This window comes from Silvibacterium sp. (assembly GCF_047605705.1).
Lineage (GTDB): Bacteria > Acidobacteriota > Terriglobia > Terriglobales > Acidobacteriaceae > Silvibacterium.
On the sequence record NZ_JASGFD010000045.1, the window covers coordinates 1 to 41,140 of the forward strand.

Annotated in this window: 26 protein-coding genes and 1 pseudogene; 17 read left to right on the top strand and 10 right to left on the bottom strand. The window is 62.2% G+C overall.

Annotated elements, in window-relative coordinates; genetic code table 11:
• The 4 genes and pseudogenes from QM649_RS15270 to QM649_RS15285 form a co-directional block, all read left to right on the top strand.
• Positions 1 to 622 (top strand): annotated as a pseudogene (locus QM649_RS15270) (glycoside hydrolase family 27 protein); the annotation flags it as partial.
• 33 nt (positions 623 to 655) lie between these two features.
• Positions 656 to 3,430, top strand: a complete 2,775-nt coding sequence (locus QM649_RS15275; protein ID WP_415199921.1) for a DUF5695 domain-containing protein — start codon at positions 656 to 658, stop codon at positions 3,428 to 3,430.
• A gap of 241 nt (positions 3,431 to 3,671) precedes the next feature.
• Positions 3,672 to 6,032 (top strand): prolyl oligopeptidase family serine peptidase, encoded by a 2,361-nt coding sequence (locus QM649_RS15280; RefSeq protein ID WP_415199922.1) that lies wholly within the window; start codon positions 3,672 to 3,674, stop codon positions 6,030 to 6,032.
• Positions 6,029 to 7,954 (top strand): glycoside hydrolase family 127 protein, encoded by a 1,926-nt coding sequence (locus QM649_RS15285; protein ID WP_415199923.1) that lies wholly within the window; start codon positions 6,029 to 6,031, stop codon positions 7,952 to 7,954. Before QM649_RS15280 ends, QM649_RS15285 begins: the two co-directional genes overlap by 4 nt.
• A gap of 4 nt (positions 7,955 to 7,958) precedes the next feature.
• On the opposite strand, the gene QM649_RS15290 is transcribed toward QM649_RS15285, so the two are convergent.
• Together QM649_RS15290 and QM649_RS15295 are read right to left on the bottom strand one after the other, a co-directional pair.
• Positions 7,959 to 9,092: a glutathionylspermidine synthase family protein gene (locus QM649_RS15290; protein ID WP_415199924.1), complete on the bottom strand. Its 1,134-nt coding sequence runs from the start codon at positions 9,090 to 9,092 to the stop codon at positions 7,959 to 7,961.
• Complete coding sequence (locus QM649_RS15295; protein WP_415199925.1) at positions 9,092 to 9,481, bottom strand: hypothetical protein; 390 nt, start codon at positions 9,479 to 9,481, stop codon at positions 9,092 to 9,094. The genes QM649_RS15290 and QM649_RS15295 overlap by 1 nt, the downstream gene beginning before the upstream one ends.
• 138 nt (positions 9,482 to 9,619) lie before the next feature.
• On the opposite strand from QM649_RS15295, the gene QM649_RS15300 reads away from it, so the two are divergent.
• Together QM649_RS15300 and QM649_RS15305 are read left to right on the top strand one after the other, a co-directional pair.
• Positions 9,620 to 9,907, top strand: coding sequence for a BrnT family toxin (locus QM649_RS15300; protein WP_415199926.1), 288 nt, complete (start codon positions 9,620 to 9,622; stop codon positions 9,905 to 9,907).
• Positions 9,891 to 10,256 carry a BrnA antitoxin family protein gene (locus QM649_RS15305; RefSeq protein WP_415199927.1) on the top strand — a complete coding sequence of 122 codons (366 nt, stop codon included), beginning with the start codon at positions 9,891 to 9,893 and terminating at the stop codon, positions 10,254 to 10,256. Before QM649_RS15300 ends, QM649_RS15305 begins: the two co-directional genes overlap by 17 nt.
• Before the next feature lie 33 nt (positions 10,257 to 10,289).
• Here the strand turns inward: QM649_RS15305 and QM649_RS15310 are convergent, their stop codons facing one another.
• Complete coding sequence (locus QM649_RS15310) at positions 10,290 to 10,811, bottom strand: hypothetical protein (RefSeq protein WP_415199928.1); 522 nt, start codon at positions 10,809 to 10,811, stop codon at positions 10,290 to 10,292.
• Positions 10,812 to 10,984: 173 nt separating this feature from the next.
• Positions 10,985 to 13,654, bottom strand: a complete 2,670-nt coding sequence (gene aceE, locus QM649_RS15315; RefSeq protein ID WP_415199929.1) for a pyruvate dehydrogenase (acetyl-transferring), homodimeric type — start codon at positions 13,652 to 13,654, stop codon at positions 10,985 to 10,987.
• 365 nt (positions 13,655 to 14,019) lie between these two features.
• On the opposite strand from aceE, the gene QM649_RS15320 reads away from it, so the two are divergent.
• The 5 genes from QM649_RS15320 to gltX all read left to right on the top strand — a co-directional run bounded on the left by QM649_RS15320 (position 14,020) and on the right by gltX (position 20,205).
• Positions 14,020 to 14,781 (top strand): class I SAM-dependent methyltransferase, encoded by a 762-nt coding sequence (locus QM649_RS15320; RefSeq protein WP_415199930.1) that lies wholly within the window; start codon positions 14,020 to 14,022, stop codon positions 14,779 to 14,781.
• A 151-nt stretch (positions 14,782 to 14,932) separates the two neighbouring features.
• On the top strand, positions 14,933 to 15,649 hold the full coding sequence (gene ispD, locus QM649_RS15325) for a 2-C-methyl-D-erythritol 4-phosphate cytidylyltransferase (protein WP_415199931.1): 717 nt from the start codon (positions 14,933 to 14,935) through the stop codon (positions 15,647 to 15,649).
• A gap of 271 nt (positions 15,650 to 15,920) precedes the next feature.
• Positions 15,921 to 16,538: a 2-C-methyl-D-erythritol 2,4-cyclodiphosphate synthase gene (gene ispF / locus QM649_RS15330; RefSeq protein WP_415199932.1), complete on the top strand. Its 618-nt coding sequence runs from the start codon at positions 15,921 to 15,923 to the stop codon at positions 16,536 to 16,538.
• A gap of 259 nt (positions 16,539 to 16,797) precedes the next feature.
• Positions 16,798 to 18,651 (top strand): M14 family metallopeptidase, encoded by a 1,854-nt coding sequence (locus QM649_RS15335; RefSeq protein WP_415199933.1) that lies wholly within the window; start codon positions 16,798 to 16,800, stop codon positions 18,649 to 18,651.
• Positions 18,652 to 18,738: 87 nt separating this feature from the next.
• Positions 18,739 to 20,205, top strand: a complete 1,467-nt coding sequence (gene gltX, locus QM649_RS15340; RefSeq protein ID WP_415199934.1) for a glutamate--tRNA ligase — start codon at positions 18,739 to 18,741, stop codon at positions 20,203 to 20,205.
• Positions 20,206 to 20,477: 272 nt separating this feature from the next.
• Here gltX and QM649_RS15345 read toward each other — a convergent pair whose 3' ends face one another.
• Together QM649_RS15345 and QM649_RS15350 are read right to left on the bottom strand one after the other, a co-directional pair.
• Positions 20,478 to 20,666, bottom strand: a complete 189-nt coding sequence (locus tag QM649_RS15345) for a hypothetical protein (protein ID WP_415199935.1) — start codon at positions 20,664 to 20,666, stop codon at positions 20,478 to 20,480.
• Positions 20,667 to 20,678: 12 nt separating this feature from the next.
• Complete coding sequence (locus QM649_RS15350) at positions 20,679 to 21,671, bottom strand: SPFH domain-containing protein (RefSeq protein WP_415199936.1); 993 nt, start codon at positions 21,669 to 21,671, stop codon at positions 20,679 to 20,681.
• A gap of 140 nt (positions 21,672 to 21,811) precedes the next feature.
• On the opposite strand from QM649_RS15350, the gene hslV reads away from it, so the two are divergent.
• Positions 21,812 to 22,435 carry an ATP-dependent protease subunit HslV gene (gene hslV, locus QM649_RS15355; protein WP_415199937.1) on the top strand — a complete coding sequence of 208 codons (624 nt, stop codon included), beginning with the start codon at positions 21,812 to 21,814 and terminating at the stop codon, positions 22,433 to 22,435.
• A 41-nt stretch (positions 22,436 to 22,476) separates the two neighbouring features.
• Positions 22,477 to 24,078 (top strand): ATP-dependent protease ATPase subunit HslU, encoded by a 1,602-nt coding sequence (gene hslU / locus QM649_RS15360; protein ID WP_415199938.1) that lies wholly within the window; start codon positions 22,477 to 22,479, stop codon positions 24,076 to 24,078.
• A gap of 69 nt (positions 24,079 to 24,147) precedes the next feature.
• On the opposite strand, the gene QM649_RS15365 is transcribed toward hslU, so the two are convergent.
• The 3 genes from QM649_RS15365 to QM649_RS15375 form a co-directional block, all read right to left on the bottom strand.
• The gene (locus QM649_RS15365; protein WP_415199939.1) at positions 24,148 to 24,783 is read right to left on the bottom strand and encodes a hypothetical protein; all 636 of its coding nucleotides are present in this window, start codon (positions 24,781 to 24,783) and stop codon (positions 24,148 to 24,150) included.
• 509 nt (positions 24,784 to 25,292) lie between these two features.
• Positions 25,293 to 27,428 (bottom strand): MGH1-like glycoside hydrolase domain-containing protein, encoded by a 2,136-nt coding sequence (locus QM649_RS15370; protein WP_415199940.1) that lies wholly within the window; start codon positions 27,426 to 27,428, stop codon positions 25,293 to 25,295.
• A gap of 525 nt (positions 27,429 to 27,953) precedes the next feature.
• Positions 27,954 to 28,568 (bottom strand): hypothetical protein, encoded by a 615-nt coding sequence (locus tag QM649_RS15375; protein ID WP_415199941.1) that lies wholly within the window; start codon positions 28,566 to 28,568, stop codon positions 27,954 to 27,956.
• A gap of 263 nt (positions 28,569 to 28,831) precedes the next feature.
• Between QM649_RS15375 and QM649_RS15380 the strand changes: the two genes are divergently transcribed.
• The 4 genes from QM649_RS15380 (at position 28,832) to QM649_RS15395 (ending at position 39,830) form a co-directional block, all read left to right on the top strand.
• Positions 28,832 to 30,106, top strand: a complete 1,275-nt coding sequence (locus QM649_RS15380; RefSeq protein WP_415199942.1) for a metallophosphoesterase family protein — start codon at positions 28,832 to 28,834, stop codon at positions 30,104 to 30,106.
• Between the two features lie 218 nt (positions 30,107 to 30,324).
• Positions 30,325 to 30,558, top strand: coding sequence for a hypothetical protein (locus QM649_RS15385; RefSeq protein ID WP_415199943.1), 234 nt, complete (start codon positions 30,325 to 30,327; stop codon positions 30,556 to 30,558).
• A 100-nt stretch (positions 30,559 to 30,658) separates the two neighbouring features.
• A complete protein-coding gene (locus QM649_RS15390) occupies positions 30,659 to 31,009 on the top strand; it encodes a cupin domain-containing protein (protein ID WP_415199944.1) in 351 nt (116 codons plus the stop codon).
• A gap of 211 nt (positions 31,010 to 31,220) precedes the next feature.
• Complete coding sequence (locus QM649_RS15395) at positions 31,221 to 39,830, top strand: beta strand repeat-containing protein (protein ID WP_415199945.1); 8,610 nt, start codon at positions 31,221 to 31,223, stop codon at positions 39,828 to 39,830.
• Between the two features lie 58 nt (positions 39,831 to 39,888).
• Here the strand turns inward: QM649_RS15395 and QM649_RS15400 are convergent, their stop codons facing one another.
• The gene (locus QM649_RS15400) at positions 39,889 to 40,845 is read right to left on the bottom strand and encodes a hypothetical protein (protein ID WP_415199946.1); all 957 of its coding nucleotides are present in this window, start codon (positions 40,843 to 40,845) and stop codon (positions 39,889 to 39,891) included.
• Between the last annotated feature and the right edge of the window lie 295 nt (positions 40,846 to 41,140).

The window sequence follows — 41,140 nt, forward strand, 5'->3', positions numbered from 1 at the left end:
CCGTCCGATTGTGCTGAGCCTTTGCCAGTATGGCTGGGAGGCGGTGTGGCGCTGGGGCGGCGATGCGGGTGGCAACCTGTGGCGCACGACCGGCGACATCGAGGACAGCTATGACTCGATGGCGAAGATCGGTTTTGGACAGGCAGGGCTGAGTCCGTTCGCAGGACCCGGCCACTGGAATGACCCCGATATGCTGGAGATCGGCAACGGCGGCATGAAGGATGCGGAGTATCGCACGCACATGAGCCTGTGGTCGCTGCTGGCCGCACCTTTGCTCGCGGGGAATGACCTGACGAAGATGACGCCGGAGACGAAGGCGATCCTGCTCAACAAGGAAGTGATTGCAGTCGATCAGGATGCAGCCGGTCACCAGGGCGACCGCGTGTACACCGAAGGTCCGCTCGAAGTGTGGGCGAAGCCGCTCGCCGACGGCAGCAAGGCTGTCGCGGTTTTCAATCGCTGGACGATGCCGTTGAAGCTCGATGTACCGCTGGAGCGGCTCGGCTTTACCGGCACGGTGCAGGCGCGTGACCTGTGGGCGCATACCGATCTGCCCGCGATGAGCGGAACATGGCACGCAGCGGTGCCTCCGCATGGCGTGGTGATGCTGCGCATCCGGTAATAACTTTCTGTTCTGACTTACGGAGTTACGCACGTGGCCTCTATTTCTCGCCGATCTCTCCTTCACGCCAGCGTCATGCTCGCGCTGGCAGCCTCTTCTGTTCTCGGTGGCGCGCAGGAACACAAGGCTCCGCCGCCGGGGCCGATGTATGCGAGCGATCGCATCACGCTGCAATCGCCTTCGCTGACGCTGAAGCTGCTGTCGTATTCGGGCACGGTCGCGCAGTTGTCGCCACAGTCTGCGCCCACATGGGACTATGCGCCCGGCGACCTGTTGAAGGAGCGCTCGGCTGACACGTTCTATCACCTGGGCGATCTCGATCTGCGCTTCCGCACGAAGGGTGCGACAGAGTGGACGACGGTATCGACGGCGTTCCATCGCGCTCCGGTGAAGGTTCTCAGCTCGAACGAGAAGACGTTTTCAGCGGATGTAACTTCGTCGTTTCCAGAAGGCACGCCGCTCGATGTGGTGCGGACGTGGGCTGTCGAGAACGGCGATGTGACGCTGCACTTCACGCTCACCAATCGCGGAGATCAGGCGCTGGAGTTGGGCGGCATCGGCATGGCGATGGTCTTCAACAACATGATCAACACGCGTACGCTGGAGCAGGCCTACGGTGCGTGCTCGTTTTATGACCCGTATATCGGTGAGGACGCGGGCTACGTTCAGGTGTCTCCGCTGAAGGGCACCGGGCCGGTGCTGCTGGTGGTGCCCGATGGCCACACGCCGCTCGAGGCGTGGAAGCCCATAGGCGACAAGCGCGATCGCAAGACGGGGCTGGGCGAGCTGGGCAACGATCCCGAAGGCCACTGGACGACCTTTGAAGGTTCCTACGACTGGATGGTGAACTCCAAAGCCTACGCGGATACCGATTGGCATGGCGCGCAAGAGTGGAACAATCCCACCGAGCAGACGCTGGCTCCGGGGCAATCTGTAACCGTGGGTGTGCGTTTTCTGGTTGCGCCGGGACTGCGCCAGATCGAGCCGACGCTGGCGGCGCATCGCCGGCCGGTTGCGGTGGGTGTGCCCGGATACATCCTGCCGCAGGATATCGATGCGAAGCTCTTCCTGCGTTATGACAAGCCGGTGAAGTCGATGACGGTCGAGCCTGCGAACGCGATTGCTATCCACGACGACGGCAAGCTGAAGAGCGGACTGCACGCCTACTCGCTCAACGGCAAGACCTGGGGGCGCTCGCGGCTGACGATCACCTACGAAGATGGCACGGTGCAGACGATCGGCTATCGCACGATCAAGCCGGAGCGCGAGACTCTCGCCGATCTTGGGCATTTCCTGTTTAACGACCAATGGTTCGACGACAAGAATGACCCTTTCCATCGCGGACCGTCTGTCATCAGCTATGACAACGAAGCGCATAAGCAGGTGACGCAGGAGCCGCGCGTGTGGATTGCGGGCCTCAGCGATGAAGGTGGTTCGGGCGCATGGCTGGCCTCGGCGATGAAGGAGTATCTCGAGCCGAACAAGGAAGAAGTCGCGAAGCTCGAAGCGTTCGTGAACCAGACCGTGTGGGGGCATCTGCAGGTTGCAGACGGTCCGCAGAAGTATGGCGTGCATAAGAGCCTCTTCTTCTATCAGCCGGACGCGATGCCGAACTTTCAGTACGACAAGGACATCAACTGGAAGAGCTGGACGAGTTGGAACAAGGAAGGTTCGGACGACGTAGGCCGTACCTTCAACTATCCGCACGTTGTGGCTGCATATTGGTCGCTGTATCACGTTGCGCGCAATACGAATGGACTCGCGACGGAGAAGCCGTGGCCGTGGTATCTCGACCAGGCGTATGAGACGACCATCGCCATGCAGACGCAGGCGCCGTACTATCTGCGCTTCGGTCTGATGGAAGGCACAGTGTTTCTGCGGCTGCTCGACGACCTGAAGCATGAGGGCATCGAAGACACGCAGTGGGCGGACAAGGCGACGAAGCTTGAGGCGATGATGCGCGAGCGCGCCGGCATCTGGAAGGATGAGGCGTATCCCTTCGGGAGCGAGATGGCGTGGGATTCGACCGGTCAGGAAGAGGTCTATGACTGGACGAACTACTTCGGCGACAAGGACAAGGCCGAGGTCACACTGAACGCGATCCTCGCCTACGATCCGACGATTCCGAGCTGGGGCTATAACGGTAGCGCGCGCCGCTACTGGGACTTCCTCTACGGTGGCAAGTATCCGCGCGTGGAACGGCAGCTGCATCACTACGGCTCGGGGCTGAACGCGATCCCGCTGCTGGCCGAGTACCGTGCGCATCCGGATGACCTGTACCTGCTGCGCGTGGGCTACGGCGGCGTGATGGGACCGCTGAGCAACATCGATGAGAAGGGCTTTGCCTCGGCGGCGTTTCACTCGTTCCCGGACCGCATGGCCTTTGATCCCTACACCGGCGATTACGGTCCGAACCTATTGGGGCATGCGCTGAACACTGGCGTCTATGTGACTCATGACGAGGCGATGGGATGGCTCAGCTTCGGCGGCAACCTCGCGCAGCATGGAGACACGCTGCACGTCACGGTGCTCGACTCCTCACGCAAGCGTGTCTTCCTTGCACCGGCTGGGCTCTGGATCACGCTCGATGCCGGGCAGATTGCGTCGGTCGACTACGATACGAAGCGGCAGACGGTGCGCGTGCATCTGACGGCGGCTACGGACACGGTGAAGTCGGCGCGCCTGCGCTACGAGGCGACAGCGGGCGGCCATGCGTGGACGATCACGGGCAACTACGGCAAGGACGGCGGCGCGTCCGTGGTTGCACTGGGCAGTGGCGAGACGACGGTCGAGCTGCGGCAGCAGTAGCTTCGAGCACTCCCACGTCTCCGAATCGAGACGTGGGCACCCGATTTTTCCTCGCATGAATCTCCACTCTCCTTGCATGCCGGCGTCTTTGACGCGCCGGCATTTTTTTCGCTTTGACAATGGTGGAAAAGTGTAGTCCACTCGACGTACACGAAATTGTATTTTTAATGCGTTGTGGAGATTGCCGGTGTTCCGTTGTTGCCTTGACTCCCGTTTTCTTGCCGGATTCGTTCTCTCTTCTGTGCTGACCTCTTCGCTGGTCGCGCAGCCTGCTGCGAAGAAGCTTGCGCAGGCCGGCATCAACGAGCCGCCTCCTGCGCCGACGGTCACGCGCGCGGACTTCGAACGCGCACTCGGCATCAACGCGGTGTACCGCAAGGCTGCCGGGCTGCTGCCTGCGCAGGCGGAGTGGATCGAGGGCAGGCAGGGCGCGAATTCGGGCAAGCTGTGGTTTGCGGAGTCGGACGGCACGCAGCACAAGTACATCCTGGTGGATGTCGCGACTGGCCAGCAGAGTGTGCTCGACAACGCGAAGATTGCAGCAGCGATCAGCAAAGGTTTACCCGAGCCGGTGAAGCCCGAAGAGTTGACGCTGCCAAACCTGCACTTCGAAGAAGGCGGCGCGAAATTCAACTTCTTCACCAAACGCGGGCGCTGGAGCTGCACGCTCGCCGATTACGACTGCAAGCAGGACAGCAAGCCGCGCGAGCCTTTTGATTGGTCGCGTGCACCGCAGTTCGACGGCAACGACGTGGAGAAGAGCGTCGTTTCGCCGGATGGCAAGTGGGAAGCGACGATCCAGAACTTTAACGTGTTCATCAAAGCGGCCGGCGACAAGAAGCCTTCCGTGCCGCTGAGCTATGACGGCAGCGAAGGCAACTACTACCAGCGCAAATCGCTGCAGTGGTCGCCGGACTCGCAGCATCTGCTTGCTGTGCGTACGCAGCCGGGGATGCGGCGCATGGTGCACTATGTCGTGTCGTCGCCTGAGAGTCAGCTGCAGCCGATTGCGTCCGAACATTTCTATGCCAAGCCCGGAGATGTGCTCGATCGCGATCAGCCGGTGCTCTTTGCGCCTGCGACGAAGGACGAAATTGTCATCGCGGGTGATCTTTTTCCGAACGCTTTTGAGCTGAGTGATTTCGAATGGCGCAAGGACAGCTCGGAGTTCACTTTCGTCTATAACCAGCGCGGGCATCAGCGGCTGGATGTGCTTGCCGTGGATGCGAAGACCGGCGTGGCGCGGCGTGTGATCGACGAGACAAGCAAGACCTTCATCGAGTACACGGAGCTGAACCCCGAGGCGACGGGCACGGGCAAGTTCTACCGGCATGATATGAACGACGGCCACGAGATTCTGTGGCTCTCGGAGCGCGACGGATGGGCGCATCTCTATCTCTACAACGGCCGCACCGGCCAGCTTGAGAACCAGGTAACGCACGGCGACTGGGTGGTGCGCGGCGTCAACTATGTTGACGAGAAGAATCGCGAGATCTACTTCGAAGCCAGCGGCGTCGACCCCAAAATCGATCCTTACTTCACGCAGGGCTATCGCATCAAGTTCGACGGTACGGGCATGGAGCCTGTGACCGCGGGTGTGGCTGCGATGGAGCCCGCAAACCATCAGCTTGCGTACTCCGAGGATGGGCAGTATTACACCGACCTCTGGTCGCGTGTGGACCTTGCGCCGGAGCTTGATCTGCGCAAGACGAGCGATGGCAGCTTAGTGGCAACGCTGGCGAAGGGTGACCTGACCGCGCTGAAGGCCGCGGGTTGGATTGCGCCGGATGTCTTCACGGCGAAGGGCCGCGACGGCAAGACCGATATCTGGGGCTTGATCTGGAAACCGGCGAACTTCGATGCGAAGAAGAAGTATCCGGTGGTCGAAGACATTTATGCCGGGCCGCAGGGCTCATTTGTGCCGAAGAACTTCTCGCCGCGCTATGAGGCGCTGACGCAACTGGGCTTCGTGGTGGCGCAGATCGATGGCATGGGCACGAACAACCGCTCGAAGGCCTTCCACGATGTTGCGTTTCAGAATTTGAAGGACGGCGGCTTTGCTGATCGCATCCTGTGGCACCAGGCCGCGGCGAAGCAGTATCCCTGGTATGACGACACGCGCGTGGGCATCTTCGGCACCTCGGCCGGTGGCCAGAATGCGCTGGCGGCGCTGCTCTTTCATCCCGAGTTCTACAAGGCAGCCGTGGCCAACAGCGGATCGCACGATAACCGCATGGACAAGATCTGGTGGAACGAGCAGTGGATGGGTTGGCCGCTCGGTCCGCAGTATGCAGCGTCCTCGAACGTAGACAACGCGTGGCGTCTGCAGGGACGTCTGTTGTTGGTGATGGGTGAGATGGACACGAACGTGGACCCCTCGACTACCATGCAGGTAGCGAATGCCCTGATCAAGGCAAACAAGGATTTTGAGTTTCTTGATGTGCCGGGCGGCGGCCACGGCGCGGGCGGTGAGTATGGCCAGCATCGCCTGATGGACTTCTTTCTTCGCTCGCTCACGAGCGCAACCACTGTGAATTGGAACGATACTCCCGCGCCTTCCGATCAGCCTGGCGCGACTACGGCAAAGGAACTGACACGATGAAGACGATCAACTTTACCCGCAGGGGATTCCTCACCAGCGCTGTCGCCGCAAGCGGCGCCGCGCTGCTCGAACGCAGCGCGGCTGCACAGAAGGCGGCGAAGGCCGTCGGGCCGGACGTGGCGACAAAGGACCTCATCGCGTCGTCCGTCGAGAAGGTGCAGTGGAAGACGCAGCCTTTTCCGATGACCGATGTTCGTCTGCTGCCAAGCGAGTGGAAGGACATGATGGAGCTGAATCGTGGCTTCCTCTATTCCATTCCGAATGACCGCCTCGCGTATAACTTCCGCGTAACCGCAGGTCTTGAGACGGATGCGACGCCGCTGGGTGGATGGGAGGCTCCGGACTGTGAGCTGCGTGGCCATTACGTGGGCCACTATCTCTCGGGCTGTGCGCTGCTCTATGCGAGCACCGGCGACACCGACATTCGCGATAAGGCGAACGCTCTGGTAGTAATGCTTGCGGAGACGCAGTCGAAGAACGGCTATCTCGGTGCGTATCCCGAGAAGTTTTACGACCGCCTGCGCACGCATGAGCATGTGTGGGCGCCCTTCTACACGTACCACAAGATCATGGCAGGCCTGGTGGACATGTACGAGCACACCGGCAACCAGCAAGCGCTCGAGATGGCCGAGAGCATGGCCGATTGGGCCATCGCGTACAGCAAGCCTTTCAGCGACGAGGACTGGCAGAAGGTGCTGCTGGTGGAGCATGGCGGCATGAACGAGGTTTCATTCAACCTGTACGCGATCACCGGCAAGACGAAGTATCGCGACCTGGGCTATCGCTTTGAGCATCACAAGATCTTCGATCCGCTGGCAGAAGGCAAGGACGAGCTGGGGGGCAATCACTCGAACACGAATATTCCTAAGGTGATTGGTGCCGCTCGCGGTTACGAATTAACCGGCGACGAGCGCTACAACAAAATCGCGCGGAACTTCTATCGCGAGGTGACCGAGCACCACGCATACTGTACCGGCGGCACCAGCAACGGCGAGTTCTGGCAGAAGCCGGATGAGATTTCGACCCAGCTTGGCCCTGCGGCGCAGGAGTGCTGTTGCAGCTACAACATGATGAAGCTGGCTCGTCATCTCTTCGGGCAGGAGCCCGATGCGGCGCACTTCGATTATTACGAACGGATGCTCTTCAATGTCCGCGCGGGCACGCAGGATCGTAACGGCATGCTGATGTATTACGTGCCGCTGCAGGCCGGCATGTACAAGACCTTCGGCACGCAGTATGACGCCTTCTGGTGCTGCACGGGCACCGGCAGCGAGGAGTACTCGAAGCTGAACGACTCGATCTACTTCCATGACGACAATGCGGTCTTCGTGAATCTCTACGTGCCTTCAAAGCTCGACTGGAAAGAGCGCGGCCTCAAGCTTGAGCAGACCTCGAAGTTCCCCGAGGACGAGAAGATTACCTTCAAGATCACGGGCGCGCCGAGCAAGACGACTGCGCTGAAGTTCCGCATCCCCTACTGGGCGACGAAGGATGTGGCGATCCGCGTGAACGGTACGCCGGTGACGGCAACGATGACGCCTTCGAGCTATGTCGCCGTCGAGCATGACTGGAAGGTGGGCGATGCGATCGAAGTGGCTCTGCCGCTGACGCTGCACATCAACTATGCGAACGACGACAAGACGGTGCAGGCGGCGATGTACGGGCCGATGGTGCTGGCCGTGACACTCGGCACCGAGGATCTGACGACCGGTATGATCTATGCGAGTAACGGCCCGTCGGGACCGGATGGTTTCCCGATGCCGCACATTCGCAGCGAAGGCATCTGGTTCGAGCAGGCCGAGGCGAACGAGCGCTATTCGATCCGCTTCAAGAGCAAGGGTAATGGCGTGCAGCATACGCTGGTGCCGCTCAAGGATATCTATGATGAGCGGTACTCGACGTATGTGAAGAACTACGCGTAAAGATTCACTCGCGAAATAAGTGCGGTACAAAGCGGCTGGTGTTGGTGACGATGAGTCCGTCGGACTCGCGTACACCGATGCCGGCCGCTTCGCCGTCGATGAGCCAGCTGCCGAGAATGGCGCGTGTTGAGCCGGATGCGGCGAGATCGACATACTGCTGCCACACGTAGCCCTGCGCGCCGTACTCGCCGCCGGTCGCGTCCATGGTGATGCCTTCGCGCACGATCGAGATGTTGGCGCCTTCGCGTCCGAGGATGGGCTTGCGCGCATACGACGTCAGTTCGCGTGGCCCGTCGAGATACGCAGGCGCCAGCAGTTCGTGGCCAGGAAAGAGCTCCCACAGAACGGCGAGCAGCGCTTTGTTCGACCACAGCATCTTCCATGCCGGCTCAATCCATTGCACAGGTTCGGCCGTCTCGAAGACGTGATCGGCGAAGCTGTCCGTGAGCAGCCACTCCCACGGGTAGAGCTTGAAGATGCTGCGCATCGGGCGATCCTCGAGATCGACGAAGGTACGTTCTTTTGCCTTCCAGCCGATGTCACGCATGAGCAGCGCCTCGGTGCGAATATCTGCCTGATGCGCAGTGTCGCGCAGGTAAGTGACGGTAATGCGGTCTTCCTCGGCTGGATCGTGGACGAAGTACAGCGGATCGGCGACGTACGGTTTGAGGTCGCGCCACTTGGCGACGAGCTTCTCGTGGATGGAATTGAACTGGTCGGCATCAGGGAACTTGTCCAGCAGCCAATACCACTGCGTCACTGAAGCTTCGAGCAGCGACGTCGGCGTGTCGGCGTTATATTCGAGCAGCTTAAGATTACGGCCATCGAAGGCAAGATCCATGCGGCCGTAGAGAGCGGGCGGCTCGTTCTGCCATGTTTCACGAATGAGGGGGATGGCGCGCTCGGGAATGCGCATCTCGGCAAAGCGATTGTGCTCGAGGATGTGGTCGCCGGCGGCAAGGCACAGGCGCTGGAGTTCGTGCGTGGCCGCCTCGATGCGATCGACCTCAGCTGAGGTGAACTCCCAGTAGGCGGACTCGTCCCAGTATTTCTGGCTAGTGAACGAGTGAAATGTAAGGCCGGTGCTTTCGACTTTGCTCTGCCAGCCGGGGCGTGGAAGGGTGCTGTGCCGGCGCATTACTCGCCGCCGCCTCCACCATGGCCCCCGCCGTCACCACCTTCACCGCCCTCACCTCCGCCGTGGCCGAATCCGCCACGGGAGACGACTTCCACTCCGGGGGCAGGCGTGGGACTACTGCCGAAAACGGTGTCGCCGACATTTTCGCCGCTGGAGCCGCCATAGACCCAGCGATAGCCGCCGGTATATCCTCCACCGCTGCCGCTTCCGGCATAGGAGCCTCCAGCGCCGCCGTTCTGCGGCTGCTGGCATTTCTGGTCAGGGACGATATGGTTCTGCGCGTCGACGCAGTTGCGGACTTCCTTCGGGCGGTCGTCGCATCCGGTGGCGGCGCCGGTGAGCGCGAGTGTTGCGAGCAGGGTGAGCGGAACGTGCGAACTCTTACGCATGGTCTCGGGAGGGTCGTTTTCATGCTGAACGCTTCCGGGCGGGATTGCAATCCATTTTCGGGAAAACCCCTGAGCAGGCCGATATTCTGTACGAAAATGTACGTACAATTATGTATGCTCTAGCCCGAGAGGCAAGGCATGCCAAGTTATGAGTGGGACGAAAGGAAGAACGAAAGCAACCGGCACAAGCACGGTATCGGATTTGAGCTGGCTGTGGAGGTTTTTGATGACCCCATGGCAAGGAGCGCCCATGATCGCGTCGTCGATGGAGAGGAGCGCTGGCAGACCATCGGCATGGTGCGAGGTGTGATGCTCCTGCTGGTTGCGCACACTGTGCGCGAGGAGGATGGCGCCGAGTTGGTTCGGTTGATCTCGGCGAGAAAGGCTACGCGGGGCGAGTGGAGGGTCTATGAAGAAGGCGAGTAAGGCGGAAACGAGAATCGTGCGTTGGGATTCGCAGCCTGGAAGAAAGCTCAGCAAGGCGGAACGCGTCGAGCTTGAGAAGCTGGCGGCATTACCGGATAGAGGGATCGATACCTCCGATGCACCGGAGCTTCCGGCTGAGGTGTGGCGTAATGCAGCGGTGGGGAAGTTTTATCGACCCGTGAAGCGGCCTGTGACGATGCGGTTGGATGCGGATGTCATCGATTGGCTCAAGCAGAAGGCTGGGCCGAACGGACGCGGGTATCAGACGGCGGCGAACCGTCTGCTTCGGGCGAAGATGCTCGCGGAGATGCGTGGGGCGGGAAAGCGGGCAGGCGCAGCGAAAGCATAACGTCCGGAGGAAGCGTTTAAGTACTGGCGTTCATCAATTCACCAGGCTTAGCCCGTTGTGAGCACGCGGGCCGCCGATTTCAATGCCCGGAAACTTGCGGTAGATGGCGTCGACGATCTGCCGGCATTCGGCTTCGGTGAGGCCGGGCATAAGGCAGTGGAAGGTCCATCCCTGCGTGGCGTAGAGGCCGGATGGGCGCTCGGTGAGGCCCTCGGAGTATCCGATGGCGTCGAGCGATGCAGGCTCGAAAGCCAGCTGGTTATTGATCGATTCGCCGAGATCTCCGTTGGCTGCGATGAGGTCGCGCGTCACCTGCAGCAGCGTCTTGTCGCTGCCGAGCCAGGTGGCTGTCGCAAGGAGCGCGAGAACTCCGGCACAGAACCATGCCGCAAGATCGAATGAGCCAGCCAGCTGCCAGATGAGGGGCGCAAGGAAGAGCAGCAGCAGGCAGTAGGTGATCCATCGCGGACGCTGGATGAGCAGGAACTGGATCTCGTCCGCGGTTTCAATGGTGCGGATGGCTCTTTGGGGAAATAGTCTCATCTGCTTGCCCATTCCGTTTTTCCTTTCCCACCCAGGCGGAGCCTGATAGGGCACCCGTATCCTCGCTGATGAAGAGAACCGCAGGTCCCTCGACTCGCTGTGCTCGCTCGGGATGACAGCTTGTTTGCAGACACGAAGAGCGCCTGCTTTCACAGGCGCTCTTCGTGTCGTGTTCATGATGCGATCTAGGCCTTGGCGGCGTCGATCTTTTCGGTGTCGATGCCGAGTTCGGCGAAGGCGGCCTGGGCCTTCTTCGCGTCGAACTTGCCGTCGCGCGCCAGCTTCGAGAGCGTGGCGGCCACGATCGACGGGGCATCCACTTCGAAGTGACGACGCAGGTGCTCGCGGTTGTCCGAGCGGCCGAAGCCGTCGGTGCCGAGCGTTACGAGGCGATCGAGCAGCCAGGGCGCGAGCGAGTCGGGAATCGACTTCATGTAGTCCGAAGCCGCGATGATCGGACCCTTCGCGCCACCGAGTGCTTCGATGACGTAGGGCTTCTTCGCCGGCTCAGCCGGATGCAGGCGGTTCCAGCGCTCGACGGAGAGGGCGTCACGACGCAGCTCGTTGTAGCTGGTCACGCTCCATACGTCGGCCTGCACGCCGTATTTCTCGGCGAGAATGGCCTGCGCCTTCACCACTTCGTTGAGGATGGGGCCAGAGCCGAACAACTGTGCGGTAGCCTTGCCCTTGGGCGCGGCCTGGAGCTTGTAAATGCCGCGGATGATGCCTTCCTGCGAGCCCTCGGGCATGGCCGGCATGGCGTAGTCTTCGTTGTACATGGTGATGTAGTAGAAGACCTGCTCATTGTCCTGGTACATGCGCTTGATGCCGCTCTGCACGATGGTGGCCAGCTCGTAGACGTAGGCCGGATCGTAGCTGAGGCAGGTGGGCACGGTCGACGACAGCACATGGCTGTGTCCGTCCTGGTGCTGGAGACCCTCGCCGAGCATGGTGGTGCGTCCGGCGGTGCCACCCATCAGGAAGCCCTTGCCGCGCGAGTCAGCGAAGGCCCACACCATGTCCCCGATGCGCTGGAAGCCGAACATCGAGTAGTACATGTAGAAGGGAATCGTCGGGACGCGGAAGTTGGCGTAGGCGGTGCCTGCGGCGGTGAACGACGCGAGCGAACCGGCCTCGGTGATGCCCTCTTCCAGAATCTGACCGTCCTTTTCCTCGCGGTAGGAGAGCAGCATGTCGGAGTCGTGCGGGGTGTACTTCTGGCCTTCGGGCGCGTAGATGCCGACTTGGCGGATGGCCGACTCGAGGCCGAAGGTGCGGCCTTCATCGGGCACGATGGGCACGACGAGCTTGCCGAATACCGGGTCCTTGAGCAGGTGGCGCAGGATCGAGACGAAGCCCATGGTGGTCGAGACTTCGCGGCCCTTCGAGCCGCCGATCCACTCCCCGTAGTAGTCGAGAGCGGGCGCGGTGAAGTTCAGCTCAGGCACGGTGCGCTTGGGCAGATAGCCGCCCAGTTCAGCGCGGCGTGCCTGGAGGTACTCGATCTCCGGCGCGTTCGCTTCCGGCTTCCACGGCTTGCCGGCCTTGGCCTGCTCCTCGGGAATGGGAATGTTGAACTGCTTGATGAAGGCAGTGACGCCGTCATCGGTCAGCTTCTTTTCCTGGTGCGAGGCGTTGCGGGCCTGCGTGGTGCCCAGGCCGTAGCCCTTGACGGTCTTCGCGAGGATGACGGTCGGGCTGCCGGTGTGCTCAATGGCGCGCTTGTAGGCGTTGTAGATCTTGAGCGGATCGTGGCCGCCGCGATGCAGGGCATAGAGTTCGTCGTCAGAGTAATCCTCGACCAGCTTGAGCAGCTCGGGATACTTGCCGAAGAAGTGCTCGCGCAGATAGGCGCCGCCCTTGGCCTTGTAGGCCTGGTAGTCGCCGTCGACGCACTCTTCCATGCGCTTAAGCAGCAGGCCCTGGTGGTCGCGCTCAAAGAGCTTGTCCCAGTCCGAGCCCCAGATGACCTTGATGACGTTCCAGCCGGCGCCGCGGAAGACGCCTTCGAGCTCGTCGATGATGCGCTTGTTGCCGCTGACCGGGCCGTCGAGGCGCTGCAGGTTGCAGTTGACCACGAAGATCAGGTTGTCGAGCTTTTCGCGCGTGGCGATGGGCAGTGCACCGAGGGTGTCGACTTCGCCCGTCTCTCCGTCACCGACAAAAGCCCAGACCTTGCGGTTGGTCTTCTCGATGAGGCCGCGGTTTTCGAGGTAGTGCATGAAGCGCGCCTGGTAGATGGCGTTCAGCGGGCCGATGCCCATCGAAACCGTGGGGAAGCGCCAGAAATCGGGCATGAGCCAGGGGTGCGGATAGGACGAGAGTCCCGGCGTGTCGCGCAACTCGTGGCGGAAGTTCCTGAGATGGTCGTCGGTCAGGCGGCCTTCGAGGTAGGCACGGGAGTAGACACCCGGCGAGGCATGGCCCTGGAAGTAGACGAAATCGCCCGGCTGGCCGTTGTAGTCGGCGCGGAAGAAGTGGTTGAAACCAACCTCAAGCAGGGTGGCCAGCGACGAGTAGGTGGAGATATGTCCACCGATGCCGGCATCCTTCTTGTTCTGGCCGTGCACCATGGCCATGGCATTCCAGCGGATGATGGCCTCGAGGCGCCGCTCGATGTCGCGGTTGCCGGGATAAGGCTCTTCTTCGTGCTTGGGAATGGTGTTGAGGTAGGGGGTGGTGATCTCGCTGGTCGCCGTCACTCCGGCTTCACGCGCGCGGCGGCGGAGAGCATTGAGCAGCTCCGCGCCTTGTTCTGGGCCTTCGCCGACTACGACTTCGTCGAAGGCTTCAATCCACTCCTGGACTTCGCGAAGGAAGTCCGGCTGAACGGGAATTTCTGCTTTTGTGCTCATAAGGGAAATCCGCTTTCACGGAACTTTTTAGTATACCCATTTCGCATGGGGGCGAACCGCCTTCCGGGGACTGGCCATTCCGGCATTTCGCCTTCAGCCTCCCGCTCCCGTTGGTCGCGATCCGGGATCGGAGGGATCCGGATCTCACGCAAATCCTGACGGTGGCCCATCCAAGCCTGCCGCTGGCTTGAGTGGGGGACACCCTGGGTCTCGATTTTGAGGCCCGGGAAGAAGAAACTGCAGGTTCCTCCACGGAGCGAGACGGCATGACCACCTCGGGTGTGGCGGCGATCCCGGCCGGAATGACAAACCATTGGGGGCGCAGAGAAAATACAGACACTCGAGGGAGTGAAGGAGAAGACGCAATGCAGCACGAGAAGACCATTACCCAGAGCTTCAGCCCGCAGGCTTCGGCTTACCTGACCAGCACGGCGCATGCCACCGGACGCGACCTGGAGGTGCTGTCGGAGCTGATCGCCGGGACCCCGGGAGCGAAGGTGCTGGATCTTGGCTGCGGCGCGGGCCATGCCACCTATGCGGCGGCCCGGTCGGCGGCGGAGGTGGTCGCCTATGACCTGACCGACTCGATGCTGCGGGTGGTCGAAAAGACAGCAGGCGAGCGAGGATTGACGAACGTGCGCACGGTGCAGGGCTCGGCCGAGCGGCTGCCCTTCGCGGATGCGAGCTTCGACTGGGTGGTGAGCCGTTACAGCGCGCACCACTGGCGGAACGTCCCGGCGGCGATGGCCGAGCTGGCGCGGGTGCTGAAGCCGGGAGGCCAGGTATGCCTGATCGACGTGGCCGGAGGGCCGGAACCGCTGGCCGATACCCATCTCCAGTCCATCGAGGTGCTGCGCGATCCCTCGCACGTACGCGACTACACGGAGCCGGAATGGCTGCGCTTTCTCGCCACGGTTTCGCTTCCCGCCGAGGTGAGCCTGCGCTGGAGGCTGCCGATCGAGTTCGGGTCCTGGGTGACGCGCATGAGCACGCCGCCGGGCCGGGTCGCGGCCATCCATGAAATATGGAAGGGTGCACCTGCAGAGGTGCGCGAGCACTATGCGGCGCAGGCCGATGGCTCGTTCGAGATGGACGTGATCATGCTGCGGGCGCGCAAGGCAGTCTAAATTGCATTTGTAAAAAAGCTGTGTCATTCCGACCGGAGCAGCCTTTGGCCGCTCCGGTCGGAATGACAAACGTGCTGGGGCAATGATGCGCTGAACCAAATGCGCACATGGAGCCGTCTAACTCTGAGAGAGTTGGTATACTCCAGTCCTTATGCGCGTCTTCGTCATTCTTCCCGCGGCCGGTCTGGGCACGCGGATGGCAGCGGGGCAGGCCGGAGCGGCTCCGAAGCAGTTTCTTGAGCTCGCAGGCACGCCGATCCTGATCCACACGCTGCGGGCCTTTGCCTCGGTGCCTGACGTTGCAGGTATCTATGTGGCTGTGCGGCCGAATGAGGTCGAACGGGTTACCGCACATGTGCACGAATACGGCTTTGCCGGGCGTGTCACGGTAGTGGAAGGTGGAGACAGCCGCCAGGCCAGCGTGGCGAATGCGCTCGCGGCGTTGCCGTCCGAGGCCGACGACATCGTGCTGGTGCATGACGCGGTGCGGCCGCTGATCGATGCGGCAACCATTCAGCGGACGATCCAGGCCGTCGAGAAGCACCATGCGGCGATCGTCGGGCTGCCCGCGGTCGATACCATCAAGCAGGTGGAGCGCACGGCGGACGGCGCGCTCATCACCTCGACGATTCCGCGTGAATATATTGTGCAGGCGCAGACGCCGCAGGGTTTCCGCTATGGGTTGCTGCGCCGCGCCTTTGCTGAGGCTAAGGCCGACGGCTTTGTGGGCACCGACGAAGCCAGCGTGGTGGAGCGCGCCGGAGCGGCCGTGGCCGTGGTTCCGGGCTCGGCGGCGAACTTCAAGATCACCCAGCCGGGCGATCTCGAACTGGCGGAATTCTATCTGGCGCGACGGACGAAGGGATAGGTTCGCGCTCTCCCATGTCTCAGAAGCGAGACATGGGGCACCCGGGTTCGTGCCTGTGCAGGGATTGATGCAGCGCAAAGACGCGAAGCGCGCCAGGAAAAGCCGCAAAGGAAAGGGAATGCATCTTTTCTCTTCTTGTTTTGCGGACTTGGCGTTCTTTGCGTTTTTGCGCTGAAAGCTTTTTGAGCTTCCATCCGGCGGTGTAACTCGCGGGAGCCGTTATCCTGATACGGACAGGGCTGTAACTCGAAGCCCAAGGGACAGGACATAGATGAATATCAGAATTGGATACGGCTGGGACTCGCATGCCTTCAAGCCGGGCGTGCCGCTTAAAATCGGCGGGCTGGCGATCGATCATCCGGAGGGTCTGGCCGGCCACTCCGACGGCGACGTGCTGCTGCATGCGCTCACCGACGCCCTGCTGGGCGCGGTTTCGGCCGGAGATATCGGCACCTTCTTTCCTCCAAGCGATCCACGCTGGAAGAATGCCGACTCGGCGATCTTTCTGAACCTCGCGCTCGAGGAGATTCAGAACGCCGGCTACCGCATCGTGAATACGGACATTACGCTGGTGCTGCTCAAGCCGAAGATCGTGCCGATCGCCGGCGAGATGCGCGAGCATGTGGCCGAGCTGCTGGGCGTGAAGCCCGCGGATGTCAGCATCAAGGCGAAGACCCCCGAGGGCCTCAACGTGGATCACGTGGCCCAGGCGCATGTCGTTGTGCTGCTCGAGAAGGTCGAGGCTCCGCTCGAGCTGAAGAGCATGAGCGAGGTCATCGAAAACCAGAAGCAGCTCGAAGACGTGGTCAAGGACCTCATCAGCCAGGTGCACGGCGTTGAGCCGAAGCGCGTGGTGAAGCCGGTCTTCGACACCGAAGACATCACCTAGGACTGGCCGCGACTTGCCGTCGGGGCGATTGCGCCGCCGGCGTGGGACGCATGGAGGGGCAGGCCTTCTGCCCGCTCCCGTTGGTCGCGATCGAGGCCAGGTATTCGCGGCGGAAACGAATATGGGAGCTCCATCCAGGCTTCGCTTGGGTGGGAGGGGATCTCCTCCTCACCCCATGCGGTACCCGGTGTTTCACGTATCATCAGGCTTTCCGCGCGCAACCATGCATGCGGAAAGCCTGTTTGCATTTGGAGGCAAGATGATGTTGCGCTCGGCTGCTGCTGCGATGTTGGGTGGAGTATTCATGATGGGCGCAGGAGCGTGCTTCGCGCAGTCTGCGAGCGACTGGCAGACGCCTGCGGAGGCTTCGAGCTACACGACGACGCCGGACTACGCGGCGACGATGGACTACCTGCACCGTATCGCCGCTGCAGCTCCTGGCCAGGTGAAGATCGAGCCTTTCGGAGAGACGGGCGAAGGGCGTGAGCTCGAGATCGTGATCGCGTCGAAAGACGGCGAGTTCGACCCAGCAAAATTGCATGCTGCGGGACGGCCGATCGTGCTGGTGCAGAACTCGATCCACGCGGGCGAGATGGACGGCAAGGATGCCTGCCTCGCATTGCTGCGCGACATGGTCATCACCAAGTCGCAGGCCGCGCTGCTGGACAAGGCTGTCTTCGTCTTCATCCCCATCTACAACGCCGACGGGCACGAGCGGCGTTCGGCCTATAACCGCATCAACCAGAATGGCCCCGAGGAGATGGGCTGGCGCGGCAACGGCACGAACATCAATCTGAATCGCGATTACCTCAAGACCGATGCGCCCGAGACACGCGCTTTCATGAAGATGTTCCACACCTGGCTGCCGGATTTCTTCGTGGATGACCACGTGACCGACGGTTCGGACTACCAGTACGACGTGACCTTCACCATCGACGATGGGCCGAATGTGCCGCGCGCGACCGCGCACTGGATCGACGAGACGGTGACGCCGACGCTCGAAAGGGATGTCGATGCGACACCCGGACATCTTGCCTCGCCGACCTACATCACGCTGAATGACGACACCGACCCTGCGAAAGGGCTGGGCTTTAACGACGATCCGCCGCGCTTCTCCACCGGCTACACGATTCTCGAAAACCGCCCGGGTATGCTCGTCGAGCTGCACATGTTAAAGGATTACAAAACGCGGGTAACGGGCAACTACGCTGTCCTGCGCAGCCTGCTGGCTCTGGTGAATCGCGATGCGGCGAAGCTGGTGGAGCTGAACAAGACGGCAGACGCCGAAGCCGAGCATCTGGGCGCGCATCCGCTGGGCAACCAGCAGTTTCCGCTGGCCGTGGGCTGGAATGGGCAGACGACGCCGTTCCTCTTTCGCGGATACAAATACACGCGCCAGCTGAGCGAGGTCTCGGGCACGATGTGGGTGAAGTACTCGCACGAGCCGTGGGATGTTTCGCTGCCGATATCGAGCGGGTTCAAGGTTACGGCCTCGACGACGCCTCCCGCGGCCTACATTATCCCGAGAGAGTGGACGCATGTGATCGATGTGCTTGTCGCGCATCAGGTCGAGGTCCGGCGCACGACGGCTGCGTGGACGGGCAAGGTGGATACCTATCGCTGCAGCGGCATGCAGTGGAATCGCGCTCCCTTTGAGGGGCGGCATCCGATCTTTCCAGGCGAGGGCGCGATGCAGCCCGGCAAATTCGGGCAATGCGATCTTGTCACCGAGACGGTTACATATCCGGCAGGATCGGCGGTGGTGGAGCTGAACCAGCGTCTCTCCAAGGTGGTGCTGGAGTGGCTGGAGCCCGCCGCTCCGGATTCGGCCATGGCGTGGGGCTTCTTCGACCCCATCTTCGAGCAGAAGGAGTATGGCGAAGCCTATGTGCTCGAAAAGCTGGCGCGCGAAATGATGGCGAAGGATCCGAAGATCAAGGATGAATTCGAGCGCAAGGTGCAGGCCGACCCCGTCTTCGCGGCCGACCCCATGGCGCGGTTGGAGTTCTTCTACGAGCACTCGCCCTACTACGCCGCAAACCGCGTGGGCGAGTATCCGGTGGGCCGCCTGCTGAAGGTGGACGGTATTCCGCTGGAACGGGCCGGGCACTGAGGCTGCGTCGCAACGGAAGGTTGTGCCGCGAAACTTGACTCCCCCCAGCGACCTCCCTAGCATCGAAAGTTGGTCTCCGGAAAAGAAATGTCACCTCAGAGCACACCTCGCGTACGCATCGCTCCGTCTCCGACGGGCGATCCCCATGTCGGCACGGCTTACATTGGCCTCATCAACTTTCTCTATGCGCGCCAGGGCGGCGGGCAGTTTGTCCTGCGCATTGAGGACACCGACCGCACCCGCTTCGTCCCCACCTCCGAGCAGATGATCTTCGACGCGCTGCACTGGCTCGGCCTCACCTGGGACGAAGGTCCGGATGTGGGCGGCCCATATGGTCCCTATCGCCAATCCGAGCGCACGGAAATCTATCGCGAGCACGCTGAGATCCTGCTGAATAACGGCACGGCCTATCGCTGCTTCTGCACGCCGGAAGAGCTCGAAGCCTCGCGCAAGGCGCAGATGGCAGCGAAGCAGGCTCCGAAGTACGCGGGCACCTGCCGCAGCCTCACGCCGGAGCAGATCGCGACGAACATCGCCGAGGGCAAGTCCTTCACCATCCGCATGCTGGTGCCCGAGGGCTCGACGACCTTCCGTGACGAGCTGCGCGGCGACATCGTGATCGATCACGCGAACGTCGATGACCAGGTGCTGATGAAGTCCGACGGCTTCCCGACGTACCACCTGGCGAACGTGGTCGATGACCACCTGATGAAGATCACCGACGTGATCCGCGCCGAGGAGTGGATCTCCTCGACGCCGAAGCACGTGCTGCTGTACCTCAACTTCGGATGGGAGCTGCCGAAGTTCTGGCATATGCCGCTGCTGCGCAACCAGGACAAGAGCAAGATCTCAAAGCGCAAGAATCCGGTCTCGCTGGTCTACTACCGCCAGGCGGGCTTTGTGCCGGAGGCGGTCATCAACTTCCTCGGCCTGATGGGCGGCGGGATGCCGCAGGAGATCACGAGCGTGAGCGAGAAGTTCTCGCTCCCCCAAATGCTCGAGAAGTTCGACATCAAGACCATCAGCCTAGGCGGACCGGTCTTCGACCTGACCAAGCTCAAGTGGCTGAATGGCGAGTATCTCCGCGCGATGTCCGTCGATGACTTCTACGCGGCGCTGCGGGAGACGATCCTCTCGGACAACTACCTGAAGCAGATTGCCGAGCTGATGCAGACGCGCATCGAGACGCTCGGCCAGTTCGGCGACCTGACGAATTTCTTCTTCGCGGATAACATCCTGCCCGCGCAGGAGGTCTTCCTGCCCAAGAAGAAGACGCTCGAAGAGACGCTGGCCTTTGCCGCCGAGCAGCTGGCTGTGCTCGAAGCCACGGACTGGGAGAAGGAAAAGCTCGAGTCGGCGCTCAAGGCGCTGGGCGAGGCACAGAGCTGGTCAGTGAAGGAGAACTTCATGCTGCTGCGCGCCATCGTCACCGGCAGCACCATGAGCCCGCCGCTGCTTGAGAGCATGGTGGTCTTCGGCAAGTCGCGCACGCTCGACCGCCTGCGCCGCTTCCTCGACGCGCAGAAGAAGCTGGCTTCGCAGCAGAAAAAGTAAGCCCGAAATGCTGCACAAGCAAAGAGCCTCCCATCCGGGAGGCTCTTTGGGTTTACAAGCTACTGTCATTTCGACCGGAGCGAGACGGCTTCATCGTCGCGCGGAGTGGAGAAACCTGCGGTTTTCTTCGCTCGTGCCAGCAAGTATGCCCTCCCACCCAAGCGGAGCTTGGATGGGGCACCCGAATCCTCGCTTGCCGGCGGAACCGCAGGTTTCTCCACTCCGCTCGCGTTGCTCGCTTTGCTCGGAATGACAAGCTTTTCTTGAAATGCCTATTCGTCTTCGGTCGAAGATGATGCGGGTGGTTCGCTTTTCGTACCGCCCTTGCGCTTGTTCACGGCCTGTCGCAGCAGGTACTCGATCTGCCCGTTCACGGAGCGCAGCTCCGCCTGGGCCCAGCCTTCGAGCTCGGCCCAGAGCGCAGGATCGATGCGCAGCAGGAATGATTTGCGTTCAGCCATTCTTCTCTAGTTCTAGTTATAGAGCGTGCCCGTGTTAACCACCGGATGCACCTCGGACTCGGCGCAGAGCACAACCATCAGGTTGCTGACCATGGCGGCGCGGCGCTCGTCGTCGAGCGTGACCACCTGCTTCGCGGCGAGCTCGCTGAGAGCCATATCGACCATGCCCACCGCGCCCTGCACGATCTTCTGCCGTGCGGCGATCACCGCGTCGGCCTGCTGGCTGCGCAGCATCACCTGCGCGATTTCGCTTGCGTAGGCCAAGTGCGTGAGGCGCGCCTCGTCGACGGTGACGCCGGCTTTCGAGAGCCGCTCGGTCAACTCGCGGCAGAGCGCAGCCGAGACCTCATCGACATTGCGGCGCAGCGTGGTGTCGTTGGGATTGTTGTCGTCGTAGGCGTAGAGGTTGGCCAGATGCCGCAGCGCCGATTCGCTCTGCGTAGCCACGTAGTTCTCGTAGTTGTCCACATCGAAGCTGGCCTGCGCGGTGTCCTGCACCCGCCACACGACCACTGCGGCGATCTCGATGGGATTGCCGCGCAGATCGTTCACCTTGAGGATGTCGCTATTCAGCGTGCGGGCGCGCAGCGAGATCTTATTGCGGCCAGAGGAGCGCTTCGCTACCTGGATGGCTGCATCCTTGCCGGCCACGGTAAGCGGCGTAATCGACTGCCGCGCGCCGTTTGAGAAGAAGGGATGGCCCCAGAAGAAGCCGTCAGCGCGCACCGTGCCTTTGTATGAGCCGAAGAGCACCAGTACGCGCGCCTCGTTCGGCTGCAGCGTGTAGAAGCCGGGCAGAATCCCGATCAGGTCGAGGAAAAAGAGCAGGACGGCCGGGATCACGAAGAGCGGCTGCTCGTTCGCTGCGGCGTAGACGATCAGGGCGATGGCGGCGATCAGCAGCACAAAGAAGAGCAGAAGCATGGGCGCGCCCTTCTTCGGGGTGACGATGCGCTCTTTGTGAAAGGTCGTAGAGGGGATGGCGGCATTCGATACAGCGTTCATAGCTGGAGCCTCGCGCACCGTAGCTTGCGGTGCTATTGAAGTGATATCACTTCGATAGCGTAATGGCAAGAGGCTTTGCCGGACCGGCTAGCAGCGAAAAGCTAGCGGCCAGAAGCCGTTTCGCTATACTCGATAGGAGAATGCTGAAACCGAAGCTCCCGTCCGCCGCCGCGTCTGGCGGCAATTTCGTCTCCGCGCAGGCCGCTGCCGCCGAGGCCTCGAACCGTCCCCGCATCCGCTCGACGACTGTCATCTGCGTGCGCCGTAACGGCAGCGTGGTGATGGCTGCCGATGGCCAGGTGACCATGGGCGATTCGGTCATCAAGCACTCGGCGAAGAAGATCCGCCGCCTCTATCAGGACAAGATCCTCGCGGGCTTTGCCGGTTCCACCGGCGACGCCTTCTCGCTCTTCGGCCGCTTCGAGTCGAAGCTCGAGCAGTATGCGGGCAATCTGGGCCGCGCTGCTGTCGAGCTGGCGAAGGACTGGCGCACGGACAAGAGCCTGCGTTCGCTCGAGGCGCTGCTGGTGGTGGCCGATCCGCACCAGACCTTTCTGCTGAGCGGTTCAGGCGACGTGATCGAGCCGGACGAGGGCATTGCGACGATCGGCAGTGGCGGCTCGTATGCGCTGTCCGCGGCGCGCGCACTGATGGAGAACACCGAGCTCTCCGCGCGCGAGATTGCCGAGAAGGCGATGAAGATCGCCGGGCAGATCTGTATCTACACGAATGACAAGATTACGATCGAAGAGCTGAAGGGGTAGCTGTACCCGTTGCTCGTCGAGACTGCCGGAGGCAGGAAACGATGGCCATTTATTTACCCGGAACCGCGGAAGACCAGGAGCTGGCGCTCGAAGAGCTGACGCCCCGCGAGATTGTTGCTGAACTTGATAAGTATGTCGTAGGCCAGAAGGCCGCCAAGCGCGCCGTGGCCATTGCGCTGCGCAACCGCTCGCGCCGCCAGAAGCTTCCGCCCGACATTGCCGACGAGATCATGCCGAAGAACATCATCATGATCGGGCCCACCGGCGTGGGCAAGACGGAGATCGCGCGCCGCCTGGCGAAGCTGACCAACTCGCCCTTCCTCAAGGTGGAAGCCTCGAAGTTCACGGAAGTGGGCTACGTAGGCCGCGATGTCGAGTCGATCGTCCGCGACCTCGTCGAGATCGCCATCGACATGGTGCGCGAAGAGAAGCTGGAAGAGGTGGAAGACAAGGCCGAGCTGAATGCCGAGGAGCGTCTGCTCGATCTTCTTCTGCCGCCTGCTCCGGCCAGCGTGGCTGCTGTCCCCGCGGAAAAGGATGCGAAGAGCGCGGATGCGTCCAGCGCAGAAGAGTCTCCGCTGCGCGATACGGCTGAGCCCGAATCGGCAGACAAGCATCCGCTGACGACGCCCGACCACAGCCACGATTCCCACCACCGCACGCGTGAGAAGCTTCGCCAGCAGTTCCGCGAAGGCAAGCTCGACGATCGCATGGTCGACATCGATGTGCGCGACAAGAACGGTCCGTCCTTCGAGATCATCTCGAACCAGGGCGCCGAGGATATGGACATCAACCTCAAGGATGTCCTGCCTGGCCTCTTCGGCGCGCGCACCAAGAAGCGCAAGATGAAGGTCGTCGATGCGTTCGAGTATCTCGTACAGGAAGAAGAGGGACGTCTGATCGACATGGATCAGGTGACGCGCACGGCAGTGGAGCGCGTGGAGAACTCGGGCATCGTCTTCCTCGATGAGATCGACAAAATTGCCGGCCGCGAAGGTGGCCACGGTCCGGATGTCTCGCGCGAAGGTGTGCAGCGCGACATCCTGCCGATCGTGGAAGGTACGACGGTGAACACGCGCTATGGCATGGTGAAGACGGATTACATCCTGTTCATCGCCGCGGGTGCATTCCATGTCTCGAAGCCGAGCGACCTGATTCCCGAGCTGCAGGGACGTTTCCCCATCCGCGTGGAGCTGCAGTCGCTCACGGTCGAAGACTTCATCCGCATTCTCACCGAGCCGAAGTCGTCGCTGACCAAGCAGTACGCGGCGCTGCTCGATACCGAGGGCCTCAAGCTCGAATTCACGCGCGAGTCGCTGGAAGAGATGGCGCAGTTCGCTTATCGCGTGAATGAGACCACGGAGAATATTGGCGCACGCCGTCTGCACACCATCATGGAGCGAGTGCTCGATGAGATCAGCTTCGTGGCTCCAGACCTGGTGAAGGCTCCGGTCAAGGATGAGGCGAACGGTCTGCAGCTGGCAGCGGCGACGGACTTCGGCGCAACCGTGCCGCTGCCGGTAAGCGAGCGCGAGAACGCCTCGGGCGCGAAGGAGAAGGTCGTCGTGATCGATCCCGAATATGTGCGCCAGATGGTGGCGGATATTGTGAAGGATCAGGATCTTTCGAAGTACATTCTGTAACTTTTAGCTACTGAACTTCTCATAACAGCAGAAGCCCCGCGAAAGCGGGGCTTCTGTCTTTTGGTACAGCTAGACGAAGAAACCCGCAGGCCGATAACCGCTGAATTGACCGGAGTTGTACTGTACCTCGTGCTGCGGGGTCTGTGGAGGGTCAAAATCATCGTCGCTGCTGTCGTACTCCTCGATATCGACGCCTTCGTGTTCGTGGCTCTCATTGCAAATCTTGCAAAGTGCACGTAAGCCCGATTCGTCTTGATACACAGCACGTTTTTCATCTTTCGTAGCTCCCGAATTATTCAATCCGTCCAGATGTTCTGCCCATGTCGTCGGATGATGGTCCATGGTTACGGAACGGAGAGAGTGAACCTTACCACTCTTGCTCAGATAGCCATACTTAGATAGGTGAAAGTTGTTACTGATGTCTAAAAATGCCAGCATGCGTTTGCAGCGCGGACAAGTCCAGACAGCCTTAAAGCGGGCGGCGTCAAAATGCTTAACTACGTGTGCAGTGCTTTCGATTACGTTCCGTGGCGTGGCCTTCAGAAAGCTAAATCGCTCCTGTTTTCCCTTGGGTTGTGGTGGCATCCATTCGTCATCGTCTCCCATGCGCTGAATCACGCCTACTCGATGCGTAGCGAGCGGAGCCTGGATTCGTGGGGACAGGCCCGTACCACTTCCTTGGAAAAAAGGCGGCGAGATGCGCACGCCAGTGTGGCTCCTAGGCGCGGCGACGGGATTCGTCTGCCCGTTGGTTGAAAATGGCTGACATGTAGATGGAGCGATAGCTGGTCTCTTTGGCGAAACGGCCATCTGTGGACGATAGATGGGCGGTGCCGCCATCTTCGGTTGCGACGCGGATGCTTGAGGGCGATAGGCAGCAGGTGCCACCATCTTTGGTTGTGACGCGGATGCTTGAGGGCGATAGACAGCGGGCGCAGCCATCTTCGGTTGGAAGGCCACTTTTTGTGGACGATACACCGGTGGAGGCGCCATCGCTGGTTGCATCCGGCTTGGTCGTTGAGATAAGAGGCGCGGGTTAGGATGGCTTCTTCCGGAAAGCATGTGGCAAATCCACGGTTTTGAAGTCGCAGCCATATTAACCGCATATTGGACCGGTCATCCAGTCCATATGTCATGGGGGATAGCAGATGATGGCACTCCTGTTATCCCCTAAATGACCCTTGCCGTTTATGTGTCCGGCGTTACGATTACTCTTACGGCAGCCGGTCCAGCACGATCGCGCGCAGGCGCGCTGTGTTGATGTACGTATCCATGTTGGTGTCTTCCGGCTCGAACTTCAGCGCGGCGGTATGATGACCGGGAGTTAGCGTGAGCAGTTGCCCGCTGGAGCGTCCGTAGTTATCCCATTGATCCTTGCCGCGTTCGGGCATCACGATCGGACCGACCTTCTTCCCATCGATGTAGAGCGTGCGAATCGCGCACTTGCTGTTGTTCTCGATGTCATCGGCGCCATTCGCATATTCCACGCTGAGATAGAACCTGCCGGAGCGGTCGACTTCGAAGCTCACCTCGGTGTTGGGCATGATGTCCTGCCGCGTCTCGATGTATCCCTGATCTACATGTCCGGGATCTCCTGCGTTGAATTTCACGACCTGACCGGGCGTGGGGTTCACGGGCGCGCTGAGGAAGGACGGAATACCGTTGTTGCCGATCGCCGCGACCTGATAATCACTGCGCGTGTCTCCCGGTTCAAGCTGGATTGTCGCGGCTGAAAGCTGCTGCCACGGCTTTCCGTCGCGATAGACCTGGTAATGCGCGACGCCATCCGCCGGAGTCCAATGCAACTCCGAGTTGGCAAACTCAACCTTCGGAGTCAGTGGCGCGACTGCATCCTGCACGTGGTTGATCCCCAGCGGTGCAGCGCCCTGATTGTCCAGCTCGATGGTGAGCGTGTGCGAGCCTGTCGTGTCCGCGGGGATAAAGGGCTGTGACGGCTTGCCGTCGAGCAGCGCATGCTTCACATGTGCACCATTGCCCTTGATCTCGATGTCGAGGACCGCGCCGCGATAATGGAATCCGGAGAGCGAGCGCTGCTGTCCCCAGCCTTCCGGAACCACCGGGCTGAGGCGCAGTCCCTCCGGCTCCATGCGCATGCCGAAGAGCACGCGATAAGTCATCGCAAGGTTGCCGGCCACGCTCCACAGCTGGCGGTCGGAGCTGATCGCCGTGCCGTAAGGTGTTCCTGTTTCGAGGACCAGGTTTTCCTTGTTCGTGAGATAGAGTGCGCTGGCGCGATAGATCACCGCGAGTCCCTGTGCGACGGCTGCTTCATCGCCATGATCTGCGGCAGCCATGCTCCACAGCGCCTGCACAAAAGGCCACACGGAGCGATTGTGGTAGGGACGCATATCAGGAATCTGCGGGTAGAGCGTCGGGATGCCGTAATCCATCACAGGTACGGAGGCGAGGAGCGTCTTCTGCCGTGGCTCCGGCGCGAGTCCGGTGAGGATCGTGAGAGCCTGCCCGATCGCGTCCGATCGCGAGGAAAGACTCTGCCAGAGCGGTCCATAAAGATACTCGCCGTAGAAGCCCTTCTCCGGGATCCAGAATTTCTCGTTTATGGCCTGCTGCAGGCGATCGGCTTTCCGTGACCACTCGGCGTCCGGCAGCTTCTGCTCTTTCGCCATCGCAGCGAGCACGCGATAGACGCCATAGAAGATCGTGTTCGTGCTCAGGCTCTTCGACTCGTAGATGTCGACCGGCTGCATCCACTTCGGATGGGTCTGGTCGCGCCAGTCGAGGAACGAGGTTTCGCCGCGCACCAGCCCGTCATGAGGATCGATCGCGATCGCTTCATCGTCAGCGATCGAGTTACGGATGATGGTGTAGCTCTCGGTGAGCCAGTTACGGTCGCCGGTGGCAAGATAGATCTGCCACGCGGCCAGCGCCCAGCACTCCCTGTCCGTCGAGACCGGCCAGCTGCCGCCGGTGCCCGTGTCCTGCACGATGCGGTCGCGCCGGACCTTGGCCATCAGGCTCTTCTTCGCGCCTTCGGGATCGATCATCGCCAGCGAAAGGTAGATGCTGTAGCTGATATCGCGCGTCCAGACGCCGGGCCAGTCTGCACCCGCGCTGAATGCGCCGTCGTCGCGCTTATCCTTCTGCAACTCGCTGAGGGACAACTTGTAGAGCGCATTCGCCAGTGGAAGGTCCGACTCGAGCTTGGGAAAGCCGTCCAGGTTGCTGTCGAGCGACCAGGTGCGCTCACCGGTTGCGTTCTCTGCGGTGGGATAGTTCGAGTGCAGGCCGCCATCGGCTGTGACCTGCGCAGTGTATGCGCCTTCTACGACGCGATCGGGAAACACGCTGAACTTGTCGGAATGGAACATCGGATTCTGCCCATAAGCAGAGATGCAGCAGGAGAACACAAAGCCGCAAACGGCAGGAGAGCATCGGCGCAACGAGAAAGGCATGCGCACAGAATACTGCTTTGCGGGAGCGCTTTCATGGTTCTCGAGCTGAGAAGGGCAACCGGTCTTGCTCCTCTACAAACACAAACTGTCATTCAGTACGAAGTGAGCAGAGCGAACGCAGTGGGGGAACCTGAAGTTTCTCTTGCATGAAGAAAGAATGCAGATTCGCACCATCCGACGGTGGCCCATTCAAGCCTGAAGCTGGCTTGAGTGGGGGACAAGTAAGCTCATTGAGTTGGGGCTGCACCTCCCGCCCAAGCGAAGCTTGGACGGGGCACCCATATTCTCATCATGCGAAGAGAACCGCAGGTTCCTCCACTGCGCGAGACGACAAGTGTCTCGCTTCGGTCGGAATGACAGCTGCTTCGCACAGTGCGATTTGCTTTCGGCCTCCGCTTCCTTTGGTCGCGATCCTGCTTATGCTTCTATCTCAGCCCTGACTCACATCAAATGTACTGGTGCGCCCATGCGGTCGAGCTCGCCGCGGACCTTGGTCAGGCCGTACATATAGGTTTCAAACTCCTCGGCGAGGCGGCCGAAGAAGGCAGCTTCGCTCTGGTACTCGAAGAGGTTGAACTGCGAAACGATGAAGTAGCTCTCCTTGCCGGTGCGCACCATATCGAGCAGGCCTGCGTCGGCGGAGAAGCGGGCGCGCTGCGCGCCTTCGGGGAACATCCCGGTCGAGAAAAGCGCATAGTCGCCGATGTGCTTGCGTACGCGGCGCTCGTCGTCGAAGGAGTCTGCGGTGCCGTGGATGGGGTCGGCCGCGGCGAGCATGCGGCTTACGTCGCGGATGGGCTGGCCTTCGGCATCGCGAATGGGATAGAGCTTTTCCGCGACACAGAATTCGGTCAGCAGATCGGCAATATAAGACGTGACCTCGAGGTCGTGCACGCCGAGATGCTCGGAGTAGCAGCCGGAGACGACCTGGTGAAAGAGCTGGCGAAGCGCGTGCTGCTCGGGAATCATAGGCACCCCCCAACCGGCGTAGAGCCGGAGACACAAAGCCTGCTTGGCTATCGCGGCCCGCCTTGCCGCCGCGATCTGCGTTGCCATCGCGGTGCTGCCTTTGTGGTGCAGATATCGGCAGTCCGTAACGGTTCTTTCATCGTGTTGTCACAAATCTACGGAAATTCCGCAGCAAGACAAGTACTGTTTCGGGTTATACGTTCACTTTTCTGGCACTCCCTGGCCGACAGTGCGAGAGATGACGTCGCCGAAGATTTCATCGGGGATGCATGCAGGCCTGCATCGAAGAAGACTATGCTCCGCATGCGCAGGCGTTTGACGCGCGCAGACTCGACGAAAGGTACCCCCCGATGACCGAGAAGCATCCCGACAGCAAATCCGAGAAGAAGCACAAGCCGACGCAGGCCGGCTCCCCGACGACGGCAACCGGAACCAGCACATCGAGCGGCCAGCCGGTCTTTGCGCAGCCCCAGCCCTCGCCCGATCCGACCGGCTTCAAGACGCCGGTGACCGACCAGAGCGACAAGGAGTTTGCCCAGGTCGAGGCTGTGCCGGAACCGGTGGGCAACGCGGTCGAACCGATTCTCACGCTGGCGCAGGTCTACGGCTCAGCCGGCGATGCGAAGACTTCGGCCATTACCCAGTCCGGACAGATCGTCTTCCACTCGGTGGGCGATACCGGCAGCGTCGAGGGACCCACGACGCAATCGCTGGTGGCCGACAAGATGGTCTCGGACTTCGATGAGGACGATGCGGCCGATGTGCCCAGCTTCTTCTTCCATCTGGGCGACGTGGTGTACTACTTCGGCGAGGCGGCCTACTACTACGACCAGTTCTACGAGCCGTACCGCAACTACCCGGCGCCGATCGTCGCGATTCCCGGCAACCATGATGGCGTGGTCTACAAGGCCGATCCTGCACCGACCCTCGCGGCGTTTCTGACAAACTTCGTCTCGCCGAGCCCGGTAGTCTCGCCCGATGCGGGCGGACTGGTGCGCACGGCTCAGATCCAGCCAGGTGTGTACTTCACCTTCGACGCGCCTTTCGTGCGCATCCTCGGGCTCTATAGCAACGTGCTCGAAGACCCGGGTGTGATCTCGGATGAAAGCGGCACCTACACCACACTCGACCAGCGGCAGATCGACTTCCTGACCACGGCGCTCAAGCGCATCGTCTCGGAGAGCTACGCCGGGGCAGTCATCGTTGCCGTGCACCATCCGCCGTATACCGGCGGCTCCGTCCACGGCGGCAGTCCGAAGATGCTCGCCGACATCGACGCCTGCTGCACGGCGGCGGGCTTCTGGCCGCACGCGGTCTTCTCCGGACACTCGCATAACTACCAGCGCTACACGCGCACGGTGAACGGCGGCAGCACCCCGTACATCGTGGCGGGATGCGGCGGCCACTCACCGCTCTCGACCATGCGTGGCACCTACCGCACGCCCTACAAGATCGACGACACGCTAACCCTCGAAAGCTACGACGATACCGACTACGGCTATCTGCGCATCGTGGTGAACGCGGAGACGATGACCATCGAGTTCCATCCCGAGGCCGACGGCGCAACCACCAAGACGCCGGACGACACCGTAACCATCAACCTCTCGACACGCACGCTGAGTTAGGGCGCGGGCGGCTTGGCAATCTTGGCCATCGCATGTCTCTTCATCGAGATGTGCGATGGCGGGACAACCACATTTGAACTGCGAAGGATGCTATCGGGGTGGAATTGGTTACCTGGCGGTGACCAAGGTACACAGAAGTGGTATAGGCATCGGAGCGGGATTGAGGGAACCTGTCTTTGGAAGCGAGGGGTATCTACCCCAGAACGGGCGACAAAAACATGTTTCAGATCATCTTAGCTCTTATATTTGTTGGCATGATCCTCACTCCCGCCATCGTCGCCGCGCGCAGCGGCAAAAAAGAGATGGAAGCTGAGTCCGAGACGCCGGTGAATGAGGCCCCGCAGGTTGCGCGGGTCGCTGAGAAAAATCCGGTCCGCCCCGCCGGTGTGACGCCCATCCCCGCAGCCAGCACGCTGCCGCTGCATCGCACGCTCGGTCTGTCCGGCCGCTAGCCGATTCCAAAGTTTCGATACAAGTTTTCCTACTGACGTCCCGGGCTACGGCCCGGGTTTTTTTGCGCGTCAAAGCCGTCCTGTGTTCCTTTGGAAAGAAATGACAGCGAAGCGCAGCATCGAAAACGCAAGCCATTACCAGTGGGGCGACGCCTGTGACGGTTGGATTCTGGGCCCTTCGCCGGACATGATGGTCATCCAGGAGCGGATGCCTCCCGGCACTGCGGAGCAGAGGCACTTTCACGGGAAGGCTCGCCAGTTTTTCTATGTTCTGGAAGGATTGCTGACCATGGAACTGGAAGGTGAATATTACGGGATCGAGGCCAGGTCGGGCATCGAAATTCCGCCGGGCGCCCGCCACCAGGCGCGCAACGACAGCCCGGAAGACGTGCATTTTCTCGTCATCTCCAGCCCTTCCACTCGGGGCGACCGGACTGACATCGTCGCGTAGTGCTTTGCTCGCAGCGAGGACGATCGATGAGCATGTGATCCGGGATGGGACAGGCGCCGGGAAGGTCTGGAGCCGTCCGTTGCGAGAAGTTCCGGGGGATGAAGAAGACCGGCCGCCGCCCGTTCTAATGAGAAAGCCCTAATCATCGACCGGAAAACAGGGTCTCATGCACGAGTGATTCAGGTCGATACACACGGTGCGAGGAATCACCGTGGCCATCTCTTTCTCCCTGTCCCGTCGTGTGGTTGCTGTTGTCTCACTCTGCATCATGCTCGTGCTTGCCGGCTGCGGCGGAAGATCCTCCTCCAGCAGCATCTCGATCAGCCTTCCGGGCGGTACGCTCGCCGTGGGGCAGAGCGTGCAGTTGAAAGCCACCGAGACGACGTCTGGGTCGCCGACGACGGATGTGACTAGCACAGCAAGCTGGTCTTCGTCGAATACAGCCGTGGCTACGATCAGTGCAGCCGGCGTTGTGACCGGCGTGAAGGCGGGGACGACCACCATCTCCGCCACGGTGCAGAAGACCACGGGCACACTGCTGCTCACGGTGGGTGCGGCGGCGGTGACGTCGATCGCGATTGCGCCTGCTTCGGCCAGCGTCTATACGGGCGGCACGCAGCAGTTCTCCGCGACGGCCACCTACAGTGACGGAAGTACCGGGGACATCACCAAGCAGGTCAGCTGGTCGGTGACGCCGTCTTCCGTTGCGACCATCAGCACCAGCGGCCTGCTGACGGCCGTCGCCGCGGGCAGCTTCACCGTGACCGCCAACAGCGGCTCGGTGCAGGCGACAGCCACCGGGACGGTGAGCAACGCGACCCTGACTTCCGTCGCCGTCTCGCCGACGGCGGCGACCATCGCCTCGGGTGGCACGCAGCAGTTCACGGCAACCGGCACCTACAGCGATTCGTCCACGAAGGATCTTACTTCGAGCGTCACCTGGAGTTCGAGCAACACCTCCGTGCTGACCATTGCCTCGACCGGCCTCGCGACGGCGGGTTCGATCACGGCAAACACTTCGGCCACGATTACGGCGACGCTCGGCTCGCTCACCGCGACCTCCGCGGTGACGTTGACGCCCGCCGCCACCATGACCAGCCTGGTGGTGCGGCCGACCAGCTCGAGCATTGCGCCGAATACCGCCGAGCAGCATACGGCCACGGCTTATTATTCCGACGGCACGCAGCAGGATGTCACCAGCCAGGTGAGCTGGTCGACGGCAAGCACAACGCTTTCTCCCACGGGCAGCGTTCGCCGAGCGACGACACGGCTGCGCACGCAGCGTAGCGCCGGTCCGGCCGCGGGCGAGGGCTTCGCGCAGGCTGATGGCTCGAGCCCCGTCTCGGTCGACGGCTCGGGCATCGATACCGCGAACCAGGTGGGCTCGGCGCAGCTCACCGCCACACTCGGTGGCCTCAGCTCGCAGAGCGTGGTGCTGGTGCGCGATACGGCCGTCCAGTCGGTTGCGATCAGCTCGACCGAGCTCGAGATTCCCGCGCAGACGCAGCAGCAGTTCACCCTGCAGGGCACCTTCGAGGACGGCAGCGTGCAGGATCTGAGCCTGACCGCGGGCTGGCAGTCCTCGAATACCGGAGTCGCAACCATCGACAGCTCCGGCCTGCTGACCGCGGTGAGCGCCGGCACGACGACGATCTCGGCCGGTTTCGGTGGCGCCACCGCCACGCCGGTCACGGTACAGGTTCTCCCGGTCGACCTGGTGTCTCTGACCCTGAAAATCCCCTATCCGACGATAGGACCGGGAGCGACTGAGCAACTGGCGGTTATCGGTACCTTCTCCGATGGCACGCAGCAGGATGTGACCTCGCTGGCCAGCTGGACCTCGTCGAATACGACGGTGATGACGATCAACGACAGCGGCTTTGTGCAGGTGCTTACCTCGGGCCGCGCCGAGATTACCGCATCGGTGCTCGGAGTCAGTGCGGTTGCGGCCATCGCCTCGGAGGCTGCGACATTGCAGTCGCTTGAGGTGCTGCCGTCCTCTGTGAACTTTGCGCTGGGCACCAGCGAGCAGTTCGCCTGTCTCGGCATCTTCTCGGATGGCGCGCAGATCAATCTCACGGGTCAGGTGGTCTGGACCTCCGGCAATCCGACCGTGCTGACGATCAACAGCTCAGGGCTGGCCAAGAGCGGGAGCATCGGTTCGACAACGATCACTGCCAGCTATCTCGGCATCAGTGCGTCCACGGGCGCGGTCAATGTGACCTCGGCAACGCTGGCAGGCATTACGCTTGCGCCCACCTCGTCGCGCATCGCCTTCGGCACCCATCAGCAATATGCCGCGACCGGCTGGTTCAACGACGGTTCGGTGCAGGATCTGACTTCCGATGTCAGCTGGTCGGTCTCCGACCCGACCGTCGCCTCGGTGGACTCCGGCGGAAGGGTGCTCGGACTGAAGGCAGGTACGGTGACGGTGACAGCCGCCTCGCAAGGCCAGAGTGCGAGTGCGCCGCTGACGGTGACCGATGCCACGCTTGTCTCGACGGTCATCAGTCCGGGCAATACTGAGCTGCCGGCAGGAGTGACGCGCCAGTTCTCGCTCATCGGCACCTTCTCCGACGGCACCACGCAGGACATGACGGCCGATGCCATCTGGCAATCTCCTACGCCGACGATCGTGATGTCCGTAGCCATCGACATTCTCGGCGAGGGGCCCGAGCCGGAGGTGGGTGTTGGCGTCTCTCCAGGCATCGGCACGCTGGGCGCGGTATACGGCAACTTCAGCTCGGCGACTCAGGTCACGGTGACCAATGCCACGTTGAGCTCCATCAGTCTTGCGCCGGCCTCTTCGGTCATCCGCACCGGCGGCCAGCAAGCCATGACGGCAACCGGCACCTTCTCCGATGGCTTCCAGCAGAATCTTTATCTGAATGCTGTCTTCCACATCTCGAATGCGAGTGTGGCCACGATTCTGAATGCCACCGGCGTCGCGTATGGCACGGCAGTGGGCACGACACAGCTGACGTCGACCTTCGACGGCCTGACCTCCGGCGCGAGTACGCTCACGGTGGAGAGCGGTACGCTCGATTCGATCACGCTCTCGCCCTCGAACCCTGCGGTGACCGCGGGCGGAAGCCAGCAGCTGACGGCGACCGGCAATTATGCCGACGGCACCACCAGTGACTTGTCGAGCCAGGTGACCTGGACCTCGTCAAATCCGTCCGCGCTCAGCGTGAGCACAACCGGCCTCGCGACCGCGCACGCCGTCTCGGCGGTGACGACGGTGACGGTGACCGCGACCTATGGCAGCGTCAGCCAGTCCTTTACTGTCACCATCTCGCCGGCGAATTCAGGCGGCAGCACCGTGTCTTCGCTGGCTATCACGCCGGCGAGCCCGGACATCGCCTCCGGCTCGACCGGCCAGCTTACGGTCACCGCGACGTATGCCGACGGCTCGACGGGCACTGTCACCGGCCTCGCGAGCTGGAGCTCCTCCAACAACGCGGTTGCCACCGTCGACACCAGCGGTCTGGTGACCGCAACCGGTGTTGGCGTAGCGACGATCACCGCGTCCTATGGCGGCAGCACGGCCACGGCATCGGTCACCGTGGGCCAGCAGACCTCGCCTACCGCGACCCTCACCTCGATTGCCGTCTTCCCATCGAACATCAGCATCTCGGCGGGAGCGACTCACCAGTACACCGCACGCGCCACCTATTCGGATGGCACGACCTCGGATATTACGAACTCCGTCACCTGGGCGTCTTCGAGCCCGGCGGTCGCGACGATTTCGAGCGCCGGAATGGCTACGGGCGTGAGCGCGGGCACCACGCAGATCACGGCTCAGAGCGGCAGCATCAGCGGCGCGGCGACGCTTACGGTCACCAGCCCTACCGTCTCCTCGATTGCAATCACCCCGGCGACGGCGGCGATCGCTCCGGGCGCCACCGTGCAGTACCATGCGACGGCAACCTATCCCGACGGGACCACCCAGGACGTGACTTCGACCGCGACCTGGACCAGCTCAAACAGCGGGGTCGCGACGATCAATAACGCTGGCCTCGCAACCGGCGTTGCGAATGGTTCGACGGCGATCAGCGCCTCGGCCGGGGGAGCTTCGGGCGATGCTTCGCTGACCGTCGCCTCGAACTCCACGCCGACGCTCACCTCGATCAGCGTGAGCCCGTCGACGGCCAGTGTGACCACGGGCGGTAACCAGCAGTTCACCGCCACCGGCAGCTACTCCGACGGCTCGACCCAGGACCTGACTTCCTCGGCGACTTGGTCCAGCTCCAGTCCCTCGGTGGCGGTTGTCAGCAGCGATGGACTGGCCAGCGGCGTGGCCGCGGGCACCGCGACGATCACGGCGACCAGCGGCAGCATCTCCGGTACCGCGACGCTGACCGTCACCGGCTCGGGCAGCACGGTCACCGGCCTGGTCATCACGCCGACGAGCAGTCAGATTATCTCCGGGCTGAGCGAGAACTTCACGGCGACGGCGACCTATGGCGATGGCTCGACCCATAACGTCTCCTCTTCGGTGACCTGGTCGAGCTCGAACCCTGCCGTGGCTGTGGTGAATTCGAGCGGCCAGGTGACCGGCGTCGCTCCGGGTACGGCCGTGATCACCGGCTCCATCGGCTCGGTGACCAGCCAGACGACGGTCGTGATCGAAGCGGCCACGCTCAGTTCGCTGGCCATCAGCCCGAGCGGCGCGAGCTTCGCCGCCGGCGTCACGCAGCAGTTCACCCTCACCGCGACCTATTCGAACGGCACGCGGCAGGACGTGACCTCGCAGGCAACATGGTCATCGACTGCGTCCAATGTGGCCACGGTTTCGAGCAGCGGTCTCGCGACCGGCGTCGCCCAGGGCACGGCGCAGATCTCTGCGACCTTTACCACGCAGTCCGTGGCGACGACGGTGCAGATCACGCCGGCGACGCTGGTCTCGGTTGCGGTTTCGCCCTCCTCGGCCAGCTTTGCCCAGGGTACTACGCAGCAATTCTCGGTGATCGGCACTTACACCGACGGCACCACGCAGAACCTCACCAGCCAGGCCACCTTCAGCAGTTCGAATCCGTCCGTTGTGTCCGTTTCGAGCAGCGGCCTGGCCACCGGCGTGGGTACCGGTTCGGCGGCCATTACCGTCTCGGTCGACGGGCAGAGCGCCACGACGCAGTCGGTCACCGTGACCCCGGCGACACTGGTCTCGATCGCCATCACTCCACAGACGCCGAGTTTTGCCGCGGGCACGACGCAGCAGTTCACCGCCATCGGCACCTACTCGGATGGCACCACGCAGGACCTGACCACGCAGGCGGTCTGGTATTCGAACAATCCGCAGGTGGTCACGATCAACAGCAGCGGCCTCGCCTCGTCGAGCACCTCGACCGGCACCGCGCAGATCTCTTGCACCTTCAACGGCGTCTCGGCGACCACCGGCAATGTGACGGTGACGCCGGCCGTGCTCACCTCGCTGGCGATCGCGCCCACCACGGCGCAGATCGCCAAGGGCACGACACAACAGTTCACAGCAACCGGCACCTACTCCGATTCCTCGACTCAGGATCTCAGCTCCACGGTCTCCTGGACGAGTTCGGATGCGACCGTGGCTTCGATCTCGGCCTCGGGCCTGGCGACGGGCAACAACGTGGGCTCGGCGCAGATCACCGCGTCCTTCAATGGGCAGACGGCTTCGACTTCGAGCTTCAGCGTGACTCCGGCGACGCTGGTCTCGATCGCCTTCAGCCCGGCGAATCCCTCGGTCGCGGCAGGCACCAGCGCGCAGGTGACAGTGACCGGCACCTTCTCCGATGGCTCGACGCAGAACCTGTCGAGCGCGGCGACCTACAGCTCCTCGAACACCGCGGCCGTAACCGTGAATGCGAGCGGCGTGATCACCGGTGTCGCCACCGGCTCGAGCACGGTGACGGTAACGGTCGATGGCGTCACGAACAGCTTTACGGCGACCGTAACCTCGGCGACGCTGAGCTCGATCGCTATCACCCCCGCAAACCCGGCCAGCCTGCCCAAGGGCACAACCGAGCAGTTCACGGCGACCGGCACCTACTCCGATGGCTCGACGCAGGATCTCTCTTCGACGGTGACCTGGACGAGTTCGAATACCGCGGTACTTACCGTGAACACCAGCGGTCTGGCCTCCGGCGCAGGCGTGGGCACGGCGACATTGACCGCGGCGTACCAGGGACTGTCCACCACGTCCGGCTCGGTGCAGGTCACCCCGGCCGTGGTCGCCTCCATCGCCGTCACCCCGTCTGCGGCGACGATGACCGCCGGCGGAACGCAGCAGTACGACGCGGTGGCCACGTATACCGATGCCACGACCCAGGACGTGACCAACTCGGCCACATGGTCGAGTTCCACCCCGACGGTCGCGACTGTGACCTCGACCGGGGCGGTAGTCGCCGTGAGCCAGGGTACAACGACGATCTCGGCCGTCTATAACGGGATCACCGGCTCGACTTCGCTGACTGTGAACCCGGTAGTGGCGCCGGTCCTGTCCTCGGTCTACGTCACCCCGTCGGTGGCGTCGATCGCCAAGGGAAACACGCAGCAGTTCGCCGCCACGGGCTTCTACACGGACGGTTCCTCGCATGACCTCACCGCGCAGGCGGTGTGGCAGTCCTCGGTGCCGTCCGTCGCATCTGTTTCGACCTCGGGATTGGCCTCCGGTCTTTCGGGCGGCAACACGCAGATATGGGCCACGGCCGGTGGCGTCTCGGGCGTAGCGGCTCTCACCGTAAGCCCGGCCACGCTGGTCTCGCTGGCTGTGAGCCCCGCGGCTGTCACCCTGGCCAAGGGCACCTCGCAGCAGTACACCGCGATCGGCACACTCTCCGACGGCTCGACCGAGGACCTGACCACGTCGGTGACCTGGACCTCGAGCGCGACCTCGGTGGCGACCATCAACAGCTCGGGCTACGCCACCAGCGTGGGCACGGGCGCTACGACCATCACCGCCACGGCGAGCGGCATCTCCGGCTCCGGCGCCATGACAGTGACCTCGGCCACGGTCGTCTCCGTGCTGGTGACCCCGGCCACGGTGGCGCTGCCGGCCGGTGGCACGCAGCAGCTGATGGCGACGGCGGTCTTCACCGACGGCACCTCGCAGAACGTCACCACCAGCGCAACCTACGCCAGCTCGAATACCGGAGTGGTCACGGCCAGCACGGCCGGCCTGGTCACTGCGGTTGGAGCAGGTGCAGCGACGCTGACGGTCAGCCTCGGCGCCACCTCGACGACGGTGCCGGTGACGATCACCACGGCGGTGCTTACCTCGATCGCCATCACGCCCTCACCCTTCAGCCTTGCGGTGGGTGAGAGCCAGCAGATGACGGCGACCGGCACCTTCTCCGACGGCTCGACGCAGAACCTCACCAACTCGGTGGCCTGGACCAGCTCCTCGCCTACGGTTGCCACGGTGAGCCTGAACGGACTGGTGATCGCCAGCCAGCCCGGCACGGCGACGATCTCGGCGACGAACGGCCTAATCACTGCGTCTTCGACGCTGACCGCGACCTCGGCCGTGGTTACCGCGATCGCCGTGAGCCCGGCCGCCGCCACGCTCGCCGCAGGCCAGACGCAGCAGTACGCAGCGACCGCCACGATGAGCGACGGCAGCCAGCAGAACGTGACCTCATCGGTGCATTGGAGCACTTCGAACGTGGCCAACGGCACGATCAGTAACATTGCCGGGACCAATGGATTGCTCGTGACACTTACTCCCGGGACCTTCACCGTTTCGGCGGCGCTCAACGGCGTCACCGGCACGGCCTCGGTGACGGTGACCTCGGCGATCCTCACCTCGCTCACCATCACGCCCAGTCCGGTCTCATTGCCCGCAGGCACTACGCAGGTGCTTACCGTGACCGGCAACTACAGTGACGGCTCGACGGCGAACGTGACCTCGACCGCAACCTGGACGACCAGCAGTGCGGCAACCGCGACGGTAGCCACCGGAGGCACACTCAGCGCCGTCAGTCCGGGCAGTGCAACGGTGACTGCGCACGTCGGCCTCATCACGCAGGCCGATGCGGTGACGGTGACCAGCGCGGTGCTCAACTCGATCACGATTAACGTGCCGTCCGGAGGAATTCCGCTTGGACTGCAATCGCAGATCACCGCAACCGGTACCTATACGGATGGGTCCACGCAGGATGTCACCTCGCAGGTGCTCTGGTCCTCTTCGGTCCCGTCTGTCGCGACCATTAGCAGCACCGGCCTGGTCACGACGGTAGCGGCGGGCACCACGCAGATCGGCGCATCGCTGAACGGGGTCACGCAGCAGACCGCTCTCACCGTCAGTGCCGCCGTGCTCTCGAGCATCGCCATCCAGGCCAGCCAGTCGAGCTTTGCCCTCGGGCTCTCTCTGCAGCTGACCGCGGTTGGCACGTACTCGGATAACTCGACGCAGAACCTTACCAGCGCGGTGACCTGGTCTTCGCTCTCACCCTCGGTCGGCCTGGTCAGCTCGGCAGGCGTCGCCACCGGCCTCACCACGGGCACCTTTACCGCGAAGGCAACGCTCGGCAGTGTGAGCGGAACGCTGACGGTGACGGTAACCAGCGCCGTGCTGCAGTCGATCGTCGTCACCCCGGCCAACAGCACCATCCTGAATGTGCTCGGCAGCAGCGTGCAGTATACGGCTACCGGCCACTTCAGTGATGGCAGCACGCAGAACATCACCACCACCTGCCACTGGGCAATCACCAGCGGCCTGTCCCTCGGGTCGATCTCTCAAACCGGCAGCTTCTCACCGCTGGGTGTGGGAGCCGGAACGCTCTCGGCCACATCGGGCAGTATCAGCGGATCCACGGGCTTCATCGTGGTCTCCGTCCTCTAGAAAAGGCACTGCCCTCCGACGCAAGCGCGTCGGAGGGCAGTGTCCGTTTCCTCTCGGTTTAGCGGCCGTTCACAATAACCCGCACGCGTGCCCGCGCCATGCGGACGCGGCAGGAGTACAATGCGGGACCAGCAAGGCAGGCGCCATCACGCGCGGCGATCCACGAGACCTGGAACGAATTCAGAAAGTAGGCCGTGGCGTTGGTCGCATAGTTCACCTGCTTCAGGTAGTATGCGGCGGTCACGTCGATATCCGCCGCCTCGGCGTTGAGCTGCTGGCACTGTGTGGCGGGCGGTTGCGTTGTGCCGTCGGGTGCAATGCAGTAGTCCTCGTCATGTTCCAGGAGGATCTTGCGCTTGTTGCCGGTGAGGAAGTAGCGCGGGGTGATGAGGGGAATGGCAGAGCCGGAAATCCACTGTGCCATGGTCAGGACAAAGGCCGGCGGCAGCTGGCTCATCTCGATGAGATTGTCCTTGCCGGGGCTTACCTGCCGGGCAAAGACATTGATCGTCGGCGACGGCTCGCCATTGGTGGGGTGGAAATAAAACGCGCCCACGCCGATGCCGTCCTGCAGGTCGATCCAGAGCATGGCGCGGCCGTCGAGCATCCTGGAGGTGCGATCGCTGGCGATGACGAGATAGCGGTCCTGAAGAATCGTGACCGGCATCTTCGATCCGCCGACGACATCATCGAAGGCCTCGGTGAGCGGACGGTCGTAGCCGTAATGGAAGGTGCAGTGTGGCAGAAAGTTGTCTTCCGCGAGCTTCCAGAACTGCTTGTTGTGCATGAGCTCTTTTGTGGATTTGCCGGCGTAGGCGCGCAGGAAATCGAGTTCGGCCGCGGGCACTGCAGGCTGAAAGAGCGAGAGGTTATAGTGCAATCCGGGCAGCGTAGGTGGCGGAGCCATGACCTGTGCGCTGCCGTGAGACGCAGATGCGAAGAGCATCACGGCGAAGAAGACAGCGAGAACGAGACGGCGAGGAAAGCTGCGGAGAGAAGGGCGCGTGAGCGGCATGCGAGCGTGCTCCCTGGAACGGGACAGACAGCAATCGACCGCATTCTAGCGTGGTTGGGTGCGAAGGCCGCATGAAACTTTGCGCAGGGCGAGGACTGGCCGTCCGGGCCTTTCGCCTTCGGCCTCCGCTCCCTTTGGTCGCGAGGTTGGCGTTTGTGCGGGTGTTGGATGAGAACTGCAGGTTCCTCCACTTCGCGAGACAAAAAGCGTCTCGCTTCGGTCGGAATGACAGATGTTTTTATGCTTTTATCTGAGCCCTGAGCCCTGAGCCCTGAGCCCTGAGCCCTGAGCCCTG

What these genes read in the sequence shown, in the direction of transcription:
- QM649_RS15285 (WP_415199923.1), top strand. Translation starts at nt 6,029, where the DNA reads ATGAAGACGATCAACTTTACCCGCAGGGGATTCCTCACCAGCGCTGTC.
- QM649_RS15290 (WP_415199924.1), bottom strand. Translation starts at nt 9,092, where the DNA reads ATGCGCCGGCACAGCACCCTTCCACGCCCCGGCTGGCAGAGCAAAGTC.
- QM649_RS15295 (WP_415199925.1), bottom strand. Translation starts at nt 9,481, where the DNA reads ATGCGTAAGAGTTCGCACGTTCCGCTCACCCTGCTCGCAACACTCGCG.
- QM649_RS15300 (WP_415199926.1), top strand. Translation starts at nt 9,620, where the DNA reads ATGCCAAGTTATGAGTGGGACGAAAGGAAGAACGAAAGCAACCGGCAC.
- QM649_RS15305 (WP_415199927.1), top strand. Translation starts at nt 9,891, where the DNA reads ATGAAGAAGGCGAGTAAGGCGGAAACGAGAATCGTGCGTTGGGATTCG.
- QM649_RS15310 (WP_415199928.1), bottom strand. Translation starts at nt 10,811, where the DNA reads ATGGGCAAGCAGATGAGACTATTTCCCCAAAGAGCCATCCGCACCATT.
- aceE (WP_415199929.1), bottom strand. Translation starts at nt 13,654, where the DNA reads ATGAGCACAAAAGCAGAAATTCCCGTTCAGCCGGACTTCCTTCGCGAA.
- QM649_RS15320 (WP_415199930.1), top strand. Translation starts at nt 14,020, where the DNA reads ATGCAGCACGAGAAGACCATTACCCAGAGCTTCAGCCCGCAGGCTTCG.
- ispD (WP_415199931.1), top strand. Translation starts at nt 14,933, where the DNA reads ATGCGCGTCTTCGTCATTCTTCCCGCGGCCGGTCTGGGCACGCGGATG.
- ispF (WP_415199932.1), top strand. Translation starts at nt 15,921, where the DNA reads ATGAATATCAGAATTGGATACGGCTGGGACTCGCATGCCTTCAAGCCG.
- QM649_RS15335 (WP_415199933.1), top strand. Translation starts at nt 16,798, where the DNA reads ATGATGTTGCGCTCGGCTGCTGCTGCGATGTTGGGTGGAGTATTCATG.
- gltX (WP_415199934.1), top strand. Translation starts at nt 18,739, where the DNA reads ATGTCACCTCAGAGCACACCTCGCGTACGCATCGCTCCGTCTCCGACG.
- QM649_RS15345 (WP_415199935.1), bottom strand. Translation starts at nt 20,666, where the DNA reads ATGGCTGAACGCAAATCATTCCTGCTGCGCATCGATCCTGCGCTCTGG.
- QM649_RS15350 (WP_415199936.1), bottom strand. Translation starts at nt 21,671, where the DNA reads ATGAACGCTGTATCGAATGCCGCCATCCCCTCTACGACCTTTCACAAA.
- hslV (WP_415199937.1), top strand. Translation starts at nt 21,812, where the DNA reads ATGCTGAAACCGAAGCTCCCGTCCGCCGCCGCGTCTGGCGGCAATTTC.
- hslU (WP_415199938.1), top strand. Translation starts at nt 22,477, where the DNA reads ATGGCCATTTATTTACCCGGAACCGCGGAAGACCAGGAGCTGGCGCTC.
- QM649_RS15370 (WP_415199940.1), bottom strand. Translation starts at nt 27,428, where the DNA reads ATGTTCCATTCCGACAAGTTCAGCGTGTTTCCCGATCGCGTCGTAGAA.
- QM649_RS15375 (WP_415199941.1), bottom strand. Translation starts at nt 28,568, where the DNA reads ATGGCAACGCAGATCGCGGCGGCAAGGCGGGCCGCGATAGCCAAGCAG.
- QM649_RS15380 (WP_415199942.1), top strand. Translation starts at nt 28,832, where the DNA reads ATGACCGAGAAGCATCCCGACAGCAAATCCGAGAAGAAGCACAAGCCG.
- QM649_RS15385 (WP_415199943.1), top strand. Translation starts at nt 30,325, where the DNA reads ATGTTTCAGATCATCTTAGCTCTTATATTTGTTGGCATGATCCTCACT.
- QM649_RS15390 (WP_415199944.1), top strand. Translation starts at nt 30,659, where the DNA reads ATGACAGCGAAGCGCAGCATCGAAAACGCAAGCCATTACCAGTGGGGC.
- QM649_RS15400 (WP_415199946.1), bottom strand. Translation starts at nt 40,845, where the DNA reads ATGCCGCTCACGCGCCCTTCTCTCCGCAGCTTTCCTCGCCGTCTCGTT.